This window comes from Methylophilales bacterium, from assembly GCA_019823025.1.
GTDB lineage: Bacteria > Pseudomonadota > Gammaproteobacteria > Burkholderiales > Methylophilaceae > BACL14.
This window is the reverse complement of the sequence record CP081940.1, coordinates 115,343-173,013: the sequence shown is the minus strand read 5'-3', so window position 1 is coordinate 173,013 and position 57,671 is coordinate 115,343. Positions and strand designations below refer to the sequence as shown.

64 protein-coding genes, 1 tRNA gene and 1 other RNA gene (2 of these 66 running past the window's edge) are annotated in these 57,671 nt (G+C 33.8%); 17 read left to right on the top strand and 49 right to left on the bottom strand.

Going from position 1 to position 57,671, the window contains the following annotated elements; all coding sequences use genetic code 11:
• From K6112_00930 to rpmF, 13 genes are all read right to left on the bottom strand, one after another.
• Positions 1 to 743 carry the 5' portion of an MBL fold metallo-hydrolase gene (locus K6112_00930; protein ID QZP17954.1) on the bottom strand. The gene continues 28 nt to the left of window position 1, outside the view, so 743 of the gene's 771 nt are visible here — the first part of the coding sequence; it begins with the start codon at positions 741 to 743; its stop codon lies off the left edge, out of view.
• Positions 728 to 1,501, bottom strand: a complete 774-nt coding sequence (locus tag K6112_00925) for a TatD family hydrolase (protein QZP17953.1) — start codon at positions 1,499 to 1,501, stop codon at positions 728 to 730. Before K6112_00925 ends, K6112_00930 begins: the two co-directional genes overlap by 16 nt.
• Before the next feature lie 3 nt (positions 1,502 to 1,504).
• Entirely contained in the window at positions 1,505 to 2,461 is a 957-nt protein-coding gene (locus tag K6112_00920; GenBank protein ID QZP17952.1) for a hypothetical protein, read from the bottom strand.
• Positions 2,458 to 3,075: a dTMP kinase gene (tmk, locus tag K6112_00915; GenBank protein QZP17951.1), complete on the bottom strand. Its 618-nt coding sequence runs from the start codon at positions 3,073 to 3,075 to the stop codon at positions 2,458 to 2,460. Before tmk ends, K6112_00920 begins: the two co-directional genes overlap by 4 nt.
• Positions 3,072 to 4,181, bottom strand: a complete 1,110-nt coding sequence (gene mltG / locus K6112_00910) for an endolytic transglycosylase MltG (GenBank protein ID QZP17950.1) — start codon at positions 4,179 to 4,181, stop codon at positions 3,072 to 3,074. The genes tmk and mltG overlap by 4 nt, the downstream gene beginning before the upstream one ends.
• Positions 4,168 to 4,980, bottom strand: coding sequence for an aminodeoxychorismate lyase (gene pabC, locus K6112_00905; GenBank protein QZP17949.1), 813 nt, complete (start codon positions 4,978 to 4,980; stop codon positions 4,168 to 4,170). Before pabC ends, mltG begins: the two co-directional genes overlap by 14 nt.
• Positions 4,981 to 4,992: 12 nt before the next feature.
• Positions 4,993 to 6,237: a beta-ketoacyl-ACP synthase II gene (gene fabF / locus K6112_00900; protein ID QZP17948.1), complete on the bottom strand. Its 1,245-nt coding sequence runs from the start codon at positions 6,235 to 6,237 to the stop codon at positions 4,993 to 4,995.
• Between the two features lie 43 nt (positions 6,238 to 6,280).
• The gene (acpP, locus tag K6112_00895; protein QZP17947.1) at positions 6,281 to 6,517 is read right to left on the bottom strand and encodes an acyl carrier protein; all 237 of its coding nucleotides are present in this window, start codon (positions 6,515 to 6,517) and stop codon (positions 6,281 to 6,283) included.
• A gap of 122 nt (positions 6,518 to 6,639) precedes the next feature.
• The gene (gene fabG, locus K6112_00890) at positions 6,640 to 7,383 is read right to left on the bottom strand and encodes a 3-oxoacyl-ACP reductase FabG (GenBank protein ID QZP17946.1); all 744 of its coding nucleotides are present in this window, start codon (positions 7,381 to 7,383) and stop codon (positions 6,640 to 6,642) included.
• Between the two features lie 26 nt (positions 7,384 to 7,409).
• Positions 7,410 to 8,336 carry an ACP S-malonyltransferase gene (fabD, locus tag K6112_00885; GenBank protein ID QZP17945.1) on the bottom strand — a complete coding sequence of 309 codons (927 nt, stop codon included), beginning with the start codon at positions 8,334 to 8,336 and terminating at the stop codon, positions 7,410 to 7,412.
• 1 nt (position 8,337) lies between these two features.
• Positions 8,338 to 9,288 (bottom strand): ketoacyl-ACP synthase III, encoded by a 951-nt coding sequence (locus tag K6112_00880; protein ID QZP17944.1) that lies wholly within the window; start codon positions 9,286 to 9,288, stop codon positions 8,338 to 8,340.
• 9 nt (positions 9,289 to 9,297) lie between these two features.
• Positions 9,298 to 10,308 (bottom strand): phosphate acyltransferase PlsX, encoded by a 1,011-nt coding sequence (gene plsX, locus K6112_00875; protein QZP17943.1) that lies wholly within the window; start codon positions 10,306 to 10,308, stop codon positions 9,298 to 9,300.
• Between the two features lie 21 nt (positions 10,309 to 10,329).
• A complete protein-coding gene (rpmF, locus tag K6112_00870; protein ID QZP17942.1) occupies positions 10,330 to 10,509 on the bottom strand; it encodes a 50S ribosomal protein L32 in 180 nt (59 codons plus the stop codon).
• Positions 10,510 to 10,833: 324 nt separating this feature from the next.
• Here rpmF and K6112_00865 point away from each other — a divergent pair, with 324 nt between their 5' ends.
• From K6112_00865 to K6112_00850, 4 genes are read left to right on the top strand one after another with little or no spacing between them, the layout of a single operon-like run.
• Positions 10,834 to 12,252 (top strand): acetyl-CoA carboxylase biotin carboxylase subunit, encoded by a 1,419-nt coding sequence (locus K6112_00865; protein QZP17941.1) that lies wholly within the window; start codon positions 10,834 to 10,836, stop codon positions 12,250 to 12,252.
• 6 nt (positions 12,253 to 12,258) lie between these two features.
• Positions 12,259 to 14,106 carry a sodium-extruding oxaloacetate decarboxylase subunit alpha gene (oadA, locus tag K6112_00860; GenBank protein ID QZP17940.1) on the top strand — a complete coding sequence of 616 codons (1,848 nt, stop codon included), beginning with the start codon at positions 12,259 to 12,261 and terminating at the stop codon, positions 14,104 to 14,106.
• 21 nt (positions 14,107 to 14,127) lie between these two features.
• Complete coding sequence (locus K6112_00855; GenBank protein QZP17939.1) at positions 14,128 to 14,700, top strand: Maf family nucleotide pyrophosphatase; 573 nt, start codon at positions 14,128 to 14,130, stop codon at positions 14,698 to 14,700.
• On the top strand, positions 14,701 to 15,423 hold the full coding sequence (locus K6112_00850; GenBank protein QZP17938.1) for an SAM-dependent methyltransferase: 723 nt from the start codon (positions 14,701 to 14,703) through the stop codon (positions 15,421 to 15,423).
• On the opposite strand, the gene K6112_00845 is transcribed toward K6112_00850, so the two are convergent.
• The 14 genes from K6112_00845 to rpsB form a co-directional block, all read right to left on the bottom strand.
• Entirely contained in the window at positions 15,415 to 15,978 is a 564-nt protein-coding gene (locus K6112_00845) for a ribonuclease HII (GenBank protein ID QZP17937.1), read from the bottom strand. The genes K6112_00850 and K6112_00845 overlap by 9 nt on opposite strands.
• Positions 15,975 to 17,105, bottom strand: a complete 1,131-nt coding sequence (gene lpxB, locus K6112_00840) for a lipid-A-disaccharide synthase (GenBank protein QZP17936.1) — start codon at positions 17,103 to 17,105, stop codon at positions 15,975 to 15,977. The genes K6112_00845 and lpxB overlap by 4 nt, the downstream gene beginning before the upstream one ends.
• Complete coding sequence (gene lpxA, locus K6112_00835; protein ID QZP17935.1) at positions 17,098 to 17,898, bottom strand: acyl-ACP--UDP-N-acetylglucosamine O-acyltransferase; 801 nt, start codon at positions 17,896 to 17,898, stop codon at positions 17,098 to 17,100. The genes lpxB and lpxA overlap by 8 nt, the downstream gene beginning before the upstream one ends.
• Before the next feature lie 15 nt (positions 17,899 to 17,913).
• The gene (gene fabZ, locus K6112_00830) at positions 17,914 to 18,366 is read right to left on the bottom strand and encodes a 3-hydroxyacyl-ACP dehydratase FabZ (GenBank protein QZP17934.1); all 453 of its coding nucleotides are present in this window, start codon (positions 18,364 to 18,366) and stop codon (positions 17,914 to 17,916) included.
• A complete protein-coding gene (gene lpxD / locus K6112_00825; protein ID QZP17933.1) occupies positions 18,363 to 19,355 on the bottom strand; it encodes a UDP-3-O-(3-hydroxymyristoyl)glucosamine N-acyltransferase in 993 nt (330 codons plus the stop codon). Before lpxD ends, fabZ begins: the two co-directional genes overlap by 4 nt.
• A gap of 13 nt (positions 19,356 to 19,368) precedes the next feature.
• A complete protein-coding gene (locus tag K6112_00820) occupies positions 19,369 to 19,881 on the bottom strand; it encodes an OmpH family outer membrane protein (protein ID QZP17932.1) in 513 nt (170 codons plus the stop codon).
• A 29-nt stretch (positions 19,882 to 19,910) separates the two neighbouring features.
• Complete coding sequence (bamA, locus tag K6112_00815; protein QZP17931.1) at positions 19,911 to 22,223, bottom strand: outer membrane protein assembly factor BamA; 2,313 nt, start codon at positions 22,221 to 22,223, stop codon at positions 19,911 to 19,913.
• Positions 22,224 to 22,490: 267 nt separating this feature from the next.
• Positions 22,491 to 23,657, bottom strand: a complete 1,167-nt coding sequence (gene dxr, locus K6112_00810; GenBank protein ID QZP17930.1) for a 1-deoxy-D-xylulose-5-phosphate reductoisomerase — start codon at positions 23,655 to 23,657, stop codon at positions 22,491 to 22,493.
• The gene (locus K6112_00805; GenBank protein QZP17929.1) at positions 23,654 to 24,508 is read right to left on the bottom strand and encodes a phosphatidate cytidylyltransferase; all 855 of its coding nucleotides are present in this window, start codon (positions 24,506 to 24,508) and stop codon (positions 23,654 to 23,656) included. The genes dxr and K6112_00805 overlap by 4 nt, the downstream gene beginning before the upstream one ends.
• Positions 24,509 to 24,510: 2 nt before the next feature.
• Positions 24,511 to 25,173: a di-trans,poly-cis-decaprenylcistransferase gene (gene uppS / locus K6112_00800; protein QZP17928.1), complete on the bottom strand. Its 663-nt coding sequence runs from the start codon at positions 25,171 to 25,173 to the stop codon at positions 24,511 to 24,513.
• A gap of 73 nt (positions 25,174 to 25,246) precedes the next feature.
• Positions 25,247 to 25,804, bottom strand: a complete 558-nt coding sequence (gene frr, locus K6112_00795; protein ID QZP18440.1) for a ribosome recycling factor — start codon at positions 25,802 to 25,804, stop codon at positions 25,247 to 25,249.
• Between the two features lie 16 nt (positions 25,805 to 25,820).
• Positions 25,821 to 26,540 (bottom strand): UMP kinase, encoded by a 720-nt coding sequence (gene pyrH / locus K6112_00790; protein ID QZP17927.1) that lies wholly within the window; start codon positions 26,538 to 26,540, stop codon positions 25,821 to 25,823.
• A gap of 81 nt (positions 26,541 to 26,621) precedes the next feature.
• Positions 26,622 to 27,494 (bottom strand): translation elongation factor Ts, encoded by an 873-nt coding sequence (tsf, locus tag K6112_00785; protein ID QZP17926.1) that lies wholly within the window; start codon positions 27,492 to 27,494, stop codon positions 26,622 to 26,624.
• A 25-nt stretch (positions 27,495 to 27,519) separates the two neighbouring features.
• Positions 27,520 to 28,278 (bottom strand): 30S ribosomal protein S2, encoded by a 759-nt coding sequence (rpsB, locus tag K6112_00780; protein ID QZP17925.1) that lies wholly within the window; start codon positions 28,276 to 28,278, stop codon positions 27,520 to 27,522.
• 144 nt (positions 28,279 to 28,422) lie between these two features.
• Between rpsB and map the strand changes: the two genes are divergently transcribed.
• Both map and glnD read left to right on the top strand, forming a co-directional pair.
• Positions 28,423 to 29,217 carry a type I methionyl aminopeptidase gene (gene map / locus K6112_00775; GenBank protein ID QZP17924.1) on the top strand — a complete coding sequence of 265 codons (795 nt, stop codon included), beginning with the start codon at positions 28,423 to 28,425 and terminating at the stop codon, positions 29,215 to 29,217.
• A gap of 9 nt (positions 29,218 to 29,226) precedes the next feature.
• Entirely contained in the window at positions 29,227 to 31,758 is a 2,532-nt protein-coding gene (gene glnD, locus K6112_00770; GenBank protein QZP17923.1) for a [protein-PII] uridylyltransferase, read from the top strand.
• Between the two features lie 4 nt (positions 31,759 to 31,762).
• Here the strand turns inward: glnD and K6112_00765 are convergent, their stop codons facing one another.
• The 14 genes from K6112_00765 to K6112_00700 form a co-directional block, all read right to left on the bottom strand.
• Complete coding sequence (locus tag K6112_00765; protein ID QZP17922.1) at positions 31,763 to 33,271, bottom strand: fumarate hydratase; 1,509 nt, start codon at positions 33,269 to 33,271, stop codon at positions 31,763 to 31,765.
• Entirely contained in the window at positions 33,271 to 33,513 is a 243-nt protein-coding gene (locus K6112_00760) for a succinate dehydrogenase assembly factor 2 (protein QZP17921.1), read from the bottom strand. The genes K6112_00765 and K6112_00760 overlap by 1 nt, the downstream gene beginning before the upstream one ends.
• A complete protein-coding gene (locus K6112_00755) occupies positions 33,491 to 34,243 on the bottom strand; it encodes a succinate dehydrogenase iron-sulfur subunit (protein ID QZP17920.1) in 753 nt (250 codons plus the stop codon). The genes K6112_00760 and K6112_00755 overlap by 23 nt, the downstream gene beginning before the upstream one ends.
• A 7-nt stretch (positions 34,244 to 34,250) precedes the next feature.
• Positions 34,251 to 35,999, bottom strand: coding sequence for a succinate dehydrogenase flavoprotein subunit (sdhA, locus tag K6112_00750; GenBank protein QZP17919.1), 1,749 nt, complete (start codon positions 35,997 to 35,999; stop codon positions 34,251 to 34,253).
• Positions 35,992 to 36,345, bottom strand: a complete 354-nt coding sequence (sdhD, locus tag K6112_00745) for a succinate dehydrogenase, hydrophobic membrane anchor protein (GenBank protein ID QZP17918.1) — start codon at positions 36,343 to 36,345, stop codon at positions 35,992 to 35,994. Before sdhD ends, sdhA begins: the two co-directional genes overlap by 8 nt.
• On the bottom strand, positions 36,342 to 36,707 hold the full coding sequence (gene sdhC / locus K6112_00740; protein QZP17917.1) for a succinate dehydrogenase, cytochrome b556 subunit: 366 nt from the start codon (positions 36,705 to 36,707) through the stop codon (positions 36,342 to 36,344). The genes sdhD and sdhC overlap by 4 nt, the downstream gene beginning before the upstream one ends.
• A gap of 8 nt (positions 36,708 to 36,715) precedes the next feature.
• Positions 36,716 to 37,903, bottom strand: coding sequence for a malate dehydrogenase (locus K6112_00735; GenBank protein ID QZP17916.1), 1,188 nt, complete (start codon positions 37,901 to 37,903; stop codon positions 36,716 to 36,718).
• Positions 37,904 to 37,912: 9 nt separating this feature from the next.
• Positions 37,913 to 38,620 carry a GntR family transcriptional regulator gene (locus K6112_00730; GenBank protein ID QZP17915.1) on the bottom strand — a complete coding sequence of 236 codons (708 nt, stop codon included), beginning with the start codon at positions 38,618 to 38,620 and terminating at the stop codon, positions 37,913 to 37,915.
• Positions 38,621 to 38,739: 119 nt separating this feature from the next.
• Positions 38,740 to 38,988, bottom strand: a complete 249-nt coding sequence (locus tag K6112_00725; protein ID QZP18439.1) for a hypothetical protein — start codon at positions 38,986 to 38,988, stop codon at positions 38,740 to 38,742.
• Positions 38,984 to 39,154 (bottom strand): hypothetical protein, encoded by a 171-nt coding sequence (locus K6112_00720; GenBank protein QZP17914.1) that lies wholly within the window; start codon positions 39,152 to 39,154, stop codon positions 38,984 to 38,986. The genes K6112_00725 and K6112_00720 overlap by 5 nt, the downstream gene beginning before the upstream one ends.
• A gap of 14 nt (positions 39,155 to 39,168) precedes the next feature.
• On the bottom strand, positions 39,169 to 39,999 hold the full coding sequence (locus tag K6112_00715; protein QZP17913.1) for a gluconolaconase: 831 nt from the start codon (positions 39,997 to 39,999) through the stop codon (positions 39,169 to 39,171).
• A gap of 9 nt (positions 40,000 to 40,008) precedes the next feature.
• Positions 40,009 to 41,196, bottom strand: coding sequence for a PQQ-dependent sugar dehydrogenase (locus tag K6112_00710; protein QZP17912.1), 1,188 nt, complete (start codon positions 41,194 to 41,196; stop codon positions 40,009 to 40,011).
• Complete coding sequence (locus K6112_00705; protein QZP17911.1) at positions 41,159 to 41,395, bottom strand: hypothetical protein; 237 nt, start codon at positions 41,393 to 41,395, stop codon at positions 41,159 to 41,161. The genes K6112_00710 and K6112_00705 overlap by 38 nt, the downstream gene beginning before the upstream one ends.
• The gene (locus tag K6112_00700) at positions 41,395 to 41,577 is read right to left on the bottom strand and encodes a hypothetical protein (GenBank protein QZP17910.1); all 183 of its coding nucleotides are present in this window, start codon (positions 41,575 to 41,577) and stop codon (positions 41,395 to 41,397) included. The genes K6112_00705 and K6112_00700 overlap by 1 nt, the downstream gene beginning before the upstream one ends.
• 57 nt (positions 41,578 to 41,634) lie before the next feature.
• Between K6112_00700 and K6112_00695 the strand changes: the two genes are divergently transcribed.
• From K6112_00695 to K6112_00675, 5 genes are all read left to right on the top strand, one after another.
• Positions 41,635 to 42,978, top strand: a complete 1,344-nt coding sequence (locus K6112_00695; protein QZP17909.1) for a PQQ-dependent sugar dehydrogenase — start codon at positions 41,635 to 41,637, stop codon at positions 42,976 to 42,978.
• 31 nt (positions 42,979 to 43,009) lie between these two features.
• Complete coding sequence (locus tag K6112_00690) at positions 43,010 to 43,924, top strand: hypothetical protein (protein ID QZP17908.1); 915 nt, start codon at positions 43,010 to 43,012, stop codon at positions 43,922 to 43,924.
• Complete coding sequence (locus K6112_00685) at positions 43,921 to 44,985, top strand: glycosyltransferase family 4 protein (GenBank protein ID QZP17907.1); 1,065 nt, start codon at positions 43,921 to 43,923, stop codon at positions 44,983 to 44,985. Before K6112_00690 ends, K6112_00685 begins: the two co-directional genes overlap by 4 nt.
• On the top strand, positions 44,958 to 45,866 hold the full coding sequence (locus tag K6112_00680; GenBank protein QZP17906.1) for a glycosyltransferase family 9 protein: 909 nt from the start codon (positions 44,958 to 44,960) through the stop codon (positions 45,864 to 45,866). The genes K6112_00685 and K6112_00680 overlap by 28 nt, the downstream gene beginning before the upstream one ends.
• Before the next feature lie 178 nt (positions 45,867 to 46,044).
• Positions 46,045 to 47,166: a hypothetical protein gene (locus tag K6112_00675; GenBank protein QZP17905.1), complete on the top strand. Its 1,122-nt coding sequence runs from the start codon at positions 46,045 to 46,047 to the stop codon at positions 47,164 to 47,166.
• A gap of 110 nt (positions 47,167 to 47,276) precedes the next feature.
• Here K6112_00675 and K6112_00670 read toward each other — a convergent pair.
• A tRNA-Ser gene (locus K6112_00670) sits at positions 47,277 to 47,367 on the bottom strand.
• 206 nt (positions 47,368 to 47,573) lie between these two features.
• Here K6112_00670 and K6112_00665 point away from each other — a divergent pair.
• The 6 genes from K6112_00665 to recR all read left to right on the top strand — a co-directional run bounded on the left by K6112_00665 (position 47,574) and on the right by recR (position 52,203).
• A complete protein-coding gene (locus K6112_00665; protein ID QZP17904.1) occupies positions 47,574 to 49,097 on the top strand; it encodes an aldehyde dehydrogenase family protein in 1,524 nt (507 codons plus the stop codon).
• Between the two features lie 59 nt (positions 49,098 to 49,156).
• Positions 49,157 to 49,534: a DUF779 domain-containing protein gene (locus K6112_00660; protein QZP17903.1), complete on the top strand. Its 378-nt coding sequence runs from the start codon at positions 49,157 to 49,159 to the stop codon at positions 49,532 to 49,534.
• 41 nt (positions 49,535 to 49,575) lie between these two features.
• Positions 49,576 to 49,673: signal recognition particle sRNA small type (ffs, locus tag K6112_00655), an RNA gene on the top strand.
• Between the two features lie 26 nt (positions 49,674 to 49,699).
• On the top strand, positions 49,700 to 51,289 hold the full coding sequence (gene dnaX / locus K6112_00650; GenBank protein QZP17902.1) for a DNA polymerase III subunit gamma/tau: 1,590 nt from the start codon (positions 49,700 to 49,702) through the stop codon (positions 51,287 to 51,289).
• Between the two features lies 1 nt (position 51,290).
• Positions 51,291 to 51,599 (top strand): YbaB/EbfC family nucleoid-associated protein, encoded by a 309-nt coding sequence (locus K6112_00645; GenBank protein ID QZP17901.1) that lies wholly within the window; start codon positions 51,291 to 51,293, stop codon positions 51,597 to 51,599.
• A 4-nt stretch (positions 51,600 to 51,603) separates the two neighbouring features.
• On the top strand, positions 51,604 to 52,203 hold the full coding sequence (gene recR, locus K6112_00640; protein ID QZP17900.1) for a recombination mediator RecR: 600 nt from the start codon (positions 51,604 to 51,606) through the stop codon (positions 52,201 to 52,203).
• Here the strand turns inward: recR and K6112_00635 are convergent.
• The 7 genes in view from K6112_00635 to hflC are tightly spaced (at most 18 nt apart) and all read right to left on the bottom strand, a layout consistent with a single transcriptional unit that may run on beyond the window.
• Positions 52,200 to 52,847 (bottom strand): HAD-IA family hydrolase, encoded by a 648-nt coding sequence (locus K6112_00635; protein ID QZP17899.1) that lies wholly within the window; start codon positions 52,845 to 52,847, stop codon positions 52,200 to 52,202. The two genes, recR and K6112_00635, sit on opposite strands and share 4 nt — an antisense overlap.
• Positions 52,840 to 53,556, bottom strand: coding sequence for a bifunctional 2-polyprenyl-6-hydroxyphenol methylase/3-demethylubiquinol 3-O-methyltransferase UbiG (ubiG, locus tag K6112_00630; protein ID QZP17898.1), 717 nt, complete (start codon positions 53,554 to 53,556; stop codon positions 52,840 to 52,842). Before ubiG ends, K6112_00635 begins: the two co-directional genes overlap by 8 nt.
• Positions 53,529 to 54,845: a TRZ/ATZ family hydrolase gene (locus K6112_00625; protein QZP18438.1), complete on the bottom strand. Its 1,317-nt coding sequence runs from the start codon at positions 54,843 to 54,845 to the stop codon at positions 53,529 to 53,531. The genes ubiG and K6112_00625 overlap by 28 nt, the downstream gene beginning before the upstream one ends.
• 18 nt (positions 54,846 to 54,863) lie before the next feature.
• Positions 54,864 to 56,186: an adenylosuccinate synthase gene (locus tag K6112_00620; GenBank protein QZP17897.1), complete on the bottom strand. Its 1,323-nt coding sequence runs from the start codon at positions 56,184 to 56,186 to the stop codon at positions 54,864 to 54,866.
• A 12-nt stretch (positions 56,187 to 56,198) separates the two neighbouring features.
• Positions 56,199 to 57,158 carry an ATP phosphoribosyltransferase regulatory subunit gene (locus tag K6112_00615; protein ID QZP17896.1) on the bottom strand — a complete coding sequence of 320 codons (960 nt, stop codon included), beginning with the start codon at positions 57,156 to 57,158 and terminating at the stop codon, positions 56,199 to 56,201.
• A 1-nt stretch (position 57,159) separates the two neighbouring features.
• Positions 57,160 to 57,348, bottom strand: a complete 189-nt coding sequence (locus tag K6112_00610) for a DUF2065 domain-containing protein (GenBank protein ID QZP17895.1) — start codon at positions 57,346 to 57,348, stop codon at positions 57,160 to 57,162.
• A protein-coding gene (gene hflC, locus K6112_00605) for a protease modulator HflC (GenBank protein ID QZP17894.1) crosses the window boundary here: on the bottom strand, positions 57,349 to 57,671 show its final stretch. 547 nt of this gene lie beyond the right edge of the window; only the last 323 of its 870 coding nucleotides appear in the window; its start codon lies off the right edge, out of view — the gene reads right to left on this strand; it ends in the stop codon at positions 57,349 to 57,351.

The window sequence follows — 57,671 nt, the reverse complement described above, 5'->3', positions numbered from 1 at the left end:
TATCCAACATAAATGGATTCTGGTAATAATTTTGATAGTGCATCATACTCGAGATCGTGTGTCATGTGTATCAGAATCGTTTTTTTAGCTTTTAACTCTCCAGCAACCTCAAGGCTTTCCTTAACAGAAAAATGCGTTGGATGAGGTTCATTTTTTAAACAATCTAATAATAGGACATCTAAGTTTCGCAGTTGTTCCATAGAGGTATCTGGTATTTTAGAAACATCAGTAAGGTAAGCCATATCTCCCATTCTATAACCATTAATTAAAGATCTTCCATGAAAAACTGGTATAGGCTTAATATTTTGACCAAATAACTCAATGGGTTCATTGATGACATTTGGCTTAAGAATTGGAACTTCCCAAAATCCATTAGGCTCGGTCATTGCATATTGAAATTTTTTATTTAATTCATCAATTGAAAATTGATTCCCATAAAGTGGAATTTGCTTTTTGTTAATTTGACAAAATGCCCTTAGATCATCAATGCCATGACAGTGATCAGCATGATGGTGAGTAAATAGAACAGCATCAACAGATGTAAGACCCTCCCTTAATGATTGCAAACGAAGATCTGGACTTGTATCTATTAGAATATTTTTACCGTTTTTTAGAGTCAAAAGACTTGAACATCGCGTCCGATAGTTTTTCTTATTATTTGAACGACAAGTACTACACTCGCAACCTACCACAGGGGTGCCAGCGCTTGCACCTACCCCCAATAGTGTTAACTGGTCTGACATTTAGAAAACAATGAAAAGAAATTCTCAGTTGTTGTTTTAGCAACCTCCTCAACACTGATATTTTTTATTTCAGCTATCTTTTCAGCCACATAAACTACGTTTGATGGCTCATTAAGCTTCCCTCTATTTGGGACGGGAGCAAGGTAAGGAGAATCTGTTTCGATTAACATTCTATCTAATGGAATTTTTTTTACAGTTTCCCTTAATGACTCTGCATTTTTAAAGGTAATAATACCTGAGAAGGAAATATAAAAATCCTGATCAATGGCCTGCTTTGCCATTTCATAAGTTTCAGTAAAGCAGTGCATCACCCCTTTTGCGCTTGACGCATTTTCTTCTTTCATTATTTGGATCGTATCTTCCCGTGCATTCCTTGTGTGAATAATGAGTGGTAATTTTGATTCAACTGCAGCTCTAATATGAGTTCTAAAACGTTCCTTTTGCCATAAAAGCTCTCCTGTAAGGCGAAAATAGTCTAAGCCAGTCTCCCCTATTGCGACAACCTTATTATTTCTGGCAAGTGAAGTAAGGGTTTTGATATCAGGTTCAGTAATATCCTCATAATCTGGATGAACCCCAACGGATGCAAAAATATTTTTATGTGCATTAGCGAGCTTAAGAACGCTCTCAAAGTTATCGAGTGTGACACTTACGCATAATGCATGAGTAATTAACTTTTCATTCATATTAGACAAAACGCTGTCTATATTCTTGTTTAGTTCTGGAAAATTAATATGGCAGTGTGAGTCTATGTACATAGTTTATTTAAAAATATTTCTATATTCGACCATAAGGTTATCAAATGAGATATCTTTATTGATTGGTTTATTTGAAATTAACTTAATATTATTCACGCTTTTCAGTAAATTTAATAATTTTGTGATGTCTGCGGCGTCAGAAAGTTTCTTTATATTTTCTTTTTTTGATTCAAAAAAATGATGTTTTCTTGTCATTTTAAATAAGAAAATATCATAAAGCCACTTTTGCAATAGGCTGATAGTTTCTCTAAAGTCTGCATTTAACCATTTAGGCTCAATTGCCATCAATTCAAAATCCCCTCCTTTTTTAAATTCATTGATCATCGTTGTAAATAAGTCACTGTCACTTTGATGGGCAATAACATCTAATGGCAGATTGCTAAATAAGGGAAGTTGTGGAGATAAATTTTCGTACCCTTCGGCTTTTAAAAATGTTTTTGCATCATCAGCCGAAGGTGTTGGTGTTTTAAACATTAAACACCGACTTATAATGGTAGGTAATAGGCTTGAAATATTCTGGGCTGTTAATATCAAATACGAGTTTTCGGGTGGTTCCTCTAGAATTTTTAATAGTGCATTGGCAGCATTAACAGTGAGACTTTCAGTATTATTAATTAAAATTACCTTTTTACCTCCAATTGAATGCGAGCTTAACTCAACAAATTTTTTTACATTCCTTATGGATTCAATTGATATATTTTTTGAAGCACCTTCCTCAGATTCATTATCAATGACTTTAAGGTCTGGATGTTCAGTTGATAGCCATTGGCAATCTTGGCATTTACCACAAGCCTGCATTGAATCTGTTAAGTTTTTGCATATTAATGAGGAGGCAAATACATTTGCGAATCTTTCTAAACCGGCACCTAAAGGCCCAATAAGTAAATACGCGTGGTGAAATTTATTAGTACTCGTGTTTAATTCTAACCAAGCTTTCTCTTGCCATGGATAGAGACTCATCCCACAACCCGATCAAGGTTTAATTTAATCTGATTTTGAATTTCTTCAATCGACTCTTCACTATTTAAAATACAAAATCTTGCTGGAGATGCTTTAGCGAGCAATAAGTATTTTTGCCTTATATTTTCATGAAAACCTTTCTCTTCCCTTTCGAACTTATCCAGCTCCCTTGTTTTATTGAGTCTTTCAATACTTACCTCTACAGATAGATCAAATAGAAAAGTGAGATCGGGTTGGAGGCTTGCTTGAACCCATTCCTTAAGGATATCAATTTTTTTCTCTTTTACTCCCTTACCTCCTGACTGGTATGCGTATGTTGCATCAGTGAATCGATCGCTAATCACAACTTTTCCCTCTGTAAGGTTTGGACGGATTACTTCCTCAATATGTTCGTTCCTTGCTGCAAACATCAATAAAGTTTCAGTTTCGGGACTCATCTCTTCGTGAAGTAAAATTTGTCTTAATTGCTCACCAAGCAAGGTCCCACCTGGCTCTCTTGTCATAACAAAATTTACACCCAAATCAGCAAGGTATTTTTTTATAAATTCCACATGAGTAGTTTTGCCTGCACCATCAACTCCTTCGAGTGTAATAAATTTTCCTAAATTATTCATCTTTGATATTTTTTTACAGCCTTATTATGCTCTTTTAAAGTTTTTGAAAAGTGATGTGTTTTATTATCACCTTTTGCAACAAAATAAAAAGCATTAGTTTCTGCTGGGTTAAGCGCTGCTTCGATTACATCAAAGCCTGGTAAACAAATTGGAGATGGTGGTAATCCGTTACGTGTATAAGTATTGTAAGGAGTATCGCGCATGAGGTCTTGCTTTGTGAGATTACCATTAAATTTTTCATGCATACCATATATGACTGTCGGGTCGCTCTGAAGAGGCATACCAATCCTCATACGATTTACAAAAACTCCTGCTATAAGGTTTGCTTCATCCCTATTCCCAAGCTCTTTTTCAATAATGGATGCCACAATTAAGGCTTCGTACTTATTTTTATATGGAAGATTGGGTGTTTTATTCTCCCATGCGAGATCAAGCCTTTGCATCATCATTTCATGAGACTCTTTTAGAATATCTGTACCAGAAGTTCCATTAAAAAAGTAATACGTATCAGGGAAAAATAATCCTTCAAGTGACTTTTCCTGAATGTTTAAACTTATTTTTAAGCTTTTAAGCGAATTAAATGATTCATTATTTGTTAGTAGCCTATTATTCTTTAATTTTTCTAGGTTTTCATTCAGCGTTGACCCTTCAATAAATGTGATTGGATAGAGGATTCCATTGCCACTTTCAAGGAGAGATAATATTTCATTGGGGCTAGTATTATTTTTTAAAAGATAATGTCCGCTTTTTATACTTTCTGACCTATTGCTCAGCTTAGCTAATAATTTAAACCTAAAAATATCAGGTAAAACACTTTGTTTTACAAGTTTATTAGCAATTTGAGTAATATTTTCTCCTTTCTTAACCTCAAGAAATGAATTTTTTTGATCAACATTTAGTGATATGAAAGGATAACTAATTACCCAGAAAAAAAATATGACAGCCATAGATTTTATAGCTAACAGATTTTTTTCTGATAGAAGGTTTTTATTAATTGGAATAATATTATTTATTCGTTTTACAACAACTGGTTTATTTTCTTTGAAAAAAACAAATGAATCATTCAAGATCTTTACTAGTAAGAGTTTTAATTTAATCAGATTCATTTAGTAGATTGTTAATTGAATTTGCTAAGGTCCCTTTTTCCCATTTGGTGTTTTTAAACCTTACAACTTGAAGTGCTCCAAAGATTGAATTAGACACAATGACTTCATCCGCCTTTTCTAATTGATTTAATGTTAGAGGTGAATAATCAATGGTTAAGTTAAGTTTTTTTACATTTTCGCATATAATTTTTTTTGTGACTCCGTGAATACCAAAGCTTCTATTGCTTGCTGTATTTAACTTACTGCCATACCTAATAAATAAACTTGACCTAGCACAATCACAAATATTTCCATTACTATCGAGCATTATTGCATCAAAAAAATTGTTACTTATGGCCTTTCTAGCTAATACATTTTCAAGTCTATTTAAATTTTTTAAACCAGGATGAGGAGATTTTGAAGTCTCAATATTAGATGTTGTTAGCCGAACACCTTTTTTAAAAATTTCGGATTTATTAATATTGAAATCAATTTTTAATAAAATTCTTGTGGGTTTTATTCCTTCATTAAAGTCATAACCCGTCATTGATTCACCGCGTGTAACTATTATTTTTGAAATAAAAATACCTTTAGCTGGAAATAGCTTTTGAATCTCTGTTAAAAGTGTTTTTTTGCTTGGTGATTTGATATCAATAACTTTTAAATCCATTGACAGTTTTTGATACTGATTTTTCCAATTTATGGGATTACCATCTTTAACAAGAAAGGTTCTAAATACTCCATCACCAAATGCAAGGCCACGATCAAAGGGGCTTAAAGAGTTTTTAGCGTCGCCATTAATTAAAAAATTTTTTGCCAATTTAAATTCTATTTAGCTTTTTTTAAATACGAGACTTCCATTGGTTCCACCAAATCCAAAGTTGTTTTTAAGTGCCGCCTTAATTTCAATTTCTCTTGCTTCGTTTGCACAATAGTCTAGGTCACACTCAGGATCTTGATTGAAAATATTGATCGTTGGTGGAGAGATTTGGTGATTAACTGCCAACGCAGTAAAAACTGATTCAATTCCACCTGCACCTCCTAGTAAATGCCCAGTCATTGATTTTGTTGAGTTAACAACCAATTTTTTTGCATGGTCATTAAAGGTCTCTTTTATGGCGTTAGTTTCATTTATATCACCCAGTGGGGTAGATGTTCCATGAGCATTAACATACCCTATTTCATCGTTATTAATTCCCGCATGGTTTAATGCGCTGAGCATTGATCTTTTTGGTCCATCCACTGTTGGAGCTGTAATATGGTGTGCATCTGCACTCATTCCATAACCAGCTAACTCACAATAAATTTTTGCCCCCCTTTTCTTTGCATGTTCGATTTCCTCTAAAACCATAATGCCTGCTCCCTCACCAATTACAAAGCCATCTCTGTCTTTATCCCATGGTCTTGATGCAGTTTTAGGATCATCATTTCTTGAACTCAATGCTTTTGCAGAACAAAAACCAGCGACAGTTAGGGGGGTAATTGCTGCTTCTGCCCCGCCAGCCACCATAACGTCTGCATCACCATATTCAATCATACGGCTAGCATCGCCTATTGAATGTGTTCCTGAGGTGCAAGCAGTGACAATTGATATATTAGGACCCTTAAGGCCTAACGCAATTGAAAGATTACCTGCTACCATGTTGATAATGGTCCCCGGAACAAAGAACGGTGAAATTTTTCTTGGGCCACCTGTTCTTAATAGCTCAGCCTGATTTTCAATTAGATTAACCCCTCCAATACCTGAACCAATAGATGTACCTATTCTGTGTGCATTTTTATCGCTTACTTCAATACCTGAGTCTTTAAAAGCTTCATGCGCTGCAACTAAACCATATTGAATAAAGGTATCCATTCTTCTGGCATCTTTTGGGTTTAAGTATTCTTTTGGATCGAAGTTTTTAACTTCGCCTGCAATGGTTGATGAGAAGGGAGTAGCGAAGCCATTTGTATCGAAGTTAGTTATATTTGAAATGCCTGATTGGCCTTCAATTATATTCTTCCAAGACTCATTGACACCGATACCTACTGGTGTAACCAAACCAAGCCCTGTGACCACTACTCTTCGTTTATTCATGAATGAACCCAGCTAAGATTGAAGTGGGCTCCAAGATTTTTTTTTATTTAAGGTTAGCGTTAATATAATCTATAGCTTGCTGAACCGTTGTAATTTTCTCTGCCTCTTCATCAGGGATTTCAGTATTAAATTCCTCTTCTAAAGCCATAACCAATTCAACAGTATCAAGTGAATCTGCGCCTAAATCATTAATGAAGGATGATTCGTTCTTTAAGCTTGCTTCTTCTGTTCCTAATTGTTCTGAAACTATTTTCTTCACTCTTTGTTCGATATCTGACATTAAAATTACCCCTTTTTTTAAAATAACAAATTAGTGTTGCGACATTTTATCAAATGAATTCAATTTTTCTAACCTTTTTTTTAATATTAAAAAAAAATACCTCTACTTTCTTATTTATACATTTATGCCATTAACATGCCGCCATTAATATGAATAGTTTCTCCAGTAATATAATCGGCGTCATCTGAAGCTAAAAATACAACAGCCTTTGCAATATCTAATGGATTTCCAAGCCTAGATAAAGGAATATGAGACAAAAGCTTTTCTTTTTGCTCATCTGATAAAGATTTTGTCATATCCGTATCAATAAATCCTGGAGCTACACAATTTACCGTAATTCCTCTATTACCGACCTCTTGGGCTAACGACTTTGTAAATCCAGTAATTCCTGCTTTAGATGCGACATAGTTTGTCTGGCCTGCATTACCCATGTGCCCTACTACAGATGAAATATTGATAATTTTCCCATACCTACTTTTCATCATACTTCTCAAAACAGATTTACTTAGCCTATAAATAGAGGTTAAATTAGTATTCAAAACACTGTCCCACTCTTCATCCTTCATTCTTACGAGTAAATTATCCTGTGTAATTCCAGCATTATTGACCAAAATTTGAATATCACCATATTTATCATTAATTGCTTTAATTAAATTTGTAATAGAATCACTACTGTTGACATCTAGGACCATTCCCTCAACTTTTCTTTCTTGCGCGGATAAAGCTTTTGAAATATTAGAGGCTCCATCAACCGATGTAGCGGTGCCTATAACAATTGCACCTTTGTCAGATAGCTCAGTTGCAATTGCCATACCAATTCCTCTGCTGGCTCCTGTCACTAAAACGACTTTATTTTGAATATTCATTTTTTTCCTAATCTCTTGTATGTAATTTAACTAATCTCTTTAAAATTTTCAATTGACTCCATTGAATCAATTGAAATGTTATTTGAATCTCTATTAATCCTCTTACTTAGGCTCGTAAGGACTTTGCCAGGACCAATCTCAAGAAAAATATTAAGTTTTTTTTCAATCATAAACTCCATAGACTGCGTCCATCTTACAGGATTGAATAACTGATGAAAAAGTCCTTCTTTGATTTTTTCTTCATCATCATAGGGAATTGCCTCAAAATTTTGCACTACAGGAAATATTGGTTTTGCAAAGTTAATAGAAGATAAAAACTCTTTGAATTCTATCGCTGCTTCTTTCATCAAGCTGCAATGCGACGGTACACTAACAGGAAGAATAATCGCTCTTTTAGCTCCTGCCTCTTTAAACACCTCAAGCGAGGTTTCAATTGTTATTTTTTCTCCGGCCACTACAACTTGACCAGGGGAATTAAAATTGACTGCCTCTATAACCCCTTTTTCCTTTAGGTTATTACAGATATTAATAACTTCACTGTCTTTTAAACCTAAAATTGCGGCCATCGCACCCTCATCACTTGTTACAGTGTTTTGCATTAACTCGGCCCTTTTTTTAACAATATGTAGTCCATTCTCAAATGAAAATACTTCTGCCGCCACCAAGGCTGTGAACTCACCAAGGCTATGACCTGCTGCAAAAGATGGGTGGTTAATGTTACTCTCCTTAAATACTCGCCATGTTGCAATACCGGCAGCAAGCATTAAGGGTTGCGTATTAATTGTTTGATTGATATTCGTATTTTCAATATTTACCATATCCCAAAAATTGGTATTTAGGATATCTGATGCTTGATCAAAAGTTTTTTTAATTAGGGAATTCGAAGTTAAATTTTGCATCATTCCTATTGATTGTGAACCTTGTCCTGGAAATAATGCTACAAAATCAGTCATATCACATCCTTATTAGTGCTGAGCCCCAGGTAAAACCACCCCCAAATGCTTCCATTAAAATTAAATGTCCTGGTTTTATTTTTTTTTGCTTAATCCCAAAGTCAAGCGCCAAGGGTATTGATGCAGCTGAAGTATTGCCTTGTTCATCAATAGTCACAATTAATTTATCCATACTCATATTTAATTTTTTTGCAGTGGCTTCAAGAATACGGATGTTAGCCTGGTGAGGAACAACCCAATCAATATCTTCTTTCGCAAGATTATTCGCATTTAATGTTTCATCAACAATCATATCAAGTGTATTTACCGCCATCTTAAAAACCTGATTGCCTTTCATATCAATAGTATCTTTTAAGCCTTGCTGCCCTTTTCTTGGAACATGAAGAAGCTCCTCATGTTCCCCTTTGGCATGTATATGAGTAGAAAGAATTCCTTCTTCATTTGATTTTGAGAGGATAACCGCACCTGAGCCGTCACCCCATAAAATTGCATTACTTCTGTCCGAATAATCAGTAATTTTAGACATTGCATCTGCACCTACAACTAATACATTTTTTGCAGACCCTGTCTTTATAAATTTATCAGCCACCGAAAGCGCATAAATAAAACCACTACAGACAGCTTGGATATCGAATGCTGCACATTCGTCAATGCCTAATTTTTTTTGTAAGATACATGCAGTGCTTGGAAATACTTTATCGGGTGTGGTAGTAGCAACTATAATTAAATCAATTTCACTTGATTGTATGTTGGCATCACTAATTGCGATTTTAGCTGCCTCATATGCCAGATCACTTGTTAATTCATCCTCAGCAACAATATGTCTTTTTTTGATTCCAGTTCTTGTGGTGATCCATTCGTCTGTTGTGTCTAGAGTTGACTCAAGGTCAGCATTAGTTAAAACCTTCGTAGGCAGGTAGCTTCCGCATCCTTTTATTTTTGAATAGTTCATTAGATTATTTTATATTATTGACTCAACTTTAAGTTGATCTTTAATTTTGGATATTACATCATTTTCTGATTCTGAAATCGTTGTTTCTAAAGCATGTATGAATGCAAATTCATCTGCACCTCCATGACTTTTAACTACAATCCCATTAAGCCCAAGGAATGAAGCCCCGTTATATCTACGAGGATCTAATCTTTTTTTAAATCGGTTCAAAACGGGAAGTGCAATAAGTGCTGAAATTTTTGTTAAAAAATTACGTTTAAATTCTACCGTTAGAAAATTTGCCATCATCTGAGCTAGGCCTTCTGTTGTCTTTAATGAAATATTTCCTGTGAAGCCGTCACAGACAACCACATCAGTAGTTCCCTTAAATATATCATCCCCCTCGACGTTTCCATGGAAGTTTAAATGACTATTTCTAAATAACTCTGCAGATTTTTTTACCACCTCACTTCCTTTCATCGCCTCACTTCCGTTACTTAATAACCCAATTGATGGGTTATTTTTTTTATGCAAAACATTTGTCAAAATTGATCCCATAATGCCGAATTGAAGAAGCTGTTCAGGGGTGCAGTCTGCATTAGCACCTAAATCCAGCATACATGTTGTACCGTTAGCACTAGGCAATTCACTTGATATAGCGGGTCTATCGATACCAGGCAACATTCTTAAAACAAAGCGGGCAGTTGCCATAAGAGCGCCTGTATTGCCTGCACTCACGCAGGCATCAACAACACCTTCTTTCACTAAATTAATACTCACTCGCATTGATGAGTCTTTCTTATTTTTTAATGCACTTTGTGGAAGCTCATCCATGCCAACAATTTGAGTCGCATTATGAATAGTAATTCTAGGATGATTTAGTGATTTTTTCTTCTTGAGTATTTGGGTAATTTCATCAGCATTACCCACTAAAACTATAGATATGTTCTCATATTTTTTTAAAATCTTTAATGATGCTGGGATTGTGACAGACGGACCAAAATCACCGCCCATTGCATCAACTGAAATTTTATGTTGCATCAGCTAATCGTAGACTGATGCCTACTCGCCTTTTGTCTCTATTACTTTTTTACCTTTGTAGAAACCTGATGCGCTGACATGATGTCTTAGGTGAGTTTCACCCGTTGTTTTTTCAATCGCTATTGCGGCATTTGATAGACCATCATGAGATCTTCTCATATTTCGTCTTGATGGTGATTTTTTACTTTTCTGAACGGCCATACAGTACTCCTAATTTAAATAAGCTAATTTTTCAAAGCTAGAAATTTTTTAATATCTGTAAACAAAGCTTTTACTCATTATTAAGCGGAGATTTTATCATAAAATCTATCTATTTTGAATTATACCTATTCCCAATTTTACCAAGAAAAGTAGCGGCTCAAAAGAAACTTTATATACTCTCGATATTACATAAATTCAAAATTGAATGATCATAGTTGGCAAAAGATTATTTTCAACATGTTATAATTGCCGGCTGAGATTGTGCAATTCAGTATACGAATTTCATAAATTAATAAAAGAACCTATCATCAAAGGACATAATTTTTGATATCAAAAATTCTTATTGCTAACCGTGGCGAAATTGCTGTTCGAATTATTAGAGCATGTAAGGAAATGGGTATCACAAGTGTAGCGATCTACTCCAATGCGGATAGACATGCATTGCATGTTAAGAAAGCTGATGAATCATATTTCATTGGATCTGACCCCTTATCTGGTTATTTAAATGCTCATTGGATCGCCAATGTTGCCGTTACTGCTGGGTGTGATGGGGTTCATCCTGGATATGGCTTTTTATCAGAGAATTCAAATTTTGCGGCTATTTGTAAAAAAAGAGGGTTACATTTTATCGGTCCTAGCTCAGAAGTCATCCAAAAAATGGGAGACAAAATTGAAGCTAGAAAAGCAATGATTAAGGCAGGAGTCCCAGTGATTCCTGGTAGCGAAGGAAACGTAAAAGATCTTGCTGAAGCTGTAAAGATTTCAAAAAATATTGGATTTCCTGTAATGATCAAGGCTACTAATGGTGGTGGTGGAAGAGGTATCCGCAGGTGTGATAATGAGAATGAAGTAGAGTCAAATTATGAGAGAGTCATTTCGGAGGCTACAAAGGCATTTGGAAGTCCTGAAGTATTTATTGAGAAATGTATACTAAACCCTAAACACATTGAGGTACAGATCTTAGCAGACCAGGATAATAATGCTATTCACCTATTTGAACGAGACTGTTCAATACAACGTAGAAATCAAAAACTAATTGAGATAGCTCCCTCACCACAGCTTAATGAAGAGCAAAGAACGTATATTGGTGATCTTGCTGTTAAAGCATCCAAAGCTGTAAATTATCAAAATGCAGGTACTGTTGAATTTCTCCTTGATAGCGAAAATAATTTTTATTTTATGGAGATGAATACACGCTTGCAAGTAGAGCATACAATTACAGAAAATATTACTGGCGTTGATATTGTTCAAGAGCAAATTAGGATTGCAAGTGGATTAAACCTGAGATACAAGCAAGAAGAAATACAACACAGGGGCTACTCTATTGAATTTAGAATTAATGCAGAGGATCCAAAACAAGAATTCGTACCATCTTTTGGTAAAATTACGAGATATTATGCAGCTGGTGGCCCTGGGGTAAGGACGGATGCATCAATTTATACAGGTTATATAATCCCTCCCTACTATGATTCAATGTGCGCTAAACTCATCATTTGGGCTTTAAATTGGGATGATGCAGTTACAAGAGGCATTCGGGCGCTTGGAGATATTGGTGTATTTGGTGTGAAAACTACTATTCCCTATTATGTCGAAATTCTTAAAAATGAAAAATTTATTGGGGCTGACTTCAACACTAGTTTTGTTGAATCAAATCCTGAACTAACTGACTATAATGAGGAGTTGCCCCCTACTGTGATTGCTGCAGCTATTGGGGCGGCAATTGCTGCTCATGAAGGGATTTAAAAAAATATGAAAAAAATTGATATAACAGAGCTTGTTCTCAGAGATGGTCATCAATGCCATATAGCAACAAGATTAAAAACTGAGGATATGCTGCCTATATGCCCACAACTTGATGCTTTGGATTTTTGGTCTATTGAAGCATGGGGTGGTGCAACCTTTGATGCGTGTGTCCGATATTTAAAAGAAGATCCATGGGAGAGATTGCAAAAACTAAGAAAAGCGCTTCCCAACAGCCGTATCCAAATGTTATTAAGAGGCCAGAATCTTCTTGGGTATAGACATTACTCAGACGATGTTGTTGATCTTTTTGTAAAAAAATCTGTTGAAAATGGTGTAGATATATTTAGGATTTTTGATGCTATGAATGACATTAGAAATATTGAAACATCCATCAAAGCAGTTAAGAAATATAAAAAACATGCTGAGGGAACCTTAAGCTATACAACATCGCCAGTTCATAATAATGAATACTTTTTGGAAATGGCAAAAAAATTAGAATCTATGGGTAGCGACACCTTAGCAATAAAAGATATGGCGGGTCTACTCACACCTCAATCTACAAAAGAACTTGTATCATTACTGACAAAAAATATCAGTATTCCAATTCATGTTCATAGTCATGCTACTGCTGGTCTTGCAAGTCTAAACCTAATAGCCGCGGTCGAGGCTGGAGCTACAATTATTGATACTTGTAATTCAAGCTTCTCTGAGGGCGCTAGTCATCCAACTACAGAATCTATAATTGCTGCCCTTCAAAGTATGGGTTATGAGATTAATATTGATATAGCTGCAATAGACTCTATAAGCGAACATCTCCGAGAAGCACGTAAAAAATATTGGCAATTTGAATCAGAATTTACAGGCGTTGATCCGAGAGTTTTATCAAATCAAGTTCCTGGTGGAATGATTTCTAACTTATCTAATCAATTAAAAGATCAAGACGCGCTCGATAAAATGGATGATGTTTTAAAAGAGATACCCGAAGTAAGGAAGGACTTAGGTTACCCTCCTCTAGTTACGCCAACATCACAAATTGTTGGTACTCAAGCGGCATTAAATATTATTACTGGTTCGAGGTACAAAACAGTCACTAATGAAGTTAAAAATTACTTTCTTGGACAATATGGAGCTGCTCCAGGAAAAGTTAATGAAGAAATAAAATCTAAGGCTATTGGGGACCAAAAACCAATAACTTGTAGACCTGCAGACGAACTAAAGCCTGAAATTGAAAACCTTAGAGTCAAAGCGGACGAAATTATAAAAAGTGATGAGGACCTCCTAACATATGCAATGTTCCCTGATTTAGCGACCTCATTCCTCAAAGAAAGAAACGCAGGCTCACTTGTTCCAGAAGAATTACTAATAAAAAGTGAAGCTAATGATGCGAGTAATCGCTATGCACCATCTGAGTTTAATATTACGCTTCATGGGGAAACCTATCATATAAATCTAACAGGTTCTGGTAATTCAGGGGATCCTGAAAGACCATTCTATGTATCTGTTGATGGGATATCAGAAGAGGTTCTAGTTGAAACTCTGGATCAAGTTATTGTGAGTGATGGCAATGGGAAAAATCTAGATGTTAGTGAAAAAACAAACCAAGGGAAAGCATCAAAACATGCGCGACCTAAGCATGATGGATGCGTCACTACCGCCATGCCCGGAACAATTATTGATATCAAAGTAAAAGTGGGTGATAGCGTTAATGCAGGCGATAGCGTAATTGTGATAGAGGCAATGAAAATGGAGAATGAGATACAGGCCTCAAAATCTGGAATTGTTGTTGCGATTCATGTTGCAAATGGTGACAGTGTGTCTCCAAATGAAACACTCATCGAAATCCAACCTCAGTAACTAGAATGAAGTTATTTCTTTATGAGTAAAATAATTCTTGCGTCTTCATCAATCTATCGTCAAGAACTACTTAAAAGACTCCCTGTAAAATTTACGTCTACTTCACCTAATATAAATGAGGAAAGAATGAATGATGAACCTTTTGAAGACCAAGCAAGAAGGCTTTCAAACGAAAAGGCAGAGGCAATTGCAAAAAAAAATCCATCAGCATTTGTAATTGGCTCAGATCAAACAGCAGAATTTAATAATAAAGAGGTAAGAAAACCTCTAAGTATTGAAAATGCCTTTATTCAATTAAGTGAACTCAGCGGACAAACATTAAATTTTTATTCAGGTTTATGCTTAAAAAATATACAGAGAAATATTTCTACCGATGCAGTCGTTAAATTCTCAGTAACTTACAAAAAACTTTCTGAAGAACAGATAAAAAATTATCTTAAAATGGAAGATCCCACTCAATGTGTGGGAAGCATAAAATCTGAAGGTCTTGGAATTTCCCTATTAGAAGTAATTCAATGTAATGATCCCACGGCTGTTATTGGGCTTCCATTGATTAAGCTATCACAGATGTTTGAAAAATATGGAGTTATTTAATTGGAGAAGGATACTAGAAATCAAGGGGAATTATTTCTTATTCCCATATCAATTGAACAAGAATTTAATAATGATTTTCTTTTAGAAGAGGACAAAAAAAAATTAAAAAAAATTAAAAATTTTATTGTTGAAAATCCGAAAACTGCAAGAAAAGCACTTAAAAAACTTAATCTAGATCAAAATCTCCAAGATCTTAATATTGTTGAGCATAGCAAAAAATCTTCATTAGAATCAATCGAAAATTACTTAAAACCAATCTTAGCTGGAGAGAGCATAGGGTTATTGTCTGATTCAGGAACTCCATGCATTGCAGACCCAGGAGCTTTCATAGTCTCTAAAGCACATGAGCTCAAAATTAAGGTAAAACCTTTAGTTGGTCCTTCATCCATTATTTTAGGATTAATGGCATCAGGATTTAATGGGCAAAACTTCTGCTTTCATGGCTACGTGCCCATTGAAGAAAATAAAAAAATAGATTTTTTTAAAGAAATTCAAAAAAATATAAAAACAAAACAGGAAACACAAATTTTTATTGAAACGCCTTATCGGAATAATAAATTATTAACAGATATTTTGAAAATAGATAATGAATGTATAAAGCTTTGTGTGGCAACTAATTTAACTGATACCGACCAGGTAATATTAAGTAAATCATTAAAGGAGTGGCGTCGTAATAAAACACCTGATCTCTCAAAGAAACTATGCATTTTTCTTTTAAATTAAATCTTTAACAGGCTTAAAGGTTTTTCTATAAATCTCATTTACACCATATTTTTTAATTAAAGAAATATGTTTTTTTGTTGGATACCCCTTATGAGAGTTCAGCTCATAATGAGGAAACAATTCATGCAAAGATTCCATATATTTATCTCTCTCGACTTTAGCAATAATTGAAGCTGCTGAGATTGATGGAATTAATGAATCGCCCTTTATTATTGCAGTTAAATTGCATCCCTCTATTTTGGGTGTATAAAGTCCATCAACATAGCAATCAATAGGCTTCTTATTTAACTTTAGTATTGCCCTTTTCATTGCAAGTAATGAAGCATTTAGAATATTTAATTCGTCAATTTCTTCAACACTTGCGGATGCAAAAGTATATTCAAAAGATTTTATTTTTATCTCTTCATAAATGTCATTTCTTTTTTTGGGAGAAATTTTCTTTGAATCATCTAAATTTTTTATTTTCAAATCATTATCTAGAATGACTGCTGAAGCAAAAACAGGTCCGCATAAAGGCCCCCTTCCAGCTTCATCAACTCCACATATATGGGTCATTTAAGGTAAGGCTTTATTATTTTAAAAATTATAGATGATGTATTCCTTTTTAAATCTTTATGAAGCATATTAAATTTAGACTCAATTTTTTTTGAGTATTTTTTATCTTTAATAATTTCACAAGCTTTTTCACTTAATAGATTTGGCGTTGCTCTATGTTGCAGCATTTCAGGAATAAAATTTTCATTAAGTAAAATATTTGGCAAGCTTACATATGGAATTAAACGCACCATTTTCCATATAAAATATGAAATCCAAGAGCCCTTATAAATTATAATCATCGGCTTTTTATGTAATGCAATTTGCAGTGATGCAGTTCCTGAAGCTGCTATAGCGATATTTGCAGAACTCAGTATTTCATCGACCTTCCCATTGATCAGCTTAATATTTTTAGTAGGATTATTTCTCATCCGACCTTTTATAAAATTCACATTTTTAACATTTGTTGCAGGTATTAAAAATTTAGCATCTGGATAGACTTCAAATAGATTTTGGGCTGTTTCAAGCAAGGTATCAGTATGAGCTTTCAATTCACCCACTCTACTTCCTGGTAAAAGAGCTATTACGAGTTCATCACGATTAAGTCTCAATGCCTTACGGTATTTATTCATATTTGATTGTAATGGGATTTTATTTGCTAAAGGGTGGCCAACAAAAGTTGTTTCTATACCAACTTTCACAAACAATGGTTTTTCATGGGGAAAAATTGAAAATATATGGTCAGTAGATTTTTTTATCTTATAAACTCTATTTGGCCTCCACGCCCATACCGATGGAGCAACGTAATGAAAAGTTGGTATACCACTTTGTTTAAGTTTCTTTTCAATATAAAAATTGAAATCAGGAGCATCTACACCAATAAAAATATCTGGTTTCTCATTTCTTAAATAATTAATTAACTTATATCTTAAAAAAATTAACTTTGGGATATTTGGAATTACTTGAAAAACACCATACAGAGAAAGATTTGAATAATCGAAAAAGGACCTTAATCCCTGTTGTTTCATTAAGGATCCTCCTACCCCAATAAACTCAATATTCTTTACTTTAGACCTGACATAAGCCATGAGCTGCGAAGCAATCAGATCTCCCGATGGCTCACCTGCTAATATGGCTATTTTAGCCACTTGGTCTTATAAGTCCTCTATTTGATCTCTCAATAAAGTCTATGTAAGCACCTACTTCAGACGAGGATAGTACAAGCTTAGAAAGCTCTTTTTTTGCCTCATCTACTGAGTGATCTCTCATATATATAACCTTGTAACCATTCTTGATATCGCTAATTGTTTTGGCAGTAAAGCCCCTTCTCCTGAGCCCTTCAGAATTTATTCCATTTGGAAATGCCATTCCACCCTTACTAACAGCTCGAACATAAGGAGGTACATCCTGAGAAAGCAATGTGCCCCCCATTGTTATAGCATGTTGACCGATTTTACAGAATTGATGTATAGCTGTTAACCCACCTATTATTACATAATCATCAACTTCTACATGTCCAGCAAGCGTAGCGCTGTTGGCAATAACTATATTATTTTTAACGATACAGTCATGAGCAATATGAACATAAGCCATAATCCAATTATCATTTCCAATTAAGGTTTTTTTGTTTCCTTCGACTGTCCCGGTATTTATTGTACAAAACTCTCTAATGGTATTTCTATCACCGATCTCAAGCAAAGTTTCTTGATTTTTATACTTCATGTCCTGAGGCTGCTCGCCTATTGATGAACTATGATATATCTTATTTGATTTACCTAATTTTGTATGACCAGTTATATTTACATGGTTACCAATTTCAGTGTCTTCGCCAAGCTCAACTGACCCTCCAATTACTGAGTAAGCACCAACCTTTACATTGTTATGTAATATTGCGTCTTGGTGAATGATAGCGGTAGGATGAATATCTTGCTCAAATTCCATTGATCAATCTTTCTTTTAAATTTCTTTTAGGATGCATGTAATATTTGCTTCAGCTACAACTTTATTTTCAACCAATGCAATTCCCTTGTACTTCCAAAACCCTTTGATTCTTTTTTCTATTGAAATGGTCAAATTTAATTGATCACCAGGCACCACAGGCTTTTTAAATCTTGCATTATCCACTCCTGCAAAATAATAAACTGAATGATCGTTTGGCTTATCATTCATTGTTTTAAAAGATAATATTGCTGCAGCTTGAGCCATAGCCTCAATAATTAGAATTCCAGGCATCACTGGATAATGAGGAAAATGTCCAGGAAAGAATGGTTCGTTAATTGTTACATTTTTAATGGCTTCAATTTTTTTACCGACCTCATATGACAAAACTTTGTCAATCAGAACAAATGGATACCTATGGGGAAGATGGTCTAATATTTCATTAATATTCATTGAGGTGTTTTGTGTCATTTAATACCTTTTCTAATCATAAATTTAACTGCAAACTTTAACCAATCTTTGTGACTCAATGGAGGTAAGGCTCCAGTAAACCTTTGCCCCTCTTTTTTAATGGATCTTCCAATTGCTGTTGTAGGTGAAATTACAGTCTTGTCAGCAATGGAAATATTTGGAGCTATTCTAGCGCCTCCACCAATCATACACCCCTTACCTATCTTCGAACTTCCAGCAAAGCCTGCCATCGCTGCTATAATTGTATTTTCGCCTATTTCACAATTATGAGCAATATGAACTAAATTATCAATTTTTACTCCTGATTTGATAACAGTATTATCTATCGCTCCACAATCAATCGTTGTATTAGCGCCAATATGTACATTATCCTCGATAATCACACTACCTGTTTGTGGAATCTTTGACCAACTACCATCATCATCTGGTGCATAGCCAAAACCGTCAGTACCGATTCTTGCGCCAGAAAATAATATACAATTAATACCTATCTTTACATTATTCTCAATACTTACATTTGCATGAATAATTGTATTTTCACCAATTGCAACATTATCCCCAATAGAAACATTTGTACCAATTTGAATTTTTTTTCCTAATAAGCAATTATCTCCAATGACGGAATGAGCTCGTATATCATTATTTTTTTCAGGTTTTGAATTATTACCAAAAACAACAGATTCATGGATAGTGTGTTTGTCATTCTCACCAAGCTCATTGAATAAAGTAGCAATCTTAGAAAAAGCTAGATAAGGGTTTTTAACAAGAATATAATCTTTTTCCCAATACTTTAAATCATCATTTTTAATTAAAATAACTTTAGATTTTGTCTTCTTAAGCTTTGGAATATAAGATGAGTCTGACAAGAAGGAAATTGAACTAGCATTTGCGGAATCTAAAGAAGAAATATTATCGACTACAATATTGCCTGAGGAAGCTTTACCTCCAACTACCTCAGCCAACTCGGAACACTTAAATTCTTTCAACATTCACATACTTTTATTATTTAGTTTTACCTAAAACTTTAATAAGTTTATCAGTAATATCAATTTCTTTTGAGGCATAAGCTACACCTTGGTAAAGAATAAGATCATACTTATCTGTTTTAGCCATTTCCTCAATTGCTTCATTTATTTTTTCTTGTAATCTTCCAATTTCTTCACGTCTTCTAATATCAATATCTTCTCTTAACTCTCTTTCCATTCTTTGGGTTTCAATTTTTGAATTTTGTATTTTCTTTTGTGCCTTTTGGCGATCAGAAGCTGTCATTGTTAAACTATTTTTATTGAAATCTTTTTCTTGTTTCTGAATGGCTTTTACTTTCTTTTGAAGTTCATCCGTCCTAGATTTAAATTCTTTTTCAAGTTTTTTATTACTAGCAGCTGTTTGGGGCGCTTCCTTTAAAACCTTCTCTACAACAACATAGCCAATTTTGAATATTTCCATCTCAGCTGAAACTGACAGTGGTAGCAACAGAAATATACTAAAAATTATTGCTGAAAATTTACTGATCATGGTTATTTAGTTCCTTATCTTAAATTATATTAAAAATTCGTTCCCATTCCAAACTGGAATGATTCCGTTTCATCTTGAGCATCATCATTCAATGCCTTAGCAAATGATACATTGATTGGGCCAAATGGCGAAACCCACTGAATTGAAAGCCCTGCTGAGAATCTCATTTCATCTAGTGCAATATTCTCATCCTCCTCCCATACACCACCACCATCGATGAATGTTTCAAGCCTAACTTGATCTTTAAACATTCCTCCAGGAAGTGGGAAAAGGATTGAAGTGTTCGCTACAACCTTTGTAGTTCCTCCAGTTGAGACATAATCATCTTGTATGGTGTCGAAATACTGTTTTCCAATCGATGCTGCTTTATAGCCTCTTACAGAATTTGTGCCGCCTACATAATAATTTTGAAAGAATGGGTATGGATCGTCTCCATAAGAATGTGCATATCCTAAATTAAGTTTATTATTCCAAACGAATTCTTTAGACAGTGGGATATAGTCCACAACTTTTGCATTAATTTGATAATACTGCATATCAAGTAATGGTAAAGTAATTTCAGTGCTTAAATCATATTTATAACCATCTCTTGGATATATGGCGCTATCTCTTTTGTCAGAGGAGTATCCAAGAGATAAGACAGCTTCATTTTGATCACAACCACTGCTATCTCCACCCGAAACATCCTTACAATAATCTTTATACCTTTGCGGTGATGAATCAACAAGTGTAATGTCTGAAATATCAACATCAAAACCAATCCTAACAGTATCATACTCATTCATAGGAACTCCAAAACCTACGCCCAATCCATATGATTTTTTATCGTATTGCCCCGTATCCAAATCCTTTGTATTTGTTTCTTTCATGTAGGCTGTGAGTCTCCTAGAGATTCCGTCAAGAGTGAAATAAGGATCAATATGATTTATCTGGTAGATCGTGTTGACGCTACTAGTATTTATAGTTCCTGAAACTGTATTACCAGTTCCAAGAAAATTGGCTTGTGTTACAGAAAAGCTCCCCACCAACCCCTCGTCTGAACTTGCACCTGCTCCAAGCTTTACCGAACCTGTATTTTTTTCTTTAACGGCAACTGTTAAGTCAACTTGGTCAGAAATACCTGGGACAGAAACTGTTTTAATATCTACCCCCTCAAAATACTGAGTTCTTTTTAAACGTCTAGTCGAGTGATCAATTTTTTCTTTATCATAATAAGAAGCTTCAAACTGCCTCATCTCTCTTCTTAAAACTTTATCCTGAGTTCTTTCATTTCCTATAAAGCTTATACGTCTTACATAAGTCTTTTTTCCTGGATCAATAAAATAATTGAAACCAACCGTTAAATTGTTTTTATCAACATCTGGAATAGGGTTTACATTAGAGAACGCGTAACCATAATTACCAAGCTCTTGATTGATCGATTCTGTTGATTGATTTAGTAATTTTCTACTGAAAACTTCACCTTTAATTGTTTTAATATCCTTTTGAAAGATTGACTCTTCCGTCAATGGATAATATTTCCCACTTAATTTAATATCCCCAAAATTATATTTATCACCTTCATCTATAATGATTGAAATATAAACATTTTTTTTGGTTTCTGAAATACTTACAGTGGTATTTTTAATATCAAAGTCCAAATATCCTCTATCCATATAAAAAGAACGAATTTTTTCTAAGTCACCGACTAGGATTTGACGGGAGTATCTATCATCTTTATCCCACCATGATAAAAAACTTGTTGGCTTAAGATCGAGTCGGCTCAATAAATCTTCTTCATCAAAATTAGTTATGCCTATTATTTTTATTTCTTTAATTCTGGCTGTAGAGCCTTCATTTATATAAAAATCTATTGCAACACGATTTCTTTCTTGTGGAGTAACTTTTGTTTCAACAGTCGCTGAATAGAGGCCTAAATTAAGATATTGCAAGCTAATTTGACTTTTAACCTTTTTTAAGTTGGGTTCGTTAAAAATCAATCCCTCACCCAAATCCATTTGGAGCATACCTTCTTTGATTTTGTCAGGTTGCATAGCATCGGTACCATGAAAAGTAATTGTCGAGATGATAGGTTTTTCATTAACATTAATAATTACAACAGTTCCTTCTAAATCTATGCTTATATTTTTAAATTGCCCAGTTTTATATAGAAGCTGAATAGCTTCGCTAAAATTAGCTTCCTTAATTGGGGTATTTACCTCAAAAGGGATATTATCAAAAACTAATCCAGCATCTACTCTCTTTAGCCCTTGAACCTTGATATCAGAAATAGTATTCTCTTCTGCATAAACTGGCAAAATAATTGACACAACGGATAGGAATATTAAAATTATCTTTTTCATTAAAAAAAAATTTATTTTAAAAAAGACATTATATACTGCAATTTACGATATCAAAACTAATATTTCCCTTAAGTCATTGAGAATTAATGAAATTATAAATACTTAAGTATAAAATAAAGTATCTTTAAAAATTATTAGCCTTAGATAATCAATCAAACATAATTTACATAAAACGTATAAAAAACATTAATTTAAGGCGGCATGGAGTACTTTTTTGTTAATATTTATTTAATAAAATACTTCATATAATTTAAATAAAATATTGATTTAAAAGAAATTATTTAAAATTTTATTTGATTCCATTCTCGCTAAATTATCGATCTCAAGAATATGTTTAACTGAATTTATAGCTATAGATTCAGCTTTGAAAAGTGTTTTTTCAATTAATACTGAAATTTGTGTGAAATTTATTTTTTCTGATAAAAAGGCCTCAACAGCAACCTCATTAGCCGCATTTAAGTAAATACAATGCACGTCACCTTCAGCCAAACATTGATAAGCAAGATCTAGGCATGGAAATATGTCTAAATTAGGCTTAAAAAACTCAAGATTTGGTAATTTATCAAGCAAAACACCATCCACACCAGAGAAAATTCTGTCTGGATAGCTAAGCGCATAGGCTATAGGAACCCTCATATCAGGACTACCAAGTTGACTAAGTGAGCTTCCGTCAATAAACTCAACAAATGAATGAATAATACTTTGTGGGTGCATAACAACTTCTATTTTATCCATATTAAGTCTAAAAAGATGTGAAGCTTCAATAACCTCAAGTCCCTTATTCATCATTGTTGCTGAATCAATTGAAATCTTCTTCCCCATTTTCCAATTAGGATGATTTAAGGCTTCCTCAACTGTTACCTTTTTTAGGCTCTTAAGATTATGACTTCTAAATGGGCCTCCTGATGCAGTTAAAATAATTTTTTTTATCTCTTGAGAGTCGTTTTTAGATTGTAGTACTTGAAAAATAGCGTTATGTTCGCTATCTACAGGAATTAATGATGCGTTATTTTCTAAACAAATCTTATTTATTAGCTTTCCTGCCATAACCATAGATTCTTTATTTGCTAATAAAATTTGTTTGCCACTCTTTGCAGCTTCAATTGTAGAAATTAAACCAGCGCTTCCAGTAATAGCAGCCATTACTGTTGTTACATCTTCATGAGATGCTATAAAGTTGTACCCTGCTTCACCAAATAAAACTTTAGTTCCTAATTTTGTATCTTTGAGCTTATCAATCAATAGTTTTTTTGATGGTAAATCTTTAGTAACAATATAACTTGGTTTAAATTTAATTGTTTGCTCTAACAATAGATCAATATTATTAAAGCCACCTAATGCAAATACTTTAAATCTTTCAGGATGGAGATTAATTACAGACAAAGTACTTTTTCCAATACTTCCTGTAGAACCTAAAATGGAAATGATTTTCATATTATTGACTTTAATGCAATATCAGTATTGAAATATATATACATTAAAAAGAATATAGGTAAGGTGGGACAAAAACTATCCAACCTATCAAATAAGCCGCCGTGACCAGGTATAATTGAGCCGCTATCTTTTAAATTAGCTTGTCTTTTTAGAAATGACTGATAAATATCTCCAAAAATACTAAGGCAAGTTATTACTATTGCAAAAATTAACATAATACAGAAACTTAATGCAAAGAAATAAGCTAAGATGTAAGCAAAAATAATGTTGCAAATAAATCCACCAACAGCTCCTTCGATTGTTTTACCTGGACTTATGATTTTCGCCAACTTATTTCTTCCTAGTTTCTTCCCAATAAAAAAAGCTCCAATATCTGCAATCCAAATCATAATAAAAGGAATTAAAATTAAAAGTTTATTTTGAATAAAAATTATTAAAGTAACTAGAGCCATTGGCGTAACTAAAAAATAGCCATAAAAAATTTGAAACTTTATATTTGAAGATATTTTTTTATATTTAATATCTATAGGAACAAGAAAAAACCAAAAAAATAAACTAACCCAACTAATAAGAATTGAAAAATTAAATAAAATTATTGTAAGTTCATGGTCAAAATAATTTATATTTAAAAAAATAAATAGATTGAATAAAATAATTGGAGTTAAAGATAAAATCCAATAAATTATCAAAGCAAGACTTTTAAGCTTTAATATTTTTCCTAATTCATAAAGTAAAATAACACTTACTATAAAAACAATTATTAAAAAATATAGCGGATTTTTTGATAAAAAAGATGCTAAGAAAATAAATAACAAAATAGCAGCTGATAAAATTCTTTCTTTTAACATCATGATTAATTTGATATTGAACCAAATTTTCTTTCAGTATTTTGAAAGAAATATAAAGCATTTACAAATACTTTTTCGTCAAAATCCGGCCATAATTTTTTTGAAAAATAAAGTTCTGCGTATGCCGACTGCCATAATAAAAAATTACTCATTCTTTGTTGGCCCCCAGTTCTAATTAATAAATCGACATCATGCTGTCCCTTTGTATATAAGCAATTATTAATATTTTTTTCCGTAATTTTTTTTATATTTTTTTTATTCTCGTAAAAACTATTTACCGAATTAACAATATCATGCCTCCCACCATAATTTAGTGCTACATTAAGGATTAACCTTTTATTTCTTGACGTTTCTTTCTCAATCTCTTTTATTTTTAATTGCAGAGGTTCTGTCAGTATGGAGGTATCGCCAATGAATTTTAATTTTATTTTATTCGAATGAATTTTTTTTGATTCTTTTGAAATTGTTTCAGAAAACAGTTTTAAGAGGCCGTCCACTTCCTTGAGAGGTCTTTTCCAATTTTCTGTACTAAATGCATAAAGTGTAAGTGTGTCAATATTATATTTAATACAACATTCAATAATTTTTTTTGCAGATTGCAAGCCTCGGTTGTGACCGACCAACCTTGGCAACATCTTATTCTTTGCCCATCTACCATTGCCATCCATAATTACCGCAATGTGTTTAGGTATTTTATGTTTTTTGAGTAATTTTTTTTTAAAGAAATACAGTTTTTTTACTCTATATCGTTAATAAATCTTTTTCTTTTATATCTATCATAGAATCTATTTCAGATATAAACATATCTGTATTTTTTTGAATAATATCTTGAAGTTTTCTTTCCTCATCTTCGTTAATTTCTTTATTTTTAGTTAATTTTTTTAATTCATCATTTGAGTCTCTACGAATATTTCTTACGGAAATTTTACTACTCTCACCCTCGGATTTAACCACTTTAATCAAATCTTTTCTTCTCTCTTCTGTTAAAGGTGGCATTGGTACTCTTATCAAATCTCCCACACCAACAGGATTAAGTCCCAGGTCACTTTCTCTGATTACTTTCTCAATCACTGCTGAGAAGTTTTTTTCATAAGGCTGTATGGTTAATGTTGATGAATCGGCTACATTAATTGCTGCTACTTGGTTTAATGGGGTTAATGTTCCATAATAATCAATAGAAATGTGATCAAGAAGACTTGTGCTTGCTCTTCCTGTTCTAATTTTTGATAAATTATTTTGAAAAGACTCAATAGTCTTTTGCATCTTAACCTTTGAGTCAGTTAATAGTTCTTCCATTATATTTCCTCATCTTTTTTTAATTTATAGTAACTAAAGTCCCCTCTTCTTCGCCATGAATAAAGTTTAATAGCGCATTTTTTTTAAATAGACTTAATACTGCAATAGGCATCCCTTGATCTCTGCATAACGTAAATGCTGTTGAATCCATTACCTTTAATTTATTACTGATTACATCATCAAATGTAATTTTTTTAAATAACTTAGCGTCTTTCACCTTTTCTGGGTCAGCTGAAAAAATTCCCTCAACCTTTGTTGCTTTTATAACAACTTCAGCGTTTAATTCAATAGCTCTTAAAGCTGCTGCCGTATCAGTTGTAAAAAAAGGATTGCCAGTTCCAGCGGCAAAAATCACAACCTTATTATCCTCTATATATCTTATTGCCTTACCTCTTATATAGGGCTCTACTATTTGCTCAATTTTAATTGCTGACTGAACTCTGCTGATAATACCAATATGTTTCATCGCATCTTGTAAGGCAATTGCATTCATGACGGTAGCAAGCATACCCATATAGTCTGCAGTTGCACGGTCCATTCCCTTAGATCCAAGTGCTACGCCTCGAAAAATATTTCCTCCACCAATTACAATTGCTAATTCAACTCCAGAATCCACCATAAGATTGATTTCGCTGACAATTTTGCTAATAGTTTCTGGATTGACTCCAAATGCATCGTTTCCCATTAATGCCTCACCAGAAAGTTTTAAGAGAACTCTTTTGTATTTTAATTTATTCATAACTATCCGTTATTCTAGACTGTTTTAGATAAAAAAAAAGGAATGCTTAACAATCCTTTTTTTTAAATCACTACAATTTTTTTATTGTTGTGCAGCTGCAACCTCAGATGCGAAATCAACCTCTTTTTTCTCAATACCTTCACCAACAATAAAAAACTTAAACCCATTTATCGCTGAATTATTATTTTTAAGAAGTTGCTCAATTGTTTGTTTTTCATCTTTAACAAATACTTGATTTACCAATGTAATTTCTTTTAAAAATTTGTTAACTGTTCCAGTTGCTATTTTCTCAAGCATCTCTTCAGGCTTTCCTGCTTCCTTGGCTTTTTCAATCGCCACCCTTCTTTCAGCATCGATTAAATCCTGAGAGACACCACTTTGGTCAAGAGCTTTAGGTTTAGTGGCAGCAATATGCATAGCGATATCCTTACCTAAAACCTCATCAGATGATTTGATATCAACAATGACTCCCACTCTTCCTCCGTGGTTATACGAAAAAAGATTGTCTTTGGCAATTATCTTCTCAACCCTTCTGATTGTAATATTTTCCCCAATTTTACCTATCAATTCAGTTCTTATCTCCTCAACTGTTTTACCATCAATCGATAAATTAGATAATTGTTCAGAATCGTTTAAGTCATTTTCAACTGCTGCCTTTGTGATTTTTTTTACGAATGCAACAAATTCATCATTTTTTGAGCAGAAATCTGTTTCAGAATTTACTTCAACAAGCACTCCCGCCTTTTTATCATCTCTAATAAAGCAGGCAACAATTCCTTCTGCTGCGACTCTCGTTGATGCTTTTGAGGCTTTGTTTCCGAAACGAACTCTAAGTATTTCTTCGGCACGAGTGGCATCGCCATCCGCCTCGCTCAGTGCCTTTTTACAATCCATCATCGGCGCATCAGTTTTAGCTCTTAAGCTCATTACCATTTTTGCTGTAATTTCAGCCATACTTTATAAACTCCTAATTATTTTGTTATTCGCTATTTTTTTCAGTTTTAGGTTCAACTTTTTCAGGGTCTTCTTCTTTAACCATTTTTGCTAAATCATCAATGGCGCTCTTCTTTCCTTCAAGAACAGCATCTGCAATTCCTCTTGCATAAAGTCTGATTGCTCTACTTGAGTCATCATTACCTGGAATAACATAATCAATATCATCAATTGAATTATTTGTATCAACTACACCCAAGATAGGTATCCCTAGTTTTGTTGCTTCAACAACTGCCCCACTTTCATAACCAACATCAATCACAAAGATTGCATCCGGTAGTGAATTCATATTTTTAATACCACCGATTGATCTCTCTAATTTGTCATATTCTTTTTTAATTCCTAATGCTTCTTTCTTAGTAATTTTATCAACACTACCGTCTTCTAGACTAAGTTGTAATTCATTAAGGCGCTTAATTGATTGCTTAACTGTTTTGAAATTAGTTAGCATGCCCCCAAGCCATCGATGGTTGACATAAGCACAGTCAGCTCTAATGGCCTCTTCTTTAATAATTTCTCTTGCTTGTCTTTTTGTTGCAACAAAAAGAATTCGCCCTTTGTTTGCTGACAATGTTTTTACATATTTCATCGTCTCCTCAAACATAGGAAGAGTTTTTTCAAGATTAATTATATGAATTTTGTTTCTGTCACCGAAAATATACGGTGCCATTTTTGGATCCCAATATCTTGTTTGGTGTCCAAAGTGAACACCAGCTTCAAGCATTTGTCTCATCGTAACAGACATAGTTTTCTCCTTTAAGGGTTATTACTTCACTAAGTTTAAAAATGCTAAGCACCCTTAAAAAAACTTAGTGGAAATTTTAAAAATAAATCGGCAACATGATAACATATTTCAACAATTTATATATAAAACTCAAAGAAATTAAATATGCCAATTACAATTAATAATCAAGAAGATATAAAAAAGATGCGGATAGCTGGAAAGCTAGCATCTGAAGTTCTTGACTTTATTTCGCCCTACATAAAACCAGGTATTACAACAGAAAAAATTGATAGCCTATGTCATGATTTTATGACAAATGAGCAAGGGACTATTCCTGCTCCTCTTAATTACGCACCTCCCGGACATACGCCATTCCCAAAATCAATTTGTACATCGGTAAATAATCAAATATGTCATGGAATTCCTGGAGAAAAAATATTAAAAAAAGGTGATGTGGTAAATATTGATATTACCGTTATAAAAAATGGTTATCACGGAGATACAAGTCGTATGTTTTTTGTTGGAGAGCCATCAATTCAAGCAAAAAGACTTTGTGAAGTAACTTATCAGTCTATGTGGTTAGGGATAAGAGAGGTTAAAGCCGGTGCTTATCTTGGTGATATAGGCCATGCAATTCAAAGTTATGCTGAATCAAAATCTTACAGTGTGGTTAGAGAATTTTGTGGGCACGGCATCGGAAAAGTATTTCATGATGAACCACAGGTCCTGCATTATGGCACTCCAGGTGAAGGTCTCAAACTCGAAGCAGGCATGATTTTTACAATCGAGCCCATGATAAATGCAGGGAAAAAAGATATCAAAGTCCTACCAGATAACTGGACTGTTGTAACAAAGGATAGAAGCCTATCAGCTCAATGGGAACATACAATATTGGTCACAAGTGGGGGTTATGAGGTATTAACAGTATCAAAAGATACGCCAACACCATTTTTAGATTAAAATTTATTCATGCCTTCCCACACTGTAGCTACTGAGAAAAAAAGTTATCAAAGAAAATTCCAAAATCTTTGCAATCAATTCATAAAAAAAACAAACGGCTCACAATTCCTTAAAAAACACACTGAAATTGTTGATAATATGCTCATTAAGTTATGGATAGATAGTAATGTTTCTAAAAAAAATACGCTCATTGCCGTTGGCGGTTATGGCAGGAATGAGTTATTTCCCTATTCCGATGTTGACATACTGGTGCTTAATAGCAAAAAAAGTATAGAAAATGATGAAAACATTAGTCAATTCATCACGAAATGCTGGGATATAGGCTTAAAAATTGGTCATAGCGTTAGAAATCTTGCAGAAGTTAAAGAAGAATTTATTGCCGATATATCAACAGCTACCAACCTGCTTGAAGCGCGTCTTATATTTGGAAGTCATGATCTTTTCTTAAAATTCAACACAACAATTAATAAAACAATTAATATCGAAAAGTTCTTTAAAGAAAAAATGGCTGAACAATCTATTCGGCACCGCAAATACAGGGATTCAGCATATCAACTAGAGCCAAATATTAAAGAAAGTCCCGGAGGCCTAAGGGATTTACAAATGATACTGTGGATTGCCGCAAGTCAAAATAAAGGTAAATCCTTTGAAGAATTAAAACAGAGGGAAATTTTATCTGCTGATCAATATAAAAAAATTAGATTAACCACTAATAAGGTAAATAAGTATCGAATTCTCCTCCATATTTTATCTAAATCTACTGACGATAGACTCACATTTGATGTTCAAGCTAGGCTATCCAAAGCATTAGGATACCAGGCAAAGAATAATAAAAAATCTAGTGAAGTTTTAATGAAAAATTATTATAAATCAGTAAATTATATAATATTATTAAACGAAATTCTACTTAAGAAACTTGACCCAAATAATTCAAAATCTATTCAAATTAATAACCAATTTCCTTTTATCCTTTCAAATCATTTAATTGATATAGATAAAGAACATATTCCAATAATTGGTAAGTATGTTTTTGAGCCATTCATCCTCCTCCAAAAAACAAACAAGGCGCAAGGATTCGGGGCGAATCTTTTAGAGGCTTTGAATAACATCAGACCGACTATAAATGAAAAATTTAGAAACAATAAAATAAATCAATCTAAGTTTATCGAAGTTATTTCAGGTCGCGATAAAGTCAATCGATCATTACGCTTAATGAATAAATGTAATATTTTAGGTAACTTCATACCCGCATTTGGGAGAGTGGTTGCTCAAATGCAGCACGACCTCTTCCATATATATACAGTGGATGAGCACACCTTAAATGTTATTGAGAATATCAGACGCTTTAGTAAAGTAAGCTTGAAGTATGAGTTTCCTGAATGTCATGAAATATTTCTTAAATTTAAAAAACCATACTTATTGTACTTAGGTGCTATTTTTCACGATATTGCAAAAGGTCGAGGCGGAGATCATTCCGAGCTTGGCTTTTTTATAGCGATAAAATTTTGTAAAAAAATGTGTCTGCCAGAAAAGGAAATTCATCTAGTCGGATGGCTTGTTAAATCTCATTTAAAAATGTCTCAAATTGCACAAAAAAGTGATATCTCGGACCCACAGGTAATTCATGAGTTTAAAGATTTAGTTGGGACACAAACCTATCTTGATGCGCTATATCTCCTCACAGTAGCTGATATAAGAGGTACAAGCCCGCATGTATGGAACCAATGGAAAGCAAGCCTACTTTATGACTTATACACATCAACAACAAAATTATTAAGTGAGCAACATAAGTCACCAATTGATATGGTGAATGATCGAAAAAAAGAGGTGGCTAAAATTCTCTCTAAATATGCAATCAAAAAGAACCACTACGATGAATTTTGGCAGAAGCTTGATCTTAATTACTTCATGCGTTTCGATGCCAACGAAATAGCCTGGCAAACACGATTACTTATGCCACATACCCATTCAAATAATCCAATAGTAAGAATTCATCATCACAAAGGAAGCTTTATTGAGGTTCTTATTTACTCTAAAAATCAACCTTCATTATTTGAAAAAATAACAAACTTCTTCTATGAAAACCAATTGGATATTCTGGATGCAAAAATTTATACAACCTCACATGACTATGCGTTGGATATTTTTCATGTGCTGGATGATAACAATATAAATGAAAGCTATAACCAACTCTTCCAAAATCTTGAGCAAGGTTTAACTGAAATAATCCCTCGTAAATTTGAAAGTAAAGAAATAACTTTAAGAAAGACAAGGCAGGCCGAACACCATGATATCCAGACCGTCATTAATAATAAAATTATTAATGACACACAATTTGAATTAGAAATTATTACAGATTCGAGACCTGGGCTATTGAACATGATCAGCGGAGAGATTAATCAACTTAGCCTTGAAATTGATAAGGCAAGAATAAATACCTTAGGTAATAGAGCGGAAGATTTTTTTCTTATTACCTCAAAAAAAGTTGAGGAAACTACTATAAAACAGCTTAAAAAAAATATTCTAGAACGCTTAACTTAAGGTCTTAATATTTCATTAGAACTGCATTCCATTTTTTCACACCCTCTTCATGCAATGATTCTCCATCAGTATTAGCTGCTAGAGTAACGGGCATATCTTCAACTTCAAACTCATATATCGCCTCCATTCCCAACTCAGGAAATGCAATAAGCTTTGAAGACTTAATAGCTTGTGAAATTAGATAAGCTGAACCACCAACAGCAATCAAATAAACTGCTTTATTTTTCTTAATACTCTCTAATGCTTCCTTTCCTCTCTCAGCTTTACCAATCATGCCAATAACTCCGTAATCTTCAAGCATAAGGGATGAATACTTATCCATCCTGGATGAGGTTGTAGGTCCAGCTGGACCAACAACTTCATTACCCACTGGATCGACAGGACCCACATAATAAATAAAGCGATTTTTTAGGTCTAAGCCATCAGGTAATGGTTGATTCTTATCTGTCAATTCTTTTAATTTTTTATGCGCAGCATCTCTGGCAGTTAAGATTTTTCCACTAAGTAGTAAACTTTGCCCAAGCTTAAATTTTCCTAGATCTTTTTTTTGGAGGGTGTCTATGTTAACCCTTGTGCTCGTTTCTTTTGGTGACCACTCTGCTTTAGGCCATACTTCAAAATTGGGTGGTTTTAATTTAACTGGACCATCACCGCTCATTTTAAAGTGAATATGCCTATTAGCTGCACAATTAGGAATGATCGCCACTGGAAGTGAAGCTGCGTGCGTTGGATAATCTTTGACCTTAACGTCTAGGACGGTAGTGAGCCCACCCAACCCCTGAGCCCCTATGCCTAGACGATTGATTTTTTCATATAATTCAATTCTTAAACTTTCAATTTTGTTTGAAGGTCCTTTTTTGATTAATTCTTGAATATCGATAGTCTCAAATAGTGATTCTTTTGCCATTACCATCGCCTTATCCGCTGTACCACCAATACCTATACCTAAAACTCCAGGAGGACACCACCCGGCGCCCATTTTAGGTATTTCATCTATAATAAAATCAACAATATTATCTGATGGATTTAACATCCCCAGTACTGCCTTATTTTCTGAGCCGGCACCTTTTGCAGCAATACTTATATCTAAATCACTTCCTGGCACGAGGCTGACATGAACAACTGCAGGTGAATTATCTTTAGTATTTAATCGTTCTGATATTGGGTTTTTAACAATTGATGCTCTTAATGGATTTTCTTTATCAAGATATGCATTCCTGACGCCCTGATTAACCATTTCCTCGATTGTTTTATCAGAATCCCATCTAAGTTCCATACCTTGCTTAATAAAAACTGTAACAATACCGGTATCTTGGCATATTGGACGGTTTCCATATGCTGAAAGCTTTGAATTTGTTAAAATCTGTAGAATTGCATCCTTTGCAGCAGTTGATTTCTCAACCTCTAAAGCGCGATTCATTGCATGGATAAAATCCTCAGAATGATAATAAGAAATGTATTGAAGAGCGCTAGCAATCGATTCGGTAAAATCATTTTTTTTTATAATTGTCATTAGTTAATAGGATAAATTAATTTAACTAATGAATCATATTTTTTTGAATACTTAGAAGAATTTAAAATATTCCAAATATTATTGTCATCCATTTCTAAAAACTCTAATAAAAGTTTTTTCATTTCAATGGATAGTTGTTGCAATCTATTTTCGTAAAAGTTATTTAAAATCAAATCAAGCTCTAATAAACCTCTTCTGCAACGATATTTAATTTGATTATCAAGTATCATTTTTTGACTCATTTATATGGAATATTTTTTTTAAGGTTTGAAATTTTAGTTTTTTAGTTGTCATTTGCATTTTTTTGATGCCTGCAATTGCTTTTGAGGGACTTAAGCCTTTTGGGCAAACATCTGCACAATTCATAATATTGTGACAACGGTACAATCGATCAGGATCATCAAGATTGTCAAGACGCTCCTCTTTTGCGTCATCCCTACTATCTACTAAAAATCTATAAGCTTGTAATAAGCCTGCTGGCCCAACAAATTTATCAGGTTTCCACCAAAATGAAGGGCACGCGGTTGTACAGGCACCACACTGTATGCATTCATACAAGCCATCAAGCTTTTTTCTATCCTCTGGTGACTGTAAACGTTCTTTCTTAGGTGGGGGGTTTTTACTTTTAAGATATGGATCTATTGAATCGTAATGTTTAAAAAATTGCTTCATATCCACAACAAGATCTCTTATCACAGGAAGTCCAGGAATAGGTCTTATTACAATAGGTTTTTTTAAGTCGTCTATTTTAGTAACGCATGCTAAGCCATTTTTTCCATTTATGTTCATAGCATCAGAACCACAAACACCTTCACGGCATGACATCCTCATCGAAAGTGAATCATCCAAAGCTTTAATTTTTATTAATAAATCTAATAGCATCGTATCGGAATCAGTTCTCTTTACGTCGTAAAACTTGTTATATGGTTTTTTATCTTTATCTGGGTTAAATCTATAAATTGAGATTTTCATCTTAAACTCAATAGACTCTTTCTTTTAACGGAAATGATTTAACACTTAAAGGTTTCATTTTTACAGGTCGGTAATCTAAAGAACCATCTTTAGGGTTATATAAGGAATGTTGTAACCAAGAATTATCATCTCTTTCTGGAAAATCAGACCTTGAATGTGCCCCTCTACTTTCCTCTCTATTTTTAGCTGAAGCCATTGTTGCTAAAGCGACTTCAATTAAGTTTTGAAGCTCAAGCGCCTCCGTTCTTGCTGTGTTAAAAACTTTAGAATTATCTTTAATAGATATATTCTCAATTCTCTGCTTCAACTTATATACCTTAGCCAATCCCTCATTAAGTAGTTGTGGGAAACGAAATACACCACAATGTTTTTGCATTACCGCTCTTAATTCCTCACCTAGCTCCCTTGGGTCCTCCAGAGAGCTTTTTGTATTTATTTTTTTTAATCTTTCTATAGTTTTTCTTGTTACATCATTTGGTAGTTTTTTCAATTTCTTTCCTTTTGATGAATCTAGGATATGTTGACCAGCTGCTTTTCCAAAAACAATTAAATCTAAGAGGGAATTGGATCCCAGGCGATTTGCACCATGAACAGAAATGCATGCGCACTCTCCCACTGCATAAAAACCATTTACCTCTTTTTGTTTGATACCATCTCTGACTTGGCCATTTAAGGTTGTTGGAATCCCTCCCATCATATAATGGACTGTTGGGACAACAGGGACTGGTTCCTTAACGGGGTCCACATTTGCAAATTTAATTGAGATCTCTCTAATACCGGGTAACTTTTCGTTAATTAATTCTTCACCCAGGTGAGATAAAGTGAGATAAACACCATTTTTATTTGTACCAATTCCTCTGCCCTCTAAAACCTCTTGAGCGATTGCTCTAGAAACGATATCTCTACTTGCTAAATCTTTTGCGCTAGGTGCGTAACGTTCCATAAAGCGTTCATTATTTGAATTTATTAAATAGCCTCCTTCACCGCGTACACCCTCTGTAACTAGGACACCCGCACCAAGAATTCCAGTAGGATGAAATTGCCAAAACTCCATATCTTCTAAGCTAATATTTGCTCTTGCAGCCATGCCAAGGCCATCGCCTGTGTTAATAAATGCATTAGTGCTTGCTTGAAAAATCCTTCCCGCTCCACCTGTAGCAAAAATGGTATTCTTTGCATGAAAGATTCCCAAATCCCCTGTCTGTAATTCCAAAGCAATTAATCCAAGAACATCTCCGTCCTCATCTCTAATAAGATCTAAACCAATCCATTCTATAAAAAATTGGGTCTGCAGTTCAATATTTTTTTGATAAAGAGTATGCAACATGGCATGTCCCGTTCTATCTGCCACCGCACAAGTTCTTGAGATTGATGACTCACCAAAGTTTTTTGTCATTCCACCAAATGGTCTTTGATAAATGCGGCCATCAGCATTTCTATCAAAAGGCATTCCCATATGCTCAAGTTCATATATCGCCTCAGCTGCATTTTTACACATGTATTCGATAGCGTCCTGGTCACCTAAATAATCTGATCCTTTGATCGTGTCATACATATGCCATAACCATTTATCATCAGAAACATTTGCTAGCGCTGCAGCAATGCCACCTTGGGCAGCAACAGTATGAGATCTTGTGGGAAAAACTTTTGAAATAACAGCGACCCTTTGGCCCGCTCCGGAAAGTTGTATAGATGTTCTTAATCCAGCGCCGCCGCCACCAACAACAATAGAATCAAATTTAAAATTTTTAACCATTGAAAATTACCATTAAGAAATAAGGCAAATATATAATTTGTGCGAGCGTCAAAAGTAAAAAAATTATATTTATTAAAGCCTTCAAAAAACTTAATTTAATATAATCATCAATAACATGTTGAATCCCTATCCATGCATGAATAATCATAAATATAAAAAAAATTGAGGTTGTACATCTCATCCATAAAGGCGACATAAAAGCCACCCAAGACTCGAAGGTAAATATATTAAATAAAAAATAAAATACAATGATTGCTAAGTAGGCAATCATGAAAAATGCTGTGAACCGTTGATAAAGCCATTGCGTCATTCCACCAAATGGAGATTTTAGGCTAACTCTACTCAAATCAAAAATACCAGTGCAGTAAAAATATAACTTAGTATTAATACCGTTTTACTGGTTAGCCTCGCAATGATTAAATCATTTCCAATCTGCAAATCTAATAATAAATGCCGACATCCTGCAATAAAATGATGAAAGGTACCCCACACTAACAATGCACTTAAAATCCTTACAGGCCATAAATCAAAGATTGATATGACATTAGCAAAAGCATTTGAAGACATTAAAGTAATTGAAAACCCAATCGTAATAAATGGCATAAGTAAAAAAATGATAACGCCACTCATACGATGCATTATTGATACGATAGCGGGAATTGGGAATCGAATGGTGAATAGATTCAAGTTTTTAGGTTGTTTATTCATAGTCTGAATCAAGCTGCATTTTGAACAGCATTTGCAACCCAATCAATCAATCTTGAATCAAAGGGTTTTGGAATTATATATTCAGGACCAAAAGTTAATGATTTTAAGCCGTAGGCCTCAAGAACATCTTGTGGAACTGGCTCCTTAGCTAGGCTTGCTAATGCTTTTGAAGCAGCTATGAGCATTTTATCGTTTATTTCGGTTGCTTTAGCGTCTAAAGCCCCCCTAAATAAAAATGGGAATCCAAGAACATTGTTTACTTGATTGGGAAAGTCAGATCTGCCTGTAGCCATCACAATATCATCTCTAATTTGATGAGCATCAGAAGGAAGTATTTCAGGATCTGGGTTAGCTAATGCAAAAATAATGGGATCAGCTGACATACTCAATAGATGTGATTCTTTTAAAAGGTTGGCTCCCGAAACACCAATGAATACATCAGCATCAACAATGTATTCATCAAATGTATTACTTTGTGTATCTATAGCAAGATCTTGATTATATTGATTTAAATCTTTTCTATTTTTATTTAGAACGCCTTTCCTATCAACCAAGGCAATATTTTTTGCACCCATTTTTTTAAGGAGTCTTGCACAGGAACACCCAGCTGCACCAGCACCTAAAAAAACAATCTTAACTTCTTCAATCTTCTTTTTTTGAATTTCAAGGGCATTCACCAATCCCGCTGCAACAATAACTGCAGTGCCATGTTGGTCATCATGAAAGACGGGGATATCTAACCTTTTTTTTAACTCATTTTCAATATAAAAACAGTTTGGTGCTGCAATATCCTCTAAGTTAATACCTCCAAAAGTCGGTGCTATATTTTCAACTGTTCTTATAAATTCATCTGGATCCTTACAATTTACCTCAATATCAAAGACATCAATACCTGCAAATCTTTTAAATAACACGCCTTTACCCTCCATCACAGGCTTACCTGCTAAGGCTCCAACATTTCCTAGACCAAGTACTGCAGATCCATCCGTAATAACCGCAACCAGATTTCCTTTGTTCGTAAACCTATAAGCATTTTTTTCGTCTTTTGCTATTTCTTTTACGGGAACTGCAACGCCTGGTGTGTATGCTAGAGATAATTCCTCTGCAGTTTCACAGGCTTTAGATGATTCAACTCTTAATTTACCTGGCTTAGGATATTCGTGGTAATCCAAGGCTTTTTTTTCATTTGATTTCATTAAGTTTTCCTAGTCAAGTTCTGATCGATAAAAGTGGTTATCTGTTACATAAAGACCTAATCTCCATTCAAGAGGTTTGTTCTTATAGGTATAAGAAATACGTTCAACACTTAATAGTGGGTGCTTTTCTTGTACTTTTAAATGAGAAGCTGTTTCTGAATTAGCAGTAATAGCTATAATTTTCTCGTCAGCTCGTAACATCCTTACTCCAAAATCAGTCTCATACATTCGATACATTGATCCATTATTTTTGACAATCATTTCAGCAGTTAAACCTCTAAATGATTGGGCTGGTATTTTTATGACATCTAAAATTAATGGTTTTTCATTGAAGGTTAATATCCTAGTTACAGAAATAATAGTTGATGATGGGTTTATGTTTAATATTTTTGCAAGTTTATTGGTAGCTTTTTCTTTAGAGAAAGAGATTAATTGATTATCTAACTTTTCATTTAACCCAAATTGTGAAGTTAATCTTAAGAAACGTAGCTGAATATTCTCCTCATTATGGGTAGCAACATAGGTGCCCTTTCCCTGTCTACGAACTAGAATACTTTCAGCACTAAGATCATCAATTGCCTTTCTAACAGTGCCTTGGCTAACATCATATATGTTTGCGAGTTCAATTTCACTCGGTATAGCCTCACCAGGACCCCATTCGCCTTGAATCAAGCTTTGCGTTATTTTCTTTTTAACTTCCACGTAAAGTAGTTCCATATATCACCTCTTTGCTTTCTAGTCTTATATATCATATATAAGACTAGATCAAGAATCAATTGATTATATGAATTAGTTATAAAGAAATTTTGGTAGATATTGTTTGAAAAAAAGAAGTGTTATAAAAATAAATCTTCTTTTATAACTAAAAGCTCCTGGTCAGGGTTTTTGTAAGATTCATATGTCCTTAAACCAGATCGGTTATACCAATAACGACTGTTAGATTCATCTCCCTCAATTTTATGTAAAACTGCGTGAATCCATTGCGCAAAGTCTGTATTTATTTCTTGAACAATTGCATGGGCCTCGTCCCACTTACCAGAAAGTGCGAGGTCGACAGCTTTAATACATTCTTGATTATTATTAATCAACTAATTGCTTCTCTTGCTCAACTCTATAACTACAATTAGCATCATGTTTATTTAATAAACCATTGATAAATAAGGATTCTTTTTTACATATTGAACATCTATATAGATTAAGGCCTGGCTCTATTTTCTCTTGTGGGTAGTCGATGTAGTATTCTTTTTTCATTCTTAAAACACCCTTTAAATGCCTATAAACGTAACTGACCCAGCTTTCATGTCAGGCACAACTAAAACCTTATTGTCATGAACTAGTGCAATATCCGCAGCAGCCTCAAAACCATCTGCGACAACATCTGTTTTTCCATTTTTAAATGAATATATGGTTCCTTTTGTCCAACTGCTAATATAGATCGTATCCTTCTTAATTGCTAGGCCATCCCCACCCTCAAAACCTTCACCTAATTTTTTAATGCCTTGGTTTTTTAAATCGCCTTCTAACAAATCACCTGCCCAATCAACAATTAGTAACTTTGAATCATTTAGTACTAAAAGCCCATTAGGTGCTTTAATAAGATCATTTCCTTCAAATAAAAGATCAATCTCGCCAGATGTATTTACTGCAAAAATAAATCCGCTCTCTTTAAAGTCTCCACTGTCACTGACATATAAAGTTCCGTTGCTTGAAACATCGATATCGTTAAAGAATACAGGCGCCTTTGGAAACAACATTGTTCCAGCATAGACCTGCCATGTGCCGTCTAGATCTACCTCAATCACTACGTCACGATCAGTGACATATAGTTTATCATTGTAAAACACGATACCCTTTGGATCATAAAGGCCAGATGCCACAGTCTCTATGGTTCCATCTCGGTTAATCTTGCTAATCTTTCCATCTTTATCAATATCACGCTCACCAATCTCTGAAACATAAATAGAGCCATCAGGGCCTTCTGCAACAGACTCTGGCATCAAAAAGCCCTCATATTTTTTATTTGAATTACTTCCACAGCCGCCAAGAGTAAAGCTCACTAGAATAATTAAAAAAAGATTTTGTAATATTTTATTCATTTCACATCCTTATAAAATTTTAGATAGTTTCCATAAATATGATTTTGGACTATCACTAATTAGGTAAATATTTCCATTATAGTCAATTTTAAAATCTCTTATTCTCCCAATCTTATCATTGAAGATAATTTCCTTTGCAACAATTTCGTTATTCTTGACATCCAGCCTAATTAAACTTTCGCCATTTAATGATGCAACTAATAAATCGCCTTGCCATTCAGGAAACGCCCTGCCCTCATAAAATTGAATGCTACTGACTCCCATCGAAGGGACCCAGCTTATTAAGGGCTTCTTATACTTATTTTTAAAGGGGCTATCCCCAATACTCAGACCATAGTATTCTCTTCCACCCCAAGCAATATCCTTCCAACCATAATTTGACCCAAACTCAACTTCTCCTATATGATCTCCGCCGCGTGGGCCATGACTTGAGAAATATATCTCATCATCATGAGGAGAGATAGCTATTCCTTGTGGATTCCTCACACCGATGACATAGATTTCTGGTAACCAATCCTTTTCCTTTATAAAACGTGGGTTATCGGGTGGGATTGTACCATCTGTCTTGATACGAACAATACTCCCTGGGTGCTTTGAGGGATCTTGAGAGATCATACCTTGACCTCTTTCTCCAAAGCTTACAAATAAGTCGTCTCCTTTGATAGCTATTCTAGAACCGTAATGCCGATTTTCTAAAAATTCAGGTTTTGCGATCAGCAGTATCTCAAAATCTTTAATTTCATTTTCAATTAATCTCCCGCGAGCGATTGCCGTACTTGATTTTTTGCTTAATTGTTTTGATCGATTTAATTTAGATGATTTATGGCTATATGTGAAATAAGTATAACCATCTGAAGGGTTAAAATAAACATCAAGCAGGCCTCCTTGCCCACCACCGTCATAACCTATATGAGGGATATTATGTTTAATTTTTTGCTTTTTACCTGATAGAACATCCACTTTATAAAGGCCGCCATCTTTTTCCGTAATGACAACGTTTGTTTTGTCAATAAATGACAGTGCCCACGGATAACTTAGGTCTTTCGCAGACTTTTCTAAAGTGAATTTAGTTTTGGTAACATCATACTTTCTGTAATCATCAATAATTGTTTCGGCCAATGATAAAACTGGCGTAAAAAAAATAAGAAAAATTAAGAAATTATTTTTCTTGATAAAGTTCACAAGCTCTGACTCCATCCTTTCTGCCTACTTTATAGCCTTTACTGTACTCAGCTGAATCCCAATGACCATTGATTGAAATTTTACTAACTTCACACTGAGTATTAAACCCCTCAGCATATCCATCATCATATCCAGACTCGAAGGTTTGTTCATCATGACTACAACCAAGAACCATAATTTGTAACATAAGAAAAATAATAGGTAATTTTTTCATTATTTCTTTTTTAATTTTTGTCTTATAAAGATTGCGATAATAAGAACCCCAAACCAAATAAAAATAAAAGCACTTCCCATTACACTCCCAAAAACTGTATTTGGGTTAAATTGATTGTGTATTAATAAGCCAATAAAAGCCCAAAGACCAAAAACTAAAATCCATTTTTTTATTTTTTTCATAGACATCAATCATATTGGGTTAAAATTTATTTAATTACCGTACTTTTAAATATGTTTATGTTATCAAAAAAATCATTCATTTTCTCTTTATTACTTATCGTAAGCTTTTTTCTAGGGGCACAGTTTTTAAAACAAGAAATATGGCCTTTTGGACGAGGTTACGATGACACTATAAAAAAATTCTTAAAATATGGATTTGATTATAAGGATATCGTAACTGAAGAAACAAGAATTCAAAATTTAAGAAAATTTTATTTAGATTTAGAATTAAATGCGAAAAAGTCTTTAAGAAATATTACCGCTTCAAAAGAAAATGATGTTTTATTAGCTGATGGATTAGTGATGGATAAATATTTAATTGAACCTCAAATATTTGCCCACGGGATTGCAAAGATAACCCCTGGAAGTGGATATCTAGACTTTTATGATGACAAATTATTTATTTTATCCTCAAGAGGTATATTGGGATTCTCTGATTATATTGGCAACGAAAAGATCGAGTTTCAGCAAGTTGAAAATAATCTAAATTTATTTTTAAATGAAAAACAGTTTTTAAAAGGAGATGAGTCCGAATCAAGATTTTCTTTTAAAGATTTGACAATTTCAAATAATTTAATTTTTTTATCATATACCGAAGAAATTTCAAATGATTGCTGGAATACCGGAGTCCTCTTTTCAAAGATAGACTATAAAAAAATTAACTTTATAAAGTTATTTTCAGCAACTGACTGCATAAAATTCAATCGAAAATTTAACGCTCATGAAGCTGGTGGCAGAATTGTAGCATTTGATAATGATCACATTCTTCTTTCAATTGGCACATATGGACGTAAATCAAGCTATCTATCTCAAGAAATCTCAAAAGTTAATGGGAAAATTATAAAAATTAATATCCATGATACAACCTACGAGATTATTTCTATGGGACACCGCAATCCAGAAGGTTTATATTATGATAAAAAAAATAATTTTTTACTTGAAACTGAACATGGGCCAGCTGGTGGTGATGAGATTAATATAATTGAATTTAATGAGTTAGCAGCTAAAAAAAAGAACTATGGATGGCCTCTTGCATCATATGGCGCTCATTATGGAGAAGAGGCACCTATCTCCAAATCGCATAAAGTAAAAAGCTTTATAGAACCGATTAAATATTTTGTTCCTTCGATTGGAATTTCTGAAGTTATAAAAATAGGAAAAAAAACATATGTTGCAGCATCAATGGCAAATAAATCTCTATGGTTCTTTAAATTAAATTCTAAAAAAATGCCGACAGAATTAAAAAGAATATCTGTGAAAGAGAGAATAAGAGACTTAAAATTTAAAGATAAAAAACTATTTCTCTTCCTTGAAGATACTGCTTCTATTGGGATTATTCCTTTGAGTAATAAAGGTATTTGATAACTAAACTCATGAATAATTAAAAAAATAAATGAAAAAAAAATATGAAACTGATTTATGGATAGTTGGCATTGCTAAACAACCCCTTTTAAAATTTTCACAAAAACCAAGTAAAAAAAATATTATTTGGGTTCAACCTGATAATTCATATCAATTTTTTGCCGATCCATTTGGCATTTGGAAAAATAATAAACTTTATTTGTTTGTTGAATTTTTAGATTACAGAGAAAAAAAAGGGAGGATTGATTGTATTACTTTTGATAAAAATTTAAAAAAATTATCAACTCAGAACGTATTAAATGAAAAAACACATTTATCCTACCCTTTTCTTATTGAGGATGGGAATAAAATTTATATGGTCCCTGAGTCAAGCAAGTCTGGAAAGACATATATATATGAAGCGTTAAATTTTCCAACAAAATGGAAGAGAGTAAAGGAAGTGATTCCAAACACACCTATGATAGATACAAGTATAATTAAGCATAATAGTAAATGGTGGATGTTTTATTCATTACCAGGGAAAAATAAGAAAGCTCTTAGAGAAATGAATATTGCATATTCTGATAGATTATTGGGAGATTGGAAAGTTCATGATAAAAACCCTGTCAGCAACAATATTGAATTAAGTCGACCTGGAGGCAAACCATACATATCAGACAATCTAATACATTTACCTGTTCAAGATTCCAGTAGAACATATGGTGGACAAATTAATATTATTAAAATATTAGAACTCACTCCAAAAACCTTTAAAGCAAAAAAGATAAAATCAATAAAACCTTATTTACATAAGGAGTTTTCTGATGGATTACATACTATTTCAGGATGCGGAGATATGACATTGATAGACTGTAAAAAACAAGATTTTTCAAGTTCCAGAAAATGGATTAATTGGCAAAGAAAATTAGGTAGATTAATCCCATTTATTAGAAAAATTAAATTTTGAAAGTATTGCAACTAATGGGAGGTTACTCTGATGGAGGAGCGGAGATATTTTATATTGATGCACTCACTGCATTAAATAATATCAATGTAGAACAATATGCAATAGTAAATAAAAAAAATATAAAAGGTATTACAAAGCTAAGAGAGCTTAAAATTCCGTATAAAGCAGTTTCATTTAATAAATTATTCAAATGTTCAACTAAATTTATAATATCTAAAGTTATTAAAGAATTTAAGCCAGATATTGCTCACTATTGGATGGGGCGAGCTAGTAGTTTTTTGATAAATGGAGAACACGTTAATATTGGTTGGCATAGTGGCTATAGAGGTGTTAAAAGATTTAAGGCCTGTGATTATCACATCGCACTTACAAAGGAATTAAAAATTCATATAGCTGCACAAGGCATAGAGCTTTCAAAAATATATGAGCTGCCAATCTATACAAAAAAAAATATTTCTACAAAATTATCAAGAAAAGATTTTGATACACCAGAAGATAAACCACTACTATTATCATTATCACGACTTCATCCAGTGAAGGGTATAGATATTTTAATAAATGCAATGGTTAAAATTCCTGAAGCATACCTTTGGATTGCAGGTACAGGACCACTTACTAAGGACTTAAAAGAACAAACTGAAAGGCTTGGTTTATCCTGTCGTGTAAAGTTTCTTGGATGGAGGGATGATAAAGAGGCGTTAATGGCATCTGCAGATATTTGTGTTTTTCCATCAAGAAATGATGCTTTTGGAGCAGTTATTATTGAGGCATGGGCAGCAAAAAAGCCAAATGTTAGCTGTAAATCACCTGGACCAAAAGCTATTATTATTGATAACTACGATGGTTTGCTTGTTGAAATTGACAATGTTGATCAGCTAGTTAGTGCTATTAAAAAAGTAATTAATGATCATGTGCTTGGAAAGCTGTTAGCAAAAAATGGATATAAAAAATTTCTAGAATACTATAGTGAGCGAGCCTTCTCTGAGAACATCATGAATATATATAACTCGATTAGTAAATTGAAAAATAAAGCATGCAACAAAAAAAACAAAACATACTGATAATAAAGCATGGTGCATTTGGTGACCTAATCCAATCAGATGGAATATTCAAAAGCATTAAAAGGAGACACCCAAATGCTCATATTATCTTACTAACATCATCATTATATAAAAAACTAATGATGATAACCCCATATTTCAATAATATTATTGAAGATAACCGTGTTTCTTTATGGAATTTAAAGATTTATTATAAATTAGTTAAGCAACTTCACTCCTATAATTTTTCATATGTTTATGACTTACAAAATTCTCAAAGAACACTGATATACAAATTTATTTTACTGAAAAATGCATTATGGATAACAACTAAAAGAGCTGACCATCCCGTATCTGGACTTCAGGGTTTAATAGATATGCTAAAGAATAATGGAATGAAATCAAAAGAGATATTTGACCCAGATCTTTCTTGGATGGTAAATAATGTTTCTCTCTTATTAAAAAAAAATAATATATCAAAGAATTATGTTGTCTTAATTCCTGGTTCATCAAAAAAACATAAGGAAAAAAGATGGCCATTTTATAAAGAGATAGCAAAAGAATTTATGATTAGGGGCTATGATGTAATAAATATTTTAGGTCCGGATGAATTAGACTTGAAGCAATCACTTATTGGTCACGTATTTGAATCGTTAAGCTGGGGTAATTTGGCTGGAGTAATTTATAACTCATCATTTATAATAGGAAACGATTCTGGGCCTTGCCATATAGCTTCTTGTTTAAGAAAACCTGGGATTGCACTTTTTGGACCAACAACCTCTGGGCAAAAATCAGAATTAACAAGACCTCCATTTATAACTTTAGTATCAAAAGATCTTAAAAAACTTTCTTATGTTGATCTATTGGGAGAAATTAAAAAGTCTTGCGGTTTATTTAAGTAAAGTCCTTTATATTCTAATCTAATGTTAAAGTGGTTTTTCTGGTTAGTAAAGAAGCATTCTTTTCTTTAAGACTGTGAAGCTTGATTTTTTAATTAAATAAATGAAAATGTTTAAAATTATTATTTTTTATTAAACACTAATTATAATTAAAGCGTGAGCTGATTTTAACTACTTAACAATGAAAATAAATAACCTATACCTTGAAAAACCACCAAAAAAAATGAACAAACTTAAGTTATTTTTTATATTTATAATTTATAGTATCTATTTTAGTAACGTTATAGCAAGCTCCCCCCCAAGCATTCAAATTTCAACGATACCAGTAAACTTTGTACCCTCAGAAAATTTTTCCCCTGGCCTTGATATTGCATATGGCTTTAGCATCAATAAATTTAAAGGGAAGCTTTTTCTTTTTGTTCATGAAGTTAATAACTCAAATCAAATTTATATCTTTAATGAAGATAGAAATATGTTTGATTTGCTAGTAGATCTTGGTGTTCATGTGGATCCAGATTTTCAGCTTAGAAGCACTTTTAATGATAATGACGAACGTTTATTTTTAGTTTTTGATACAGATACAAAATCTGGAAAAATTCTATTTACAGATGATTTGAAAAAATTTAATACTTTTTCTTCCAATGAGCATGGTTTCCGCTCTATTACAAAATATAAAAATACATATATTGCAGGTACAGCTGACAACTCATCAGCAATTTTTCTTTCTGATGATGGATTTAATTGGAAAAAGAGGAAAATTGATACTCTTAATTCGGCAATAGTACAAATCAATGGTTTTATGATATTTGAGTCTTATCTTTATATTGTTGCAAATTCTGGTGTTTTTAAAACTAAAGATTTAAAAAAAGCTCAACTAGTATTTACAAATCCTGAACATACTCAAATATATGCTTTTAACGATTCAGCAAATGGTCTTTTAATAGCCACAGGCTGGGCTGGAAATAAAGAAAATCCTGAAAATACAATTTCGACACTATTCTATTCACGAGACGGTAAGGAGTTTAATAAAATTGCAAATATACAAGAAACGCCAATGGTTTATACCATAAAGCCAATGTGTAATAAGCTTGGAGAACCAGTTGATCTATTATGGGGTGGGTATAGGGGAAATGGCGTACATTTATTTAACTTTGAAAAGGGTATTTCTAAAAAAATTTTAAATCGTAAGAGAGTTTCTATATATTCATCTATTGAATACCGCGAAAAATTTTATTTTTCAAGTTATCCTCTTGATCAAGTAATAAGTGTTGGTTTTGTTAACAGCAGAGAAAATTGCAAATAAATTTTTATTTAATATTTTAATCGGCACTTTGCTAAATCTATTTTATTTTATAAATTTTTGCTAATTACTTTGGTAAGCTATTCATAAAATTAGATATATTTATTTATAAGTGGCGGAAGGAGCGGGATTCGAACCCGCGTTAGGGGGGTACCCTAAACACGCTTTCCAAGCGTGCGACTTAAACCACTCATCCACCCTTCCGTATTTTTTATGAATTATATATCTAACCCAGCTCATATTTAATAAAAATACAATATTAAGCAAAACTATTGTTTAAAATTCATATATATGACCTATAAGAGTTTTAGATTTTAAAGCGCTTGATTTATAGCGATATTAGTATTAATCTACTGTAAATAATAAACAAAATTTAATCCAATATAATCAAAATCTAAACAGGAGAAATCATGGCTTTCGATACATTGAAAAACTTAGGCGTAAAAAGCCCTTATGGCAAAGAAAAGTATGATAACTACATAAACAATAAATGGGTCAAACCAGCTGATGGTAAATACTTTGAAAATATTACTCCTATTTCAGGGAAGCCTTTTTGTGAGGTAGCGAGATCAAATGAAAAAGATATAAATTTAGCTTTAGATGCTGCACATGCTGCAAAAGATGGCTGGGGTAAAACAAGTGCAACTGAACGCGCAAACATTCTTCTCAAAATAGCTGATAGGATGGAACAAAATCTAGAGACTATTGCGCTTGCTGAAACAATTGATAATGGAAAGCCAATAAGAGAAACAATGGCTGCTGATATACCTCTAGCAATCGATCATTTTAGGTATTTCGCAAGTGCAGTTCGAGCTCAAGAAGGTTCAATTGGAGAAATAGATCATGAGACAATGGCATACCATTTTCATGAGCCTTTAGGTGTTGTCGGGCAAATCATTCCATGGAACTTCCCTATCCTTATGGCAGTATGGAAATTAGCGCCAGCTTTAGCCGCAGGTAACTGTATTGTGCTTAAGCCAGCAGAACAAACTCCTGTTTCTATTATGGAGTTAATAGAGATTATTGGAGACCTTCTTCCTGCTGGAGTGTTGAATGTAGTAAATGGCTTTGGATTGGAAGCAGGAAAGCCTTTAGCAAGCTCTTCACGTATAGCAAAAATTGCGTTCACAGGTGAAACAACAACTGGTCGCCTAATCATGCAGTATGCTTCACAAAATATTATTCCCGTCACACTTGAATTAGGTGGTAAGTCACCAAACATTTTCTTTGAAGACATTATGGATAAAGATGATAGCTTCTTTGATAAAGCATTAGAAGGGTTTACGATGTTTGCCTTAAACCAAGGTGAAGTATGTACCTGTCCATCACGTGCAGTAATCCAAGAATCTATATACGATCAATTTATGGAAAGAGCACTTGAGCGAGTAAAAGCTGTTACCCAGGGGAGTCCTTTAGAGGCATCAACAATGATTGGGGCACAAGCATCTAGCGAGCAAATGGAAAAAATACTTTCATATATTAAGCTTGGTCAAGAAGAAGGTGCTGAACTTCTCACTGGTGGTAATAGAACTATGCTTGAAGGTGAGCATGCAGATGGTTACTATATTGAGCCCACCGTATTTAAAGGCAGTAATAAAATGCGCATTTTCCAAGAAGAAATATTTGGTCCAGTAGTATCTGTAACTACCTTTAAAGATGAGGCGGAAGCGTTAGAGATTGCGAATGATACACTTTATGGTTTAGGTGCGGGTGTATGGACAAGAAATGGTAATACCGCATTTAGAATGGGTAAGGGTATCCAAGCTGGGCGAGTTTGGACTAACTGTTACCACGCATACCCGGCTCATGCAGCATTTGGTGGCTACAAATCTTCCGGTATCGGTCGAGAGACACATAAAATGATGCTTGACCATTATCAACAAACAAAAAATTTACTAGTTAGTTATACAGAAACCAAACTAGGATTCTTTTAAACTGAAATATTAGGTAAAATTTTTAAGGTCAAATTTATATCTTGACCTTAATTTAACTAATGATAACCAGAATATCGACAACAGATTCAGCGGATAAACTCATTGATGAGCTTACAGCAGAGCATGGTGAGCTTATGTTTCATCAGTCAGGTGGTTGCTGTGATGGAAGCGCCCCTATGTGCTATACCAAAGGAGAATTCTATTTAGGTAATGCTGATGTTGAAATTGGTATAGTAAGAAATACACCCTTTTATATGAGTGCTGAACAATTTGAATATTGGGAGCACACGCATATTACCCTTGATGCTATCAAAGGAACTGGGGGGCAATTTTCCTTGGAAAGACCGACAGGTTTGCGCTTCATTATTCGATCAAGAATTTATACAGATGAAGAATGGGATTATCTTAAAGATCACCCTGTAAAGCATTGTGGCTAAATTAATAAAAAAATATTATAAAGTAAGGTAAAATCAAAAATGGCGGGCCTCCTCGCATTGCGATTTAGCCAACCTGGTCAGATGCGGAAGCAAGCAGCCACAACTAAGGATACAAGTGCCGGGGGTCTGGCTCGCCATTTTTTTCAATTAAAATTAAGCGTATAAATGTCACACCAAGTATTAGCTAGAAAATGGCGTCCAAAAAATTTTGACACTCTTGTGGGTCAAGAAAATACGGTGCAAGCCCTAGTTAACGCACTTGACCAAGAAAGACTTCACCATGCTTATTTATTTACTGGTACTCGCGGTGTAGGTAAAACAACATTAGCAAGGATCTTAGCAAAATCACTCAACTGTGAAAAAGGTATTTCATCAAAACCATGTGGAGAATGTTCTTCCTGTATCTCGGTAGATAAAGGAAATTTTGTAGATCTAATCGAAGTGGATGCAGCGTCAAATACAAAAGTTGACGAAATGAGAGAGCTTTTAGAGAACTCGCAATACGCTCCCACCTCAGGTAGATTTAAAGTTTATATCATTGATGAGGTACATATGCTCTCTAATAGTGCCTTTAATGCGATGCTAAAGACACTTGAAGAGCCTCCTGAACACATCAAGTTTATCCTGGCAACAACTGATCCAAAAAAAGTACCTGTCACGGTACTATCAAGATGTTTACAGTTTAATTTAAAACAAATGACTATTGAAAAAATTTCTAATCATCTTGATATGATATTGACGAACGAAAAAATAAAATCCGAAAAAAAAGCATTAGGTCTCATTGCAAAATCAGCAAGAGGGAGTATGCGGGATGCACTTTCACTAACTGATCAAGCGATTGCATATTCTGGAAGTGAAATATCAGAAAATAAAGTAAGCGAAATGCTAGGTGTCGTTGATAATAATTTTCTAATAGATATCTTGTTTAAAATATCAGAGAACAAGGGTGGAGAGCTTATTGAAATTGCTCATGGAATGAATGATAAAAATATTGCACTAGATAGCACATTAATTGATCTTGCTAAACTAATTCATGAGATTTCAGTTTATCAAGTGGCTCCCGAAAGTAACGAAGATTTGCAAAGCAATAATGAAATTAAACAACTAAGTAAATTGTATTCCCCAGAAACACTTCAGCTTCTCTATCAAATTGTTATAAATGGAAAAAAAGATATTTATTTAGCGCCTGACTTGTTAATCGGATTTAATACGACTTTGCTAAGAATGTTAGCCTTTTTCCCTTCCTTGCAAACTGACAAATTAGAATCTAATTTGTCAGAAAAAAGAGCAACGCCCCCGATTCAACCGACCGAGGAAAAAAAAAGCTCTCAAATTGAAGTAAAAAAAGAAGTTAAAGAGACTTTAGAATTTGATGGTAATTGGCACAATCTAGTTAAAAATCTTAAACTTGGAATTGCTAATGCATTGGCACAAGAATGTGAATTTAAAGCCTATCAAAATTATATATTTGAACTTACCTTAGATTCAAATAAAAGTCATTTGATGCAAAGTAACTATGTCGAAAAACTTGAAGAATCACTAATAAATCATTTTAATAAAAAAATTAAAGTAAAAATTTTAGTTGATGAAGTGAAAAAAACCCCTGCTATTAAGACATCTGAAGAAAAATCTAAGCTATTAAAGGAAACTGAATCTGCTATGATGAAAGATGGATTTGTAAAGGATTTAATTGAAAATTTTGACGCACAAGTAGTTCCAACAAGCATTCAACCATTAAATAATAAAGGACAATAATATGGCTAAAGGTGGCATGGGTAATATAATGAAACAAGCACAAATGATGCAAGCAAATCTCCAAAAAGCCCAGGCAGAACTTGCGAGTATTGATGTAGAAGGGGCAGCGGGTAACGGTATGATTAAAATAACTATCTCCTGCAAACATGAAATTAAAAAAATTGATATCGATCCCTCTCTTCTTGAAGATAAGGAGATGCTAGAAGACTTGATAATGGTTGCTTTTAAAGATGCATTAGGCAAGGTTGAGAGTACCTCCTCACAAAAAATGGGAGGCTTAGTTCCTCCGGGAATGAATTTGCCTTTTTAGTAGTATGCAGACTAATAACACACTAGAAAATCTTATAGAGTCATTAAAATGCCTTCCTGGAGTTGGGCCTAAGTCAGCGCTTAGATTAGCCTATTATTTACTGCAAAGAGATAGGAAGGGAGCTCACAAACTAGCTAGCTCAATTGAAGAATCGCTAAATAAACTTGGTCATTGTAAACTTTGTAACAATTTCTCTGAAAAGGAGATATGTTCAATATGTGCCTCACCAAACAGAATTTCATACACTCTCTGCGTTGTAGAAATGCCAACTGATCTTCTTATGCTTGAACAAACACGCTCCTACAAAGGCATGTACTTTGTTTTAATGGGAAGGCTTTCACCCCTCGATGGAGTTGGACCTAAAGAAATTCATATTAATAAGTTGCTTGAAAGAATTAAAAAAAGTGAAATCAATGAAATAATTCTTGCAACTAACTTTACAACGGAAGGTAATACAACAGCACAATACATAGCTGAACTTCTTAAAGAAAGCAAAATAAATATCACACGAATAGCTCGTGGTCTCCCGATGGGAGGTGAAATCGAATATGTCGATTCTGGTACCCTAGCTCAATCAATTGTTGAACGTAAAAAAATAATTTAAACTTTTATTAAAGCTGCAATTTCTGAAGGATGATTGATGACGGCATCTGCACCCCAGCTTTCTATTTTGTCTTCTTTTTTCAAGTACCCATAGCATGCAAGAATTGCAAACATATTTGCGGTTTTTGAAGCGCTTATATCTTTATGTGCATCACCAACATAAACCACTTCATTAGATTTTACTTTTAGAGATTCACATGCAGAAATCAACATATCAGGTGATGGTTTTGGAGAAATGCCATCATCACCACATATTAAAATTTCACATCTTTGATCAAGGTTGATAAATGGCAAGATCATCTCAACGAAACACCGATGTTTGTTTGTGATAATACCCCACCCTATTTTTTTTTTATCCAGCAGATTAATGAGGTCATGAATGCCATCAAAAAGGATTGGGTTATTTAAAATATTACTTTTATAGATCTTGATAAACTCATTTGTGAGCGCTGAATAATCATCAGTTGCTTCATGAAATCGTAAGTTTAAATAGGCTTTTATTCCATTAGATGCAACCGCACGACCCTCCTCAAATGTAATAAGCGAATGATTATGTATTGCATATAGATCATTTGCACTTTGCACCAAGTCGTGGGCTGAATCTATTAATGTACCATCTAAGTCAAATAAAACTTTTTTAATCATTTGCTGAAGATGCTTCAACAATATAATTCACGGAAGTGTCCTGAGATAGCTTATATTTCTGTGTAATGGGGTTATATGTCATACCTATAATTGAATCAAATGATAGATTATTTCCGCTTGCCCAAGCCTTCAATTGACTCGGTTTTATGAATTTCTTGTACTCATGCGTGCCTTTAGGTAACAAATTAAGAATATATTCTGCCCCAATAATTGCAAATAAAAATGCTTTTAAGTTCTTATTAATTGTTGAAAAGAATATCTTTCCGCCGGGTTTGAGGAGCTTTGAACACGTATTAATTATTGAATTAGGATCAGGGACATGCTCTAACATCTCTAAACAAGTAATAATATCAAATCTTTCGTCCGTATTCTTATAAAAGTCCTCGATGTTTATATGTTTATATTTAATTTTAACGCCACTTTCCTTTGCATGAAGTTTAGCTATTTGAATAACCTTGTCACCCTGATCTATTCCAGTCACATCGGCACCTGCACTAGCAAGAGATTCTGAAAGAATTCCGCCGCCACAACCAACATCCAAAACTTTTTTCCCTTTAAGGTTCACCGATGACTTTATAAAATTTAATCTTAAGGGATTAATTTCGTGAAGTGGTTTAAACTCACTAGTTGGGTCCCACCATTTATGGGCTAGTAAGTTAAACTTTTCAATTTCTTCGAGATCTACGTTGTTTTTATTTTGGTTTGCCATGACTTTGCTATATTAGTTAATTTATCTAAATCAATATTTTCTAATTGACCTGCATTAAGCTTTAATGTTCCATTGATCCAAACATACTCTACACCCCCTTGATTACCGTTATAGAGAAGGCTTGAGAGTGGATTATATACAGGCTGGGAAAGGATTGAATCTAAATTGATAGCGACAATATCTGCTTTTTTCTTTAACTCAATAGAACCAAGAAGCTTACCTTTATTCATAGATTTAGCAGCGTTATAAGTTGCCAATTTTAAGATAAGATTCGAATCTAAAATTTCAGGTTTTTGATTTATACCTTTTCCTAAAAGCGCTGCCATTCTCAACTCTTCCAATATATCTAGTCTATTATTGCTCGCTGAGCTGTCAGTTCCAATGGAAACATTTATACCCAAATCAAGCATTTTTGATATATCGGCAATTCCACTTCCCAAGATAAGATTTGATGAAGGATTATGGACGACATTAACATTATTCTGATTTAATAAATGTAAATCCTGCTCATCAACGTGAACGCAATGCGCTGCAACTAAATTTGGACCCAATAAGCCTAAAGAACTAAATCTATGAATTGGGCTGACCTTAAATTGGCTGATACTATTTTCAATTTCCTCCCGAGTCTCATGCAGGTGGGTATGGATAGGTAAATTTAGCTGTTCTGCATAAGTCCCCACTAGACTCAATGTTTTATCCGAAGTTGTATATGGTGCATGGGGTGCTAAAGAAGTTGAAATTAAATCTTCACTCCTCCATTCATCTCTAAAATCAAAGCCTTTTTTTAAATAATCTTCTGGGTCTGATGCGTAGTTTGTTGGAAATTCCATTACCACTAATCCAATATTCGCACGCATTCCCATTTCAACGGCAGCCTCTGCTGTCTGGCTGGGATAAAAGTACATATCATTGAACGTTGTTGTACCTGACTTGATCATTTCAGCTATTGCAATTAATGAGCCATCTTTAACAAAATTCTCACATACATGCTGCTTTTCTGCTGGCCAAATATGATCCTCTAACCATGATTTTAATGGAAGGTCATTTGCGTAGCCTTTTAATAAAGACATTGCCGCATGCGAATGATTATTGATAAGCCCTGGGATAATAATGTGATCAGATAATGCAAACACATCGTCTGCTTCATATTTATCAAAGACAGCTTTTGTGGGAAGGATATCAAAAATCTCATCTTCCAAGATCACAATTGCATGATCATCAAGAAGTGTATTATCTTTATCTGCCGTGTAAATCCATGTTGCTGAAATAATTGAGTTAACTTTTTTAATCATAGATTAAAAACTGACCTAATCAAATGGGTGCTTAATGAGAATAGTTTCGTCTCTTTCAGGTCCTGTAGATATTATATGAACTGGGACATCACATAGCTCTTCAAGCTTAGAAATATAATTTTGCGCATTTTTTGGAAGATCATCCCAACTCTTAGTTCCAAATGTATTTTCTGACCATCCAGGCATATCAATCAATATTGGTTCGCAATTTTCGGTTTGATCAGCACCTAGGGGCAACAGGTCTATTTGATCATTACCATTTTTGTAACCCACACAGACTTTTAGGGTCTCAATACCGTCGAGTATATCTAGTTTTGTAATGCAAAGCCCAGTTAAACCATTAACCATAGCAGATCGCCTCAATGCAGCGGCATCAAACCACCCACACCTTCTCGTTCTTTGAGTCACCGTACCAAATTCCTTCCCTTTTGTAGACATTTGAAAACCAGGTGCGGCTTCATCATCAATGTCTAATTCACTTGGAAACGGACCCCCGCCTACTCTAGTGGTATAGGCTTTTGTTATACCGAGTACATAGCTGAGCATGGATGGGCCTACGCCTGTTCCAGCTGATGCTTGGCCAGATACACAATTAGAAGAAGTTACAAAGGGGTATGTCCCATGATCGATATCAAGCAATGCACCTTGGGCCCCCTCAAATAAAATACTTTTGCCTAATTTATTTATTTCATAAAGTTTTTGTGACACATCACAGACAAAAGGTTTAATAAATTCAGATTGACTCATCATGGAATCAAACTGTTTATTTATGTCAATCGATGATGAATTGAGATATTTTGTTAAAACAAAGTTATGGTAATCAAGCGTTTCTCTAAGCCTGCTTAAAATATCCTTTGGGTCTAAAAATAAATCGTAAACCTTAAATGCTCTTCTAGCGACTTTATCCTCATAGGCAGGGCCGATACCCTTACCAGTCGTACCAATTTTTTTATTCTTCGACCGAATGGCTTCTCTAGCTCTATCAAGCTCGACGTGATAATCAAGAATCAAAGGGCAACCAGCACTTACATTTAACCTGCCTTTGACGGTAATACCATTTTTCTCAAGTCCTTCAACCTCTTTCATTAAATGATTGATATCGAGAACTACGCCGTTACCTATGTAACATTCAATTCCTTCTCGAATGATTCCAGAAGGAACTAAATTAAGTTTGTATTCCTTTTGACTTGAGCCTTGCCCAATAACGAGGGTGTGACCTGCATTATGGCCTCCTTGAAACCTTGTAACCGCTGATGCATGGTCTGTTAACCAATCAACAATTTTTCCCTTACCTTCATCTCCCCATTGTGTTCCAATGACAACTACATTTTTAGCCATATTGATACTTTCTTAATTTAAAAGGTTGTTAATGATAAATCTTAAGTCGATAGAAAACCCAGTCGCTGGCCTCATATCACCTGCAAACTTATTCATATTATCGTAACGACCACCTTGTGCAACTGCTGTATTAAATTTTTGTGCGTAAGCTGAATACACAATGCCCGTATGGTATTGATACCCCCTTATATCAGAAAAATCAAAGCTAATTTCTACATTCATTTCCTTTAAATTTTCGCAAATACTAGTAAGTGATTTAGTCACATTATTCGCAACAACCTGATCTGGTAATAATGTATTAAGATCCTTTAAAATTGACTCGTCTCCATAAAGGTCTGTTAGAGATACAAGTTTTTTTGTGATATCGCTATTATTTTTTTCTGAGAGAATTTTATTTATTTCGTTTTTATCCTTTAGCATCATCGCATTACCCAGGCTTAAACTCTCACTTGGTGACAAGTCGACTTCATTCTTCAATGAGTTATAAACATCAAGATGATTAATATCAAGGACAACATCCTTAATATCAAGTACTTTTAAAGATTGGATCAGTAGCTTTTGTATTTCCAAGTCGGCATTAATACTTAGATCACCAAAGTATTCTGCACCAACTTGTAATAGCTCACGAGGCTTTTTATTAGTGGAGTTTGCCCTTAATACTGAACCTGCATAACATAATTTGTTAATGCCTTTCTCTGCCATTTGGGAGTCAATTCTAAAAGCCTGAGTCGTAAGGTCTGAACTGACCCCCATCATCTTTCCTGTCATTTGATCAACAACTTTATAGGTTTCGAGATCAAGATCTCTTCCATATGCATTTAGAGAGTCAGAAAATTCAAGCATAGAAGGAAAAATAAGTTGATATCCATTTTTTAAATAGAGATCTATAAGGAGTCTCTTTTTTGATTCAATAACAGCTGCTTTTTTTGGGAATATATCTTCAGCGTTTTCAGGAAGAAGCCATTGATTCATTTTAGTTGGTTCCAATAAATATAATCATTATGCCAATAATCACTGATAAAAGTCCATAGAACTTTATTTGACCATTTTTTTGATTTGTTATTCTAATAAACGCGTCTTTCCAAATTTGTGTAAAAAAGAGTGGGAACAAGCCCTCGATAACTAAAACAAGACCAATTGCCAGAACAATAGACTCACTCAATTACTTGCTATCAGGGCTTTTTAGGAATTTGAAAAAGTCAGAGTTAGGATCGAGAACTAAAATATCATCCTTTCCTTTAAAGCTTTTTCTGTAAGCCTCAAGGCTTCTAAAGAAATCATAGAAATCCTGGTTTTTTGAGAAAGCTTCAGCATAGATTCTAGATGCACTCGCGTCACCCTCACCCTTAATTTTTTGAGCGTCTTTATAAGCCTCTGTAATAATAATATCTCTTTCTTTCTCGGCAACAGCTCTGATTTTCTCTGAATCAGCAAAACCTTGAGACCTTAGTTCGTTCGCAACAGATTTCCTTTCAGCATTCATCC

Coding starts and splice junctions, on each gene's coding strand:
- K6112_00925 (QZP17953.1), bottom strand. CDS start 1,501: ATGTACATAGACTCACACTGCCATATTAATTTTCCAGAACTAAACAAG.
- K6112_00920 (QZP17952.1), bottom strand. CDS start 2,461: ATGAGTCTCTATCCATGGCAAGAGAAAGCTTGGTTAGAATTAAACACG.
- tmk (QZP17951.1), bottom strand. CDS start 3,075: ATGAATAATTTAGGAAAATTTATTACACTCGAAGGAGTTGATGGTGCA.
- mltG (QZP17950.1), bottom strand. CDS start 4,181: ATGAATCTGATTAAATTAAAACTCTTACTAGTAAAGATCTTGAATGAT.
- fabF (QZP17948.1), bottom strand. CDS start 6,237: ATGAATAAACGAAGAGTAGTGGTCACAGGGCTTGGTTTGGTTACACCA.
- acpP (QZP17947.1), bottom strand. CDS start 6,517: ATGTCAGATATCGAACAAAGAGTGAAGAAAATAGTTTCAGAACAATTA.
- fabG (QZP17946.1), bottom strand. CDS start 7,383: ATGAATATTCAAAATAAAGTCGTTTTAGTGACAGGAGCCAGCAGAGGA.
- fabD (QZP17945.1), bottom strand. CDS start 8,336: ATGACTGATTTTGTAGCATTATTTCCAGGACAAGGTTCACAATCAATA.
- K6112_00880 (QZP17944.1), bottom strand. CDS start 9,288: ATGAACTATTCAAAAATAAAAGGATGCGGAAGCTACCTGCCTACGAAG.
- plsX (QZP17943.1), bottom strand. CDS start 10,308: ATGCAACATAAAATTTCAGTTGATGCAATGGGCGGTGATTTTGGTCCG.
- rpmF (QZP17942.1), bottom strand. CDS start 10,509: ATGGCCGTTCAGAAAAGTAAAAAATCACCATCAAGACGAAATATGAGA.
- oadA (QZP17940.1), top strand. CDS start 12,259: ATGAAAAAAATTGATATAACAGAGCTTGTTCTCAGAGATGGTCATCAA.
- K6112_00855 (QZP17939.1), top strand. CDS start 14,128: ATGAGTAAAATAATTCTTGCGTCTTCATCAATCTATCGTCAAGAACTA.
- K6112_00845 (QZP17937.1), bottom strand. CDS start 15,978: ATGACCCATATATGTGGAGTTGATGAAGCTGGAAGGGGGCCTTTATGC.
- lpxA (QZP17935.1), bottom strand. CDS start 17,898: ATGGAATTTGAGCAAGATATTCATCCTACCGCTATCATTCACCAAGAC.
- fabZ (QZP17934.1), bottom strand. CDS start 18,366: ATGACACAAAACACCTCAATGAATATTAATGAAATATTAGACCATCTT.
- lpxD (QZP17933.1), bottom strand. CDS start 19,355: ATGTTGAAAGAATTTAAGTGTTCCGAGTTGGCTGAGGTAGTTGGAGGT.
- K6112_00820 (QZP17932.1), bottom strand. CDS start 19,881: ATGATCAGTAAATTTTCAGCAATAATTTTTAGTATATTTCTGTTGCTA.
- bamA (QZP17931.1), bottom strand. CDS start 22,223: ATGAAAAAGATAATTTTAATATTCCTATCCGTTGTGTCAATTATTTTG.
- dxr (QZP17930.1), bottom strand. CDS start 23,657: ATGAAAATCATTTCCATTTTAGGTTCTACAGGAAGTATTGGAAAAAGT.
- K6112_00805 (QZP17929.1), bottom strand. CDS start 24,508: ATGATGTTAAAAGAAAGAATTTTATCAGCTGCTATTTTGTTATTTATT.
- uppS (QZP17928.1), bottom strand. CDS start 25,173: ATGGATGGCAATGGTAGATGGGCAAAGAATAAGATGTTGCCAAGGTTG.
- pyrH (QZP17927.1), bottom strand. CDS start 26,540: ATGAATAAATTAAAATACAAAAGAGTTCTCTTAAAACTTTCTGGTGAG.
- tsf (QZP17926.1), bottom strand. CDS start 27,494: ATGGCTGAAATTACAGCAAAAATGGTAATGAGCTTAAGAGCTAAAACT.
- rpsB (QZP17925.1), bottom strand. CDS start 28,278: ATGTCTGTTACGATGAGACAAATGCTTGAAGCTGGTGTTCACTTTGGA.
- map (QZP17924.1), top strand. CDS start 28,423: ATGCCAATTACAATTAATAATCAAGAAGATATAAAAAAGATGCGGATA.
- glnD (QZP17923.1), top strand. CDS start 29,227: ATGCCTTCCCACACTGTAGCTACTGAGAAAAAAAGTTATCAAAGAAAA.
- K6112_00765 (QZP17922.1), bottom strand. CDS start 33,271: ATGACAATTATAAAAAAAAATGATTTTACCGAATCGATTGCTAGCGCT.
- K6112_00760 (QZP17921.1), bottom strand. CDS start 33,513: ATGAGTCAAAAAATGATACTTGATAATCAAATTAAATATCGTTGCAGA.
- K6112_00755 (QZP17920.1), bottom strand. CDS start 34,243: ATGAAAATCTCAATTTATAGATTTAACCCAGATAAAGATAAAAAACCA.
- sdhA (QZP17919.1), bottom strand. CDS start 35,999: ATGGTTAAAAATTTTAAATTTGATTCTATTGTTGTTGGTGGCGGCGGC.
- sdhC (QZP17917.1), bottom strand. CDS start 36,707: ATGAATAAACAACCTAAAAACTTGAATCTATTCACCATTCGATTCCCA.
- K6112_00735 (QZP17916.1), bottom strand. CDS start 37,903: ATGAAATCAAATGAAAAAAAAGCCTTGGATTACCACGAATATCCTAAG.
- K6112_00730 (QZP17915.1), bottom strand. CDS start 38,620: ATGGAACTACTTTACGTGGAAGTTAAAAAGAAAATAACGCAAAGCTTG.
- K6112_00720 (QZP17914.1), bottom strand. CDS start 39,154: ATGAAAAAAGAATACTACATCGACTACCCACAAGAGAAAATAGAGCCA.
- K6112_00715 (QZP17913.1), bottom strand. CDS start 39,999: ATGAATAAAATATTACAAAATCTTTTTTTAATTATTCTAGTGAGCTTT.
- K6112_00710 (QZP17912.1), bottom strand. CDS start 41,196: ATGGAGTCAGAGCTTGTGAACTTTATCAAGAAAAATAATTTCTTAATT.
- K6112_00705 (QZP17911.1), bottom strand. CDS start 41,395: ATGAAAAAATTACCTATTATTTTTCTTATGTTACAAATTATGGTTCTT.
- K6112_00700 (QZP17910.1), bottom strand. CDS start 41,577: ATGAAAAAAATAAAAAAATGGATTTTAGTTTTTGGTCTTTGGGCTTTT.
- K6112_00695 (QZP17909.1), top strand. CDS start 41,635: ATGTTATCAAAAAAATCATTCATTTTCTCTTTATTACTTATCGTAAGC.
- K6112_00690 (QZP17908.1), top strand. CDS start 43,010: ATGAAAAAAAAATATGAAACTGATTTATGGATAGTTGGCATTGCTAAA.
- K6112_00680 (QZP17906.1), top strand. CDS start 44,958: ATGCAACAAAAAAAACAAAACATACTGATAATAAAGCATGGTGCATTT.
- K6112_00675 (QZP17905.1), top strand. CDS start 46,045: ATGAAAATAAATAACCTATACCTTGAAAAACCACCAAAAAAAATGAAC.
- K6112_00665 (QZP17904.1), top strand. CDS start 47,574: ATGGCTTTCGATACATTGAAAAACTTAGGCGTAAAAAGCCCTTATGGC.
- K6112_00660 (QZP17903.1), top strand. CDS start 49,157: ATGATAACCAGAATATCGACAACAGATTCAGCGGATAAACTCATTGAT.
- dnaX (QZP17902.1), top strand. CDS start 49,700: ATGTCACACCAAGTATTAGCTAGAAAATGGCGTCCAAAAAATTTTGAC.
- K6112_00645 (QZP17901.1), top strand. CDS start 51,291: ATGGCTAAAGGTGGCATGGGTAATATAATGAAACAAGCACAAATGATG.
- recR (QZP17900.1), top strand. CDS start 51,604: ATGCAGACTAATAACACACTAGAAAATCTTATAGAGTCATTAAAATGC.
- K6112_00635 (QZP17899.1), bottom strand. CDS start 52,847: ATGATTAAAAAAGTTTTATTTGACTTAGATGGTACATTAATAGATTCA.
- ubiG (QZP17898.1), bottom strand. CDS start 53,556: ATGGCAAACCAAAATAAAAACAACGTAGATCTCGAAGAAATTGAAAAG.
- K6112_00620 (QZP17897.1), bottom strand. CDS start 56,186: ATGGCTAAAAATGTAGTTGTCATTGGAACACAATGGGGAGATGAAGGT.
- K6112_00615 (QZP17896.1), bottom strand. CDS start 57,158: ATGAATCAATGGCTTCTTCCTGAAAACGCTGAAGATATATTCCCAAAA.